General features: G+C 62.6%; 47 protein-coding genes and 1 pseudogene (1 of these 48 only partly in view). 28 read left to right on the top strand and 20 right to left on the bottom strand.

Annotated elements, in window-relative coordinates:
* Positions 1-80: 80 nt before the first annotated feature.
* The 3 genes and pseudogenes from AC0L15_RS18310 to AC0L15_RS18300 form a co-directional block, all read left to right on the top strand.
* Positions 81-749, top strand: a pseudogene (locus AC0L15_RS18310) (ABC transporter ATP-binding protein); the annotation flags it as partial.
* A gap of 14 nt (positions 750-763) precedes the next feature.
* Positions 764-2,137 (top strand): MlaD family protein, encoded by a 1,374-nt coding sequence (locus AC0L15_RS18305; protein ID WP_473496686.1) that lies wholly within the window; start codon positions 764-766, stop codon positions 2,135-2,137.
* A gap of 46 nt (positions 2,138-2,183) precedes the next feature.
* A complete protein-coding gene (locus AC0L15_RS18300; RefSeq protein ID WP_287247820.1) occupies positions 2,184-2,867 on the top strand; it encodes an ABC-type transport auxiliary lipoprotein family protein in 684 nt (227 codons plus the stop codon).
* A gap of 141 nt (positions 2,868-3,008) precedes the next feature.
* Here the strand turns inward: AC0L15_RS18300 and AC0L15_RS18295 are convergent, their stop codons facing one another.
* Complete coding sequence (locus AC0L15_RS18295; RefSeq protein ID WP_473496685.1) at positions 3,009-9,887, bottom strand: kinesin; 6,879 nt, start codon at positions 9,885-9,887, stop codon at positions 3,009-3,011.
* A gap of 289 nt (positions 9,888-10,176) precedes the next feature.
* Here AC0L15_RS18295 and AC0L15_RS18290 point away from each other — a divergent pair, with 289 nt between their 5' ends.
* The 3 genes from AC0L15_RS18290 to AC0L15_RS18280 all read left to right on the top strand — a co-directional run bounded on the left by AC0L15_RS18290 (position 10,177) and on the right by AC0L15_RS18280 (position 12,200).
* Positions 10,177-10,545 carry an Hpt domain-containing protein gene (locus tag AC0L15_RS18290; protein ID WP_027151987.1) on the top strand — a complete coding sequence of 123 codons (369 nt, stop codon included), beginning with the start codon at positions 10,177-10,179 and terminating at the stop codon, positions 10,543-10,545.
* Between the two features lie 100 nt (positions 10,546-10,645).
* Positions 10,646-10,966, top strand: a complete 321-nt coding sequence (locus AC0L15_RS18285) for a 2Fe-2S iron-sulfur cluster-binding protein (RefSeq protein WP_006334837.1) — start codon at positions 10,646-10,648, stop codon at positions 10,964-10,966.
* 205 nt (positions 10,967-11,171) lie between these two features.
* Positions 11,172-12,200: an NAD(P)/FAD-dependent oxidoreductase gene (locus AC0L15_RS18280; protein WP_287247818.1), complete on the top strand. Its 1,029-nt coding sequence runs from the start codon at positions 11,172-11,174 to the stop codon at positions 12,198-12,200.
* 42 nt (positions 12,201-12,242) lie between these two features.
* Here the strand turns inward: AC0L15_RS18280 and AC0L15_RS18275 are convergent, their stop codons facing one another.
* On the bottom strand, positions 12,243-12,860 hold the full coding sequence (locus AC0L15_RS18275; protein ID WP_287247817.1) for a DUF922 domain-containing Zn-dependent protease: 618 nt from the start codon (positions 12,858-12,860) through the stop codon (positions 12,243-12,245).
* A gap of 84 nt (positions 12,861-12,944) precedes the next feature.
* On the opposite strand from AC0L15_RS18275, the gene folP reads away from it, so the two are divergent.
* From folP to folK, 3 genes are all read left to right on the top strand, one after another.
* Positions 12,945-13,787, top strand: coding sequence for a dihydropteroate synthase (gene folP / locus AC0L15_RS18270; protein ID WP_287247815.1), 843 nt, complete (start codon positions 12,945-12,947; stop codon positions 13,785-13,787).
* Between the two features lie 109 nt (positions 13,788-13,896).
* Complete coding sequence (gene folB / locus AC0L15_RS18265; protein ID WP_027151983.1) at positions 13,897-14,256, top strand: dihydroneopterin aldolase; 360 nt, start codon at positions 13,897-13,899, stop codon at positions 14,254-14,256.
* Entirely contained in the window at positions 14,240-14,752 is a 513-nt protein-coding gene (gene folK, locus AC0L15_RS18260; RefSeq protein ID WP_287247813.1) for a 2-amino-4-hydroxy-6-hydroxymethyldihydropteridine diphosphokinase, read from the top strand. Before folB ends, folK begins: the two co-directional genes overlap by 17 nt.
* Positions 14,753-14,800: 48 nt before the next feature.
* On the opposite strand, the gene AC0L15_RS18255 is transcribed toward folK, so the two are convergent.
* The gene (locus tag AC0L15_RS18255; RefSeq protein ID WP_473496684.1) at positions 14,801-15,349 is read right to left on the bottom strand and encodes a DUF924 family protein; all 549 of its coding nucleotides are present in this window, start codon (positions 15,347-15,349) and stop codon (positions 14,801-14,803) included.
* A gap of 17 nt (positions 15,350-15,366) precedes the next feature.
* Positions 15,367-17,202, bottom strand: coding sequence for a monovalent cation:proton antiporter-2 (CPA2) family protein (locus AC0L15_RS18250; protein ID WP_473496683.1), 1,836 nt, complete (start codon positions 17,200-17,202; stop codon positions 15,367-15,369).
* A gap of 252 nt (positions 17,203-17,454) precedes the next feature.
* On the opposite strand from AC0L15_RS18250, the gene AC0L15_RS18245 reads away from it, so the two are divergent.
* Complete coding sequence (locus AC0L15_RS18245; RefSeq protein WP_287123220.1) at positions 17,455-17,721, top strand: hypothetical protein; 267 nt, start codon at positions 17,455-17,457, stop codon at positions 17,719-17,721.
* A 179-nt stretch (positions 17,722-17,900) separates the two neighbouring features.
* Here the strand turns inward: AC0L15_RS18245 and AC0L15_RS18240 are convergent, their stop codons facing one another.
* From AC0L15_RS18240 to AC0L15_RS18225, 4 genes are all read right to left on the bottom strand, one after another.
* The gene (locus AC0L15_RS18240) at positions 17,901-18,455 is read right to left on the bottom strand and encodes a hypothetical protein (RefSeq protein ID WP_287247807.1); all 555 of its coding nucleotides are present in this window, start codon (positions 18,453-18,455) and stop codon (positions 17,901-17,903) included.
* A 188-nt stretch (positions 18,456-18,643) separates the two neighbouring features.
* Complete coding sequence (locus AC0L15_RS18235) at positions 18,644-19,732, bottom strand: YcjF family protein (protein ID WP_027151978.1); 1,089 nt, start codon at positions 19,730-19,732, stop codon at positions 18,644-18,646.
* Positions 19,729-21,225 (bottom strand): YcjX family GTP-binding protein, encoded by a 1,497-nt coding sequence (locus AC0L15_RS18230; protein WP_287247804.1) that lies wholly within the window; start codon positions 21,223-21,225, stop codon positions 19,729-19,731. The genes AC0L15_RS18235 and AC0L15_RS18230 overlap by 4 nt, the downstream gene beginning before the upstream one ends.
* 227 nt (positions 21,226-21,452) lie before the next feature.
* Positions 21,453-21,956 carry a SixA phosphatase family protein gene (locus tag AC0L15_RS18225; protein ID WP_287247802.1) on the bottom strand — a complete coding sequence of 168 codons (504 nt, stop codon included), beginning with the start codon at positions 21,954-21,956 and terminating at the stop codon, positions 21,453-21,455.
* 263 nt (positions 21,957-22,219) lie between these two features.
* Between AC0L15_RS18225 and dksA the strand changes: the two genes are divergently transcribed.
* Positions 22,220-22,636, top strand: a complete 417-nt coding sequence (gene dksA / locus AC0L15_RS18220; RefSeq protein ID WP_127852111.1) for an RNA polymerase-binding protein DksA — start codon at positions 22,220-22,222, stop codon at positions 22,634-22,636.
* 98 nt (positions 22,637-22,734) lie between these two features.
* On the opposite strand, the gene AC0L15_RS18215 is transcribed toward dksA, so the two are convergent.
* Positions 22,735-23,481: a flagellar biosynthetic protein FliO gene (locus AC0L15_RS18215; RefSeq protein WP_287175215.1), complete on the bottom strand. Its 747-nt coding sequence runs from the start codon at positions 23,479-23,481 to the stop codon at positions 22,735-22,737.
* Positions 23,482-23,851: 370 nt separating this feature from the next.
* Between AC0L15_RS18215 and cckA the strand changes: the two genes are divergently transcribed.
* Both cckA and AC0L15_RS18205 read left to right on the top strand, forming a co-directional pair.
* Positions 23,852-26,422, top strand: a complete 2,571-nt coding sequence (gene cckA, locus AC0L15_RS18210) for a cell cycle histidine kinase CckA (protein ID WP_287247800.1) — start codon at positions 23,852-23,854, stop codon at positions 26,420-26,422.
* Between the two features lie 85 nt (positions 26,423-26,507).
* Positions 26,508-27,218 (top strand): purine-nucleoside phosphorylase, encoded by a 711-nt coding sequence (locus AC0L15_RS18205; RefSeq protein WP_128244851.1) that lies wholly within the window; start codon positions 26,508-26,510, stop codon positions 27,216-27,218.
* Here AC0L15_RS18205 and AC0L15_RS18200 read toward each other — a convergent pair.
* Positions 27,215-27,520 (bottom strand): ribbon-helix-helix domain-containing protein, encoded by a 306-nt coding sequence (locus tag AC0L15_RS18200; RefSeq protein WP_027151971.1) that lies wholly within the window; start codon positions 27,518-27,520, stop codon positions 27,215-27,217. The two genes, AC0L15_RS18205 and AC0L15_RS18200, sit on opposite strands and share 4 nt — an antisense overlap.
* Before the next feature lie 256 nt (positions 27,521-27,776).
* Between AC0L15_RS18200 and AC0L15_RS18195 the strand changes: the two genes are divergently transcribed.
* The 3 genes from AC0L15_RS18195 to AC0L15_RS18185 all read left to right on the top strand — a co-directional run bounded on the left by AC0L15_RS18195 (position 27,777) and on the right by AC0L15_RS18185 (position 30,416).
* Entirely contained in the window at positions 27,777-28,172 is a 396-nt protein-coding gene (locus AC0L15_RS18195) for a VOC family protein (RefSeq protein ID WP_128244852.1), read from the top strand.
* A gap of 79 nt (positions 28,173-28,251) precedes the next feature.
* Positions 28,252-28,800, top strand: coding sequence for a gluconate 2-dehydrogenase subunit 3 family protein (locus tag AC0L15_RS18190; protein ID WP_128244853.1), 549 nt, complete (start codon positions 28,252-28,254; stop codon positions 28,798-28,800).
* 44 nt (positions 28,801-28,844) lie between these two features.
* Positions 28,845-30,416: a GMC family oxidoreductase gene (locus AC0L15_RS18185; RefSeq protein ID WP_287247797.1), complete on the top strand. Its 1,572-nt coding sequence runs from the start codon at positions 28,845-28,847 to the stop codon at positions 30,414-30,416.
* Between the two features lie 66 nt (positions 30,417-30,482).
* Here the strand turns inward: AC0L15_RS18185 and AC0L15_RS18180 are convergent, their stop codons facing one another.
* The gene (locus AC0L15_RS18180; RefSeq protein ID WP_027151967.1) at positions 30,483-30,878 is read right to left on the bottom strand and encodes a hypothetical protein; all 396 of its coding nucleotides are present in this window, start codon (positions 30,876-30,878) and stop codon (positions 30,483-30,485) included.
* 293 nt (positions 30,879-31,171) lie between these two features.
* Between AC0L15_RS18180 and urtA the strand changes: the two genes are divergently transcribed.
* The 6 genes from urtA to AC0L15_RS18150 all read left to right on the top strand — a co-directional run bounded on the left by urtA (position 31,172) and on the right by AC0L15_RS18150 (position 37,596).
* Entirely contained in the window at positions 31,172-32,482 is a 1,311-nt protein-coding gene (gene urtA / locus AC0L15_RS18175) for an urea ABC transporter substrate-binding protein (RefSeq protein WP_287247794.1), read from the top strand.
* 125 nt (positions 32,483-32,607) lie between these two features.
* Complete coding sequence (urtB, locus tag AC0L15_RS18170; protein WP_287247949.1) at positions 32,608-34,224, top strand: urea ABC transporter permease subunit UrtB; 1,617 nt, start codon at positions 32,608-32,610, stop codon at positions 34,222-34,224.
* Positions 34,221-35,453: an urea ABC transporter permease subunit UrtC gene (gene urtC, locus AC0L15_RS18165; protein WP_473496682.1), complete on the top strand. Its 1,233-nt coding sequence runs from the start codon at positions 34,221-34,223 to the stop codon at positions 35,451-35,453. The genes urtB and urtC overlap by 4 nt, the downstream gene beginning before the upstream one ends.
* A gap of 3 nt (positions 35,454-35,456) precedes the next feature.
* Positions 35,457-36,203 carry an urea ABC transporter ATP-binding protein UrtD gene (gene urtD / locus AC0L15_RS18160; RefSeq protein ID WP_287247790.1) on the top strand — a complete coding sequence of 249 codons (747 nt, stop codon included), beginning with the start codon at positions 35,457-35,459 and terminating at the stop codon, positions 36,201-36,203.
* 70 nt (positions 36,204-36,273) lie between these two features.
* Complete coding sequence (urtE, locus tag AC0L15_RS18155; protein ID WP_287247789.1) at positions 36,274-36,969, top strand: urea ABC transporter ATP-binding subunit UrtE; 696 nt, start codon at positions 36,274-36,276, stop codon at positions 36,967-36,969.
* Positions 36,970-37,419: 450 nt separating this feature from the next.
* Positions 37,420-37,596 (top strand): hypothetical protein, encoded by a 177-nt coding sequence (locus tag AC0L15_RS18150; protein WP_128183072.1) that lies wholly within the window; start codon positions 37,420-37,422, stop codon positions 37,594-37,596.
* Positions 37,597-37,627: 31 nt separating this feature from the next.
* Here AC0L15_RS18150 and AC0L15_RS18145 read toward each other — a convergent pair whose 3' ends face one another.
* The 6 genes from AC0L15_RS18145 to AC0L15_RS18120 all read right to left on the bottom strand — a co-directional run bounded on the left by AC0L15_RS18145 (position 37,628) and on the right by AC0L15_RS18120 (position 44,064).
* Entirely contained in the window at positions 37,628-38,434 is an 807-nt protein-coding gene (locus AC0L15_RS18145) for a DUF72 domain-containing protein (RefSeq protein ID WP_287247788.1), read from the bottom strand.
* Between the two features lie 181 nt (positions 38,435-38,615).
* On the bottom strand, positions 38,616-41,537 hold the full coding sequence (uvrA, locus tag AC0L15_RS18140; RefSeq protein ID WP_287290660.1) for an excinuclease ABC subunit UvrA: 2,922 nt from the start codon (positions 41,535-41,537) through the stop codon (positions 38,616-38,618).
* A gap of 777 nt (positions 41,538-42,314) precedes the next feature.
* Positions 42,315-42,551, bottom strand: a complete 237-nt coding sequence (locus tag AC0L15_RS18135; RefSeq protein ID WP_306454974.1) for a hypothetical protein — start codon at positions 42,549-42,551, stop codon at positions 42,315-42,317.
* Positions 42,552-42,642: 91 nt separating this feature from the next.
* The gene (locus AC0L15_RS18130) at positions 42,643-43,248 is read right to left on the bottom strand and encodes an ATP-dependent Clp protease proteolytic subunit (RefSeq protein WP_287322357.1); all 606 of its coding nucleotides are present in this window, start codon (positions 43,246-43,248) and stop codon (positions 42,643-42,645) included.
* A 22-nt stretch (positions 43,249-43,270) separates the two neighbouring features.
* A complete protein-coding gene (locus AC0L15_RS18125; protein WP_287284303.1) occupies positions 43,271-43,753 on the bottom strand; it encodes an SRPBCC family protein in 483 nt (160 codons plus the stop codon).
* Positions 43,750-44,064 (bottom strand): ArsR/SmtB family transcription factor, encoded by a 315-nt coding sequence (locus AC0L15_RS18120; RefSeq protein WP_023801161.1) that lies wholly within the window; start codon positions 44,062-44,064, stop codon positions 43,750-43,752. The genes AC0L15_RS18125 and AC0L15_RS18120 overlap by 4 nt, the downstream gene beginning before the upstream one ends.
* 236 nt (positions 44,065-44,300) lie before the next feature.
* On the opposite strand from AC0L15_RS18120, the gene AC0L15_RS18115 reads away from it, so the two are divergent.
* Together AC0L15_RS18115 and AC0L15_RS18110 are read left to right on the top strand one after the other, a co-directional pair.
* Positions 44,301-44,816, top strand: coding sequence for a single-stranded DNA-binding protein (locus tag AC0L15_RS18115; protein WP_023801162.1), 516 nt, complete (start codon positions 44,301-44,303; stop codon positions 44,814-44,816).
* A 132-nt stretch (positions 44,817-44,948) separates the two neighbouring features.
* The gene (locus AC0L15_RS18110; RefSeq protein WP_473496681.1) at positions 44,949-45,374 is read left to right on the top strand and encodes an OsmC family protein; all 426 of its coding nucleotides are present in this window, start codon (positions 44,949-44,951) and stop codon (positions 45,372-45,374) included.
* 79 nt (positions 45,375-45,453) lie between these two features.
* On the opposite strand, the gene AC0L15_RS18105 is transcribed toward AC0L15_RS18110, so the two are convergent.
* Both AC0L15_RS18105 and AC0L15_RS18100 read right to left on the bottom strand, forming a co-directional pair.
* Positions 45,454-46,083 (bottom strand): MarC family protein, encoded by a 630-nt coding sequence (locus AC0L15_RS18105; protein WP_023801164.1) that lies wholly within the window; start codon positions 46,081-46,083, stop codon positions 45,454-45,456.
* Between the two features lie 78 nt (positions 46,084-46,161).
* Positions 46,162-46,698, bottom strand: a complete 537-nt coding sequence (locus AC0L15_RS18100; RefSeq protein WP_023801165.1) for a hypothetical protein — start codon at positions 46,696-46,698, stop codon at positions 46,162-46,164.
* A gap of 86 nt (positions 46,699-46,784) precedes the next feature.
* Between AC0L15_RS18100 and AC0L15_RS18095 the strand changes: the two genes are divergently transcribed.
* Both AC0L15_RS18095 and gyrA read left to right on the top strand, forming a co-directional pair.
* Entirely contained in the window at positions 46,785-47,639 is an 855-nt protein-coding gene (locus AC0L15_RS18095) for a helix-turn-helix transcriptional regulator (protein WP_473496680.1), read from the top strand.
* A 192-nt stretch (positions 47,640-47,831) separates the two neighbouring features.
* Positions 47,832-50,642 carry a DNA gyrase subunit A gene (gyrA, locus tag AC0L15_RS18090; protein ID WP_091593714.1) on the top strand — a complete coding sequence of 937 codons (2,811 nt, stop codon included), beginning with the start codon at positions 47,832-47,834 and terminating at the stop codon, positions 50,640-50,642.
* Between the two features lie 93 nt (positions 50,643-50,735).
* Here the strand turns inward: gyrA and AC0L15_RS18085 are convergent, their stop codons facing one another.
* Complete coding sequence (locus AC0L15_RS18085) at positions 50,736-50,888, bottom strand: hypothetical protein (protein WP_473496679.1); 153 nt, start codon at positions 50,886-50,888, stop codon at positions 50,736-50,738.
* A gap of 336 nt (positions 50,889-51,224) precedes the next feature.
* On the opposite strand from AC0L15_RS18085, the gene coaD reads away from it, so the two are divergent.
* Both coaD and AC0L15_RS18075 read left to right on the top strand, forming a co-directional pair.
* On the top strand, positions 51,225-51,725 hold the full coding sequence (coaD, locus tag AC0L15_RS18080; RefSeq protein WP_023801169.1) for a pantetheine-phosphate adenylyltransferase: 501 nt from the start codon (positions 51,225-51,227) through the stop codon (positions 51,723-51,725).
* A 74-nt stretch (positions 51,726-51,799) separates the two neighbouring features.
* Positions 51,800-52,087, top strand: partial view of a peptidylprolyl isomerase gene (locus AC0L15_RS18075; protein ID WP_023801170.1) — the 5' portion only. 303 nt of this gene lie beyond the right edge of the window; the window shows 288 of its 591 coding nt (coding positions 1-288); its start codon is at positions 51,800-51,802; the stop codon falls past the right edge of the window.

Raw genomic sequence — 52,087 nt, 5'->3', positions numbered from 1 at the left:
CCCACGACGTCACGGTCTCCTGCGGCTAAATGTTATTTCTCTAAAATTTGCCGCACATTAGCCGCCGTGTCAAATTTCGGGGCTTGGGGGGCGCCGCCGGCGCCCGCAAGTCGGTTCTCCTGCGCACCATTCTCGGCCTGGTGCACAAGCAGTCGGGAACGATCAAGCTGTTCGGCGTCGATGTCGAAAAGGCGAGCGAGAGGGAGCGCCTTCGCATCGACATGCGCCTTGGCGTCCTCTTTCAGCACGGCGCGCTGTTTTCGGCGCTCACGGTGCTCGAAAACGTGCAGGTGCCGATGCGCGAATATCTCGATCTGCCGAAAAAGCTGATGGACGAGCTGGCCATGCTCAAGGTCGAACTGGTCGGGTTGCCGCCGGATGCGGCGCAGAAATTCCCGTCCGAGCTTTCCGGCGGCATGATCAAGCGTGCGGCGCTGGCGCGCGCGCTGGCGCTCGACCCCGACATCGTGTTCCTGGACGAGCCGACATCCGGCCTCGATCCGATCAGCGCGGCTGAGTTCGACGAACTGGTCGTCAAGCTGCGCGATACCATGGATCTGACCGTATACATGGTCACGCACGATCTCGACACGCTGTTCACCGCTTGTGACCGGGTGGCCGTGCTCGGCAATAAGAAAGTGCTGGTCGAAGGCACGATCGACGACATGCTCAAAAGCGAGGAACCCTGGGTGAAATCCTATTTTCGCGGAAAACGTGCGCGGCAACTTGATCTTGCGGCCCGCGCGTAGCCATAAGTGGATAAATGGAAACCAGAGCCAACTACGTCATTGTCGGCATTTTCACGCTAGCCGCGATCCTGGCGGCATTCGCGTTCGTCTATTGGACGGCCGCGATTGGCGACAGGGGTGAGACGGCGATGCTGCGGGTGCGCATTCCGGGATCGGCTTCCGGCCTCGGCCGCGGCAGTTTCGTGCTGTTCAACGGCGTCAGGGTCGGGGATGTCAGGCGCGTCTATATCGACCCCGCCAATCCGAACGACGCCATAGCCGAAGCCGAAGTAGGCCGCACGACGCCGATCACCAAATCGACGCAGGCCGATATCGGGATCGTCAGCCTCGCCGGCCAAGCGAGTATCGAGCTCAGGGGCGCTGACCCCAAGGAGGTCAACCTTCTCGACCAGGCGGAGCAGGAGGGCCGCGTCGCCGAGATCGTCGCCAACCCGTCGGCGGTCACCAACCTGTTGCAGACGGCGCAGAACATCTTCACCCGCGCCGATACGGTTCTTTCCCAGCTCGAAGGCTTCACCAGGGACGTTCGCGGGCCGCTGACGCAGACCGTCAACAATGTGCAGACCTTCTCCGATGCGCTGGCCAAGAACTCCGACGGCATCGACAAATTCCTCGCCAGCGTCAGTACGCTGTCGGAGGAACTGAGGGGCGTCTCGGGCAAGCTTGACGGCACGCTGAAGGCGGCGGAAGGGCTGCTCAACGCCGTCGACAAGGATCAGATCAAGAGCATCGTCGCCAATGTCGATACGGTGACCACTAACCTGAAGGAAACCAGCAAGCAGTTCGACAGGGTCGTCAGGAATGTCGACACCGCGGTGGGATCGATCAACGATTTCGCCCAAAGGACGCAAGGCACGCTGGCCAAGGTCGACGGCATTCTCGACGGCATCGACCCGGCACAGGTCCGCACCGCGCTGGCCAACATCCAGAAGGCCAGCGAAAACGCCAACGAGGCTGCCGCCGACATCGCCAAGGTGACCAACAAATTCGCCAACCGGGCCGACGATATCGACCAGACGATCAAGGACGCGCAACAGCTCGCGGAGCGCCTCAACGATGCTTCGGTGCGTGTCGACGGCATCCTCGTCAAGGTCGATACATTGCTCGGCTCAGGCCAGGCCGATGGCATGATAGCCGATGCCAGGAACACGCTGAAATCGTTCAAGCAAGTTGCCGACACGCTGAACGCCCGCCTCGGCACCATCACCGACAATCTGGCGCGATTCTCCGGCCAGGGCCTGCAGGACGTCGAAGCGCTGGTCCAGGACAGCCGTCGTTCGATCAACCGCATCGAAGAGGCGGTAACGGATCTCAGCCGCAATCCGCAGCGAATCCTGTCAGGCGGCGAAGGTGAGGTTCGGCAATTCGATGGCAGGGTGCGGCGTTGACTTCGGCTTTCGCCGGCCCCAAGAACGGCAGGCAAGTACGCTGCGGATGCGATTTGCCCATTCGATTCGGGGACAACGGGGATCGCGTGTGAAGTCGGTCGTGCTTAAATTGGGCGTGCTAAAATTGGGGGGGGTCAAATCGGGCGGGCCCACTGCGGGTGTTGCATTGCTTGCGCTTTCGCTGGCCGGCTGCGCGTTTTTGCCGGGCGGCGGGCCGGCCCCCCTGGACACATTCGAACTGTCGGCGCCGTCGCTCGATGCGCGCGGCCGCGGCCGCCAACAAATCCTCATCGCCCAGCCTTCCGCGCTCAAGGCGCTGGACAGCCAGAACATCGTCATCAAGCCGTCGGTGCGCTCGATCCAGTACCTCAAGGGAGCGCAATGGGCCGACCGGCTGCCGCTGATCGTGCAGGCGCGGCTGGCCGAGACATTCCAGCGCTCGGGCAGTTTCGCCGGCGTCGGCAAGCCGGGCGAGGGCCTGGCGATCGACTATCAGGTGATCGTCGAAGTCCGTTCCTTCGAAGTCCGCGTCGACGGCGGCCAACACGCCGAGGTCGAGCTGTTCGTGCGGATATTGAACGACCGCAATGGCGAGGTGCGCGCCTCCAAGAGCTTCAACGCGACCGCGCCCGTCTCGGGCAGCGGCAACCAGGCCTATGTCGACGCGCTCGACAGGGCGTTCGGCGATGCCGCCAAGGACATCGTCCGCTGGACCGATTCGGTGATCTAACCACAGCCGGGCACTCAATTGTCGCAGCCGGCGCCGCCTGAGGGGCAGCGCCAACGCCGGTAACGGTGTGAAATTCAAACCCGAAGCGATTGCCCTAAAAGACGGGAGTTTCCCGCCTTTTTCTGTTCGCTTATCGTCTGATCAATGCAGGCGGCCACTGGCGTGGGCAAGCATCGTATAGACCTTGCCGGTGTCCGACGTCAGGTAGGTCTGCGCCATCATGTTGTCGCGGTCGTTGCGCGAGACGTCCTTGAGCAGCTTTTCGAAGTCGTCGCAGTAACGGTCGACGGCGGCGCGGAATTCCGCCTCCATCTGATATTTGCGCCGGATCTCGTCGAACGTCTGCTGTCCCTTCAGCGTGTAGAGACGCCGGGTGAACACGTCACGCTCGCCGCTCCGGTAGCGGTTCCACAGTTCGATCGAGGCGTCGTGATCGATAGCGCGGGCGATGTCGACGGAAAGCGAGTTGAGCGACTCCACGACATGAAGCGGCGAACGCTGGGCAGGGGCCGCCGAGCGGGGCGCTTCCGAAGGTGCTGCGGGCTTGGCCGCCTCTTCGCGCGATGCCCCGGTCAACAGATCGCGTACCCAGCCGCCTTGCGGCGCACGGCCACTAGGGTCGCGCTGGCGCGGCGCCGTCTCCGGCGGGCGTTCCAGGTCGCCGCGCAGTGCGGTGTCACCCGACGGCGCCTGCGGGGCAAGCGGTTCCGGGGCCGGAGGACGGCGCAGCGGCTCAGTGGCGCGCGGGGCAGGCGCCTGCTGTGCCGGGCGCAGGTTGCGTGGCTCCGAGGAGTCGGTGCTGCGGCCAGATTTCGCAACGATTTCAGATAGTTCCTTCAACGCGTTGATCTGCTCGGAAACGGCACGGCGGATGGCCGTGGTCGATTCCTTTGCCTCTTCCGGCATCTCGATGACACCCTTCTTGAGCTCGGCGCGGGTAAGGTCGAGCTCGCTCTTGATCGAGCTGGCGGTGCGTCGCATCTCCTCGGTCGCGTCGGCAAAGCGCTTGGTTGCCGAATCGACGACGTCGGCAATGGAGGTACGGATCTTGTCCGCCGACTCCAGCGTCTTGCCTTCGGCGTTCTGCAACGTCTGGCCGACCAGATCCTCGAACGAGCGCATGACTTTTTCAAGATCCTCCGACTTCTTGACCAGGCCGACGGCGAGGTCCTCCAGCGACGACTGCCTTTCCAGCGTGTGTTCGAGGTTGCTCTGGGCCGAGCTCAACAGGTCCGAAGCACTCGACAGCAATCGGCTGTGCTCGTCGAACTTGGTGGCGATCGAGGCAACCTCGCGCAAGGTCGAGGACGACAGCTCGGTAAGCCGTGTCGTGTTCGAATCGACCAGACGCGCCGAGCTGGCGAAAGTCTGCGCGGCTTTTTCCGTTGTCGCCGCAAAGCTTTGCGTGCTGCCGGTCAGGCGTTCGTCGACCTGGCCAAGATTGGCCGCCGCCTGTTCGATCAGCTGGCCGAGCTGTGCGCTCGAGGTGCTCATGCGGCCGATGAGATCGGCGACGCTGTCGGCAAGCGTCGAGCGCGCCCCTTCGACGGCCGACAATGTTTCGGCCGTGCGGCTGGCGAGCGCGTCAACCAAGGCGGCGTTTTCGCTGCGCAGCTTCTCGGTGGCGCGTTCGGTCACCTCTTCCATGCTCTTTTGCAGTTCCGAGCCGCCCAGCGCGAAGCGCTCGACCAGGGGCCGTGCCGTTTCGTCGAGGATTTTCGAGATCTCGGCCGAACGTGCCGCAAGCATGGTGTTGAGCTCGCGGGTGTTGGTGCCGATGGTCTTCGCCGCGTCGTTGGTGCTCTGGCCGATATGCTGGCCGACCGCCGTGAACGTTTCGGCGATCGAGTTGGCGCGCGAAATGAGCTGCGCCTCGGCGGTCGAAACCTGCTCGTTGAGCTTCTGGCCTATCGTTTCGGTGGTGTTGACCAGACGGTTTTCGACGCCGGCAACCTGTTCCTCGACGCGAGCCGCCGCGGCCGCCGCGCTGGAGGCCAGGCGCTCGTCGGCGCCGGCGAGCGCCTGCTCGATCTCACGGGCGTGGACGGCCAGGTCCTGCCCGGTCTGCTTTGCACGTTCGGCAACCCGCTGCTCGGTGCTGGCGAAGGCCCCGACGATGTTGTCGGCATGTTCTCCGATCGTCGACGTGCTGTCGGCGATACGCGACACCAGGCGGTGATCCGCCTCATCGAAGATGCGGCCGATCTCGGACGCGCGGGCCGACAGCGCTTCCGAACCTTCGGCGATGCGCGAGATCAGCTGCTGGTCGGCAGCATCGAAGATGCGGCCGAGGTCCGATGCGCGCGCTGCGAGCGCTTCGGCCGATTCGCCGATGCGCACGCTGAGCCGTTCGTCGGCGCCTTCGAAATTGCGCAGGATGTCGCCGGCGCGTTCCGCCAGCGACTGCGCCGTTTCGACCGCGCGGGCAACCAGCTTCTGGTCCGCCGCATCGAATGTACCGGCGATCTCGCTGGCACGGGCAGCCAGCTGGTCGGCCGTCTCCTGGGCGCGCGCCAGCAACGAGTTCGAGGTGTCGTCGACGCGGGCCATGATTGCGCTCGATGCACCCTCCGCCCGGGCAACGAGCGCGCTCGACGTGTCTTCGGCACGTGCGGCGAGGCGGCGATCCGCTTCCTCGAAGGTGCGTGCGATATCCTCCGCCCTGGCGAGCAGGGCAGCAGAGGTCTGTTCCGCCCGTTCGGCGATCTTGCGATCGGCGTCACTGAAAGCCGCGCCTGCCTGCTCATGCAGCGCGCTGGTGACTTCCATGACCTTTTCGCGCAGCGCTCCGGCAACGAAGACGGCGCTCTTTTCGAGCACGTTGCGGACGTTGTCGACGCCGGTCGACAGCGCGCGCTCCATGGTCCCGGCGCGCTCCTCGATGATGCCGGTCTGGCGGCTGAACGCCTGCTCGATCTTTTCGACGTCGGCGGCAATGGCGTCCGAGATGTCGGTGCTCCTGGCGGCGATCTGGTCGATATGGCCGGACAGGGAACGGTCGACTTCCATGCGCGTGTCGGCGAGCCTGGAGAGGTCGTCCTCCAGCGCACGGGTCAGCGCGTCGCGGCCTTCGGCCAGCTTGCCGACGTGCCCGGCGATGATGTCGTCTATGTCACTGCGGCTCGCCGCAATTTTCTGCAGGTCTGCTTCCAGCGCACGTCTGAGGATGTCGCGGCCCTCGGCCAGCTTCTCGACCTGGCCGGAAACCAGCCCGTCGATGCTCGACCGGCTTTCCGCCAACTTGGCAAGATCGTCTTCGAGCGCCTTGGACAGGATCGAGCGGTCCTGGACGAGCTTCTCGGCGTGGCTGTTCACAAGACCATTGACGCTGCCGAGATCGGCCTCCAGCGCCCGCGCAAACTCTGCGCGATTGTCGGTCAGCTGCTGAGACTGGTCGGCGACGACACCCTTGATGGTATTGAGGTCGGCTTCCAACGCGCGTCTGAGCAGGTCGCGGCCTTCGGACAGCTTCTCAACCTGGCCGGCAACCAGCCCGTCGATGCTCGACCGGCTTTCCGCCAATTTGGCGAGATCGTCTTCGAGCGCCTGGGACAGGGTCGAGCGGTCTGTGACGAGCCTGTTCATGTGATCGGAGATCAGGCCATTCACATTCTGCAGGTCGGTCTCCAACGCCTGCGACAGTTGACCACGATCTTCCGCCAGCTTTTCGGACTGGCCTGAAATGACGTCCTTGATCGTGTTGAGATCGGATTCGAGCGCGCGCTTGAGGATGTCACGGCCTTCGGCCAGCTTCTCGACCTGGCCGGCAACCAGCCCGTCGATGCTCGACCGGCTTTCCGCCAGCTTGGCGAGATCGTCTTCGAGCGCCTTCGACAGGATCGAGCGGTCTTCCACAAGCTTTTCGGACTGGTCCGATATAACGCTTTTGATCGTGTTGAGATCGGATTCGAGCGCGCGCTTGAGAATGTCGCGACCCTCGGCCAGTTTCTCGACCTGCCCGGTAACCAGCCCATCGATGCTCGACCGGCTTTCCGCCAATTTGGCGAGATCGTCTTCGAGCGCCTGGGACAGGGTCGAGCGATCTGCGGCGAGCCTGTTCATGTGATCGGAGATAAGGCCGTTCACGCTCTGCAGGTCGGTTTCCAACACCTTCGAGAGCTGATCACGGTCTTCCGCCAGCTTTTCCGACTGGCCTGATAGGACCTCCTTGATCGTGTTGAGATCGGATTCGAGCGCGCGCTTGAGGATGTCGCGGCCTTCGGCCAGTTTCTCGACCTGGCCGGCAACCAGCCCGTCGATGCTCGACCGGCTTTCGGCCAGCTTGGCGAGATCGTCTTCGAGCGCCTTCGACAGGATTGAACGGTCCTCGGAGAGCCTGTTCATGTGATCGGAGATAAGGCCATTCACGCTCTGCAGGTCGGTTTCCAACGCCTTCGAGAGCTGACCACGGTCTTCCGCCAGCTTTTCGGACTGGCCTGATATGACCTCCTTGATCGTGTTGAGATCGGATTCGAGCGCGCGCTTGAGGATGTTGCGGCCTTCGGCCAGCTTCTCGACCTGACCGGCGACCAGCCCGTCGATGCTCGACCGGCTTTCCGCCAATTTGGCAAGGTCTGCCTCGAGCGTTTGCGAAAGCAGGCTGCGATCGTCGGCGAGCCTGCCCGAATGGTCCTCGATCAGGCCTCGGATGCCGGACAGGTCGTCTTGGAGCGAACGCGAAAGCTCGCTGCGGTCTTCCGCCAGTTTGGCGGAATGGGTCTCGATGAGACCCTTGATGCGGACAATGTCGGTTTCCAACGCCTTGGCGAGCAAGGCGCGACCTTCGGCGATCTTCTCGACCTGGCCAGCGACCAGGCCGTCGATGCTGGCGCGACTGTCGGCCAGCTTGCCGAGATCGGCATCGAGAGCGCGTGAAAGAATGCTGCGGCCTTCGGCGAGCTTGCCAACATGGCCGGCAACCATTTCGTCAATGATCGTGCGGGCTTGTACAAGTTTTCCGGAGTCTTCGTTCAAGGCCTGCGAAAGCCTGTTGCGGCCCTCTTCGAGCCGTTCGAGATGGCTGCCGAGCGACGCATCGATGGCGGCGCGCGACTCGTTGACCTTGCGCAGATCCTCCTCGAGGGCGCGCGAGATCAGGTTGCGGCCTTCGGCAAGCCTTTGCACCTGGTCGGTGACAGCCGCGTCGATGCCGGCGCGGCTTTCGGCGAATTTCTCCAGATCGGCCTGCATGGCCGCCGTCATGTGTTCGCGGCTTTCGGAAAGCGTGCGGCTGTGGTTCTCGACAGCCTCCTCGATACCGACGCGGGCATCGGCAAGCCGCTGGATGTCGGTGTCGAAGGCGCGCGACACCACATGACGGGCCGCTTCCATGCGGCCGGCGAAATCGCCGGCGCGTGCTTCGAGCATCGACGAGGTCGACGAAACGATGTCGGCCATGTCGGCGCCGATCTGGGTCTTGCCCTGATCGATCATCGCCGAAAGCGTTTCCTTGCTCTCCTGGAAGGTATGGGCGATTTCGCGCGCGCGCTCGACCAGGGTCTCGTTGATCTGGCGTGCGCGGGCCTCGAGCGCGGCGTTGAGCTTTTGGGTGCCGGTGTCCAGCGCTTCGGCGCGGGTCTGGAACTCACTGATCAGCACCTGGCCGCGTTCGGCCAGCGTCCGCTCGATGCCGTCAAGGCTGGCTTCAAATTCGGAGTTGAGCGTGCGTGCGGCGCCGCCGAGCAGCGACACCATGCCGGAGGTCCGATCGTCGAGCAGATCGGTCAGCGACCGGGTGAGGCCGTCGGTCGTCTCCGTCAGCTTGGCAATGCGTGTGTCGAGAAGGCTGGCGAAGGCTTCGCCGGAGGTCGACAGCCGGTCAGTGATGGATTCGAGCCGGCCTTCCACCGAATCGAAGATCGACAGCGAGCTTTGGTTGATCCTGTCGATCAACGTGTCGCCGGAATTGGTGATGGTCATCGACAGGTTGGTCGAGGCGTTGAGGATGCTGTCGCGAATGATGTCGCTGGCAGCCCCGATTTCGTCCTTCAGCGTCTCATGCGCGCCGGTGATCGAGGCGCGCACGCGTTCGGCGTGGGTGACCACCGCTTCGCGCTCGCTGCCCAGCCCGTCGACAAGCGAGCGGATGCGGGATTCATTCTCCGAATAGGAGCGCTCGATCTGATTGACCTCGCTGTGGACCAGGGTTTCGAGCTCGACGGCACGTGCAAGCGTGCGCTCGATGCCTTCACCCATGGCCGCAACCTCGCGGCGCACGGCTTGCCCGATCATCATGACGCGATCCTGGGCGATTTGCTCCGGCTCGGTCAGGCGGAAAGCCACTTCCGTCATCGACTGAGCGGCGATGCGCATCTCCTGCGCGCGGCGAATCATGGCTGCAAACGCCCAGAACAGGAGGACGGGCAGGATCACAGCGATTGCCAGGCCAATCAGTTCGGGACGGGCGAAAAACTGGCCGGGGGTGCGGATTTGCCAAATGTCTGGGCCAAACAGCAGGTTTGCCAATGCACCGGCACCCGCGACCCAGGCGAGCGAAACCAGCGCCACGACCCAGTAGATCGTGTTCGAGGCACGCCGATTGAGGGTGTGCAGCAGCGTCTTGTAATCTTTTTGACGAGGATCGTTGGCCGGCGTGAAGCCGGCCGACTGCGTGCCATTGCGCGTTTCAACAGGGCGCGTTTCAACGGGGCGCAGTTCAGCAGGGCGCGGTTCAGCCGGCCTGGCGTTTGCCGCTTCTCTCTGGTCCTGGGCTTTCTGGTCCTGATTGGCGGCAAGCTCGGCATTCTGGCTCTGGTTGACGACAGGCTCGGCATCCTGATTCTGGTTGGCGACAGGCTCGGCATCCTGGTTCTGGCCGGCGACAGCCTCGGCATCCTGGTCACGGCCCTCGCGTGCCAACTCGTCGGCCGCCTGCGATATCTGCGCTTCCAGATCCTCCATCGACGCGGCGATGTCGAGGTCGCCGTCGGCATCGCTGTTCAGATCGATTTCAAGTGCTTTTTCGAGTTCCCTGGCTACGTCGTTGTCGAGCGTTCTTGTCGTCGTTGTTTTCTTCGCCATGCCTTCGCTACCCTGTACAAGCTGCCGCGGGACTTGTGATTTTGCTTTTCGTGTCCCACGCAAGAGGCTGAAAATGGACCTTTCGTATCGTAATGACACACCGGGGTAAAGAAAACACGCATTCGGTGCGATACGTAAAACTTTAAATATAAGGTTAACAGAACTGTGATTCCGGCGCCGCTATCGCAACATTTTTCCGGGCCAATCATTAACCCGTCGTCCACAGGATGGGCCTATTTTTTTGGCGGCTGCCTATTTTTGGCGGCTGGAAGAACGGAGTTGCAGAGTCATGCGTGGCGAAAACGGCATTGCCTTCTCGATGCCCGGCGGCGATGTGTCGGGAACGGCCGGGTCGCGGCCCGTGGACCTGGCGCATCTGGCGCGCCAGACGATGGGCGACCGCAGCCTCGAACAGGAGGTGCTGGCGCTGTTCGTGCAGCAGGCATTGTCGGTTCGCGACAGGATCGTCGACGCCGATGTGAAGCAAAGACTGCTCCTGGCGCACGGGCTGAAAGGCTCGGCGCGCGGCGTCGGCGCCTTCGCTGTTGCCGATTGCGCGGGCGCGATCGAACTTCAACCTGAAGATACCAATACCCTCAAGCGGCTTGGCTCCCTGATCGAAGAAGTCCGCGATTTCGTCGCCGCCATCAGCCGTTAAACCCATTTCCGAAAAAAACGGCATAGAGCGCCGCTTTCGCGCCGCAGTTGACTTGTCAGCGGGAGTGATTATCTCGGCTGGGACTCCCTTCAGGTGACAAATGACCAAGCTGACCTTCATCGCCCATGACGGCACACATTTTGACGTGGATGCCGAAAACGGCTCGACCGTCATGGAGAACGCGATCCGCAACGCCGTGCCGGGGATCGAGGCCGAATGCGGCGGCGCTTGCGCCTGCGCGACCTGCCATGTCTATGTCGATGAGGCATGGACGGCGGAGGTCGGCGAGCCGGAAGCGATGGAAGAGGACATGCTGGACTTCGCCTACGACGTCCAGCCGAACTCACGGCTCTCCTGTCAGATCAAGGTGCGCGACGCTCTCGACGGCCTGGTTGTGCGCGTGCCCGCCCGCCAGGGCTGAAGCGTGGAGGCTTAAGCGGGGGATAGCCGATTTTTCCGGCGCCGGCTTGGCAGCGGGCCAACGGTCATGCAGTGTCGCGCCGTTCTCTACAGCGCCGCACGTTCCCTGGAACACGCAAAGCACGCTGTAGCACGGTGATTTGGCGCAGGATCCCCGGCGAGAATCGATTCCGATTTTCGGGGTCATGCGCATCGAAGGCGCATTCATGACCGATATCATCAGGACGGACGTATTGATTGTCGGGGCAGGGCCTGTCGGCCTGTTCGCCGTGTTCGAGCTCGGCCTCTTCGACATGACATGCCATCTGATCGACATACTCGATCGGCCCGGCGGGCAATGCGCCGAACTCTATCCGGAAAAGCCGATCTACGACATTCCCGGCTGGCCATCGATCTCGGCCCAGGGCCTGGTCGACAGACTGCTTGAGCAGATCGCGCCGTTCAAGCCCGACTTCACCTTCAACCGCATGGTCTCGAGCCTCGAAAAGCTCGAGGACGGCAGCTTTCGCGTCATCACCGACGAGAACGAGGTGTTTGAAGCCAAGATTGTGGTTATCGCCGCCGGCGGCGGCTCTTTCCAGCCGAAGCGGCCGCCAATTCCGGGCATCGAGCTTTATGAGGGCAAGAGCGTCTTCTACTCGGTGCGCCGGATGGAGGAATTCCGCGGCCACGACCTGGTTATCGTCGGCGGCGGCGATTCGGCGCTCGACTGGACGCTGAACCTGCAGCCGGTGGCCAAGAGCGTGACACTTGTCCACCGGCGGCCGGAGTTCCGCGCGGCGCCCGACAGCGTCAACAAGATGTACGCCATGCAGGAGATGGAGGAACTGGATTTCCAGGTCGGGCAGGTGACCGGGCTGACCGGCACGGACGGCCATCTCTCGGCGGCGACCATCAAGGGTCCCGATGGTGACACCGAGGTGCCGTGCACTCGGTTGCTGCCGTTCTTCGGCCTGACCATGAAGCTCGGACCGATCGCCGAGTGGGGGCTCAATCTTCATGAGAACCTGATCCCGGTCGACACCGAGAAATTCCAGACGTCGGTACCGGGCATCTTCGCCGTCGGCGACATCAACTGGTATCCCGGCAAGCTGAAGCTGATCCTGTCGGGCTTCCATGAGGTCGCGCTGATGGCGCAGGCGGCCAAGCGCATCGTCAGCCCCGGCGAGCGCATCGTATTCCAGTATACAACGTCGTCGACCAGCCTGCAGAAGAAGCTCGGCGTCGCCGGCTGAGTCTCTTACTCGACGAGAATCGCCCTTACCGTCTGGCCGAAGCTAACCCGGCAGCTGGCCGTTTTCGATGCGCTTCATGCGATAACGCAGCAGCCGCAGGATGCGGCTTTCGAAATTGATGGTTTCGACGCGATCGAACTGCATCTGAGCGCGGTCGTGCTTGGCAAGAATAGCGGCGGAGATCTCCGCTGCCTTGGCCTTGGCCTCCTGGCACGTCTTGCGCGGGTGGGTCGCCTTCAGCGCATCCTCGAGTTCGCCGGCATGGTTCTTGGCGATCTCGACATGGCGGTCCTCATGACGCTTGATGTCGGCGGACAATGTATCCCAAAACAGCCTTACGCCGGCATCAGCCTTGCGCGGGCGGCGCCACTCGGGAAGGATCACCTTGACCTTGACGGTGACATCGGCGTCGGCAACCGCGCAGGAGTTCGATCTTTCCGCATAGCTGACGCGGGTGATGAACGCCATCTGCGTGGCGCCTGGATGCCGCATCCCGGTGCTTTTCACCCGAGGTCCAAGTTTCGTAAGCTGGGATCCGATATCATCGAGCGTTCTGCCGCCGATGCTGAAATAGCTATATGTCTTCACCAAATTCGCCGTGCCCGCCGGCAAGGCGGAACAAGCAAGCATCAGGGCGCAAAGCAGGGATCGTTTCATCATGTTGCCTCTTTGCCTACCTTGCGCTACGGCCGTTGCCGACGCAACGGAATTGATCTTTGGTGGATCACACATGGTTTATCGACAATGACGACAGGGCGATGGCAGTTGGCGCATGGGCGCCATCTCGACCTTGGCGGCAAGGCGGTGATCGTCGGTATTCTCAATGTCACGCCGGACAGTTTTTCTGACGGCGGACTGTTCGTCGCGCCCGAACAGGCGATTGCCCAGGCGCGCCGGATGGTGGAAGAAGGGGCCTCCGTCATTGACGTCGGTGGGGAATCGACACGCCCCGGCGCATTTCCGGTAGCCATCGAGGAAGAGCAGGCCCGCGTGCTGCCTGTCATCGAGGCGCTCGCCGGGCTCGGCGAGGCGCTGATTTCGGTCGACACCTATCGCGAGGACACCGCCCGGCTTGCCGTCGCCGCCGGCGCGCATATCCTCAACGACGTCTGGGGCCTGCAACGCGAACCGGGCATCGCGCGGGTCGCGGCCGAGACCGGCGCCGGGCTTGTCATCATGCACACCGGGCGTGACAGGCAAAAACTGCCCGACGTGATCGAGGATCAGTTCTTCTTCCTCGAGAAGTCCCTGGAAATCGCCCGGCGAAGCGGGGTTGCCGACAACCAGATCGTGCTCGATCCGGGCTTTGGCTTCGCCAAGGAAACCGCGGAGGAAAATCTCGACCTGATGGCACGGTTTTCCGAGCTCGATGTCTTGGGCTTTCCGCTGATGGCCGGTACATCGCGAAAGCGCTTCATCGGCGCCGTCACCGGCCGCGACGCCTCGGCCAGAGACGCCGGAACAGCGGCGACGAGCGTCATACTGAGGCTCAAAGGCGCGCGGCTTTTTCGCGTCCACGATGTCGCAATCAATGTGGATGCGCTGGCGGTTGCGGATGCTATGCTGGCGCGTGAAACCGCCGCATAGCTCGCAAATCGAAATCGATTCCAGCAGGATGCGTAGATTAAAAGCCTTAGAGCGTAGTCTGTGCGCCCAAGCGGACGCGCATCGCTCCAATCGAGCAGGACGCTGAGCGATGTATATCATCCGCATGAAAAATTGCGCCTTCTTCGCTCGGCACGGCGTGCTGGATGAGGAGGAGACGCTCGGCCAGCGTTTCTATGTCGACGCTGCGCTCACCGTCGAACCCGGCCGCGCGCTGGTCGATGATTCCATCGAGGATACCGTCCACTATGGCGTTGCCTTCGGGGTGATCGAAAAGATCATCACCGGGGAGAGGCGTTTTCTGATAGAAGCGCTGGCGCTGGAGGTGGCCCGGGCGCTGACAGCCCGCTTTCCCCAGATAAAAAAGGCCGAGATCACTGTGCGCAAGCCGAACGCGCCGGTGCCCGGCGTGCTCGATCATGTCGAGGTGACCGTTGCCTGGCCCCAATAACACGGTCTACCTCAGCCTTGGCGGCAATCTCGGCGACCCGGCAAGGTCGATGGGCGCGGCGCTGCGCATGCTGGACGCCGACGGGAACGCGCGCGTCGTTGTCGTCTCCTCGCTTTACCGCACGCCGCCCTGGGGCAAGCTCGACCAGCCGGATTTTCTCAATGCGGCCGCCGAAATTTCGACCGTGCTCGCACCACATGCATTGCTCGATCTCTGCCTCGACCTCGAGCGCAGACTGAAGCGAGTGCGCGAGGAGCGCTGGGGTCCACGGCTGATCGACATCGACATTCTGGTGTTCGGTGATCGGATCATCCACGAAACCGGGCTGGAAGTGCCGCATCCGCGCATGCTGGAGCGCGCCTTCGTTCTGGCGCCGCTGGCCGAGATCGCGCCTGACCTCACCGTCGACGGCAGAAGCGTGGCGGAGCGGCTTGCCGCTCTCGACAGTGCCGGCATCGAGCGACTGCCGTCCGGCCGGGATTGGTGGTTGACCTAAAGCATCGAACCAAAACCTTTAGCCACTTTTGGCTCCGATGCACTGAGCTCAGCCGGCAAATCCGCCGCCGTAGAGGAACACCTGTTCCTCCGGCGTCGTCTCGCGGCCAAGCATCCTGTTTCGATGCGGAAAGCGGCCGAAGCGCTGAATGATCTCCAGGTGCTCGACGGCATACTTCAGATAGGATTGGGCTTTGGCGGTAGTGAGGTCCACCGATTTGAGCTGGTCGGCGAGATGCTCCGAATGCTCATAAGGCAAATAGAGGAAGACGCGAAGCGCTTCGTCGAGCGCCAGATCCTGGCCGGCGGCGATCGCCTTTTCGGCAAAATGCCTTGCCAGCGGGTCGGTGGCATACATATGGCCGGTGCCGCGAAAACAATTTCGCGGGAACTGGTCGAGCAGGATCATCAGCGCCAATGAGCCTTCGGCATGCTCCGACCATCCGTCGCATTCGCGCCGCGCGGCAGCGTAATGCAGCTCGAGAAACCGGTTGCGGAATTCCGCGTCGAAGGCGTCATTCTTCTCGAACCATGCATCTTTCCCGGCGTCACGCCAGAATTTGGTGACGGAGAGGGCGCGCTCGTCCAGTACGGTCATCTGTGGTCTCCACGCGTTTAGTCGGCCGGCTCGGATTTGTGCAGAACGCCGGCGGTTTCTTCATTGAGCGCCTGACCGGAGCGGCGCGGCTGGCTGAGCGGTGTCGGAATGGGTGTGCCGATATTGCCCTTGAGGAAGCGCGCTCCGGCGCGAACCCCTTCGGCGAGCTGCAACTCGAAACGGGCGGCATCGCGGTGGCGAACGTCCTCGATCACCTCGGCGACTTCCTCCGGGTCGACGCCCAGTGCTTCCAGCGTGGAGCCGCCGAAGACAAGCGCTGATTCGAAGGTTTCGCGAATCTGGAAATCGACGTCGGCACGTATCAACTGCAGTGCGGTTCCGCGGTCGAAAGCGCGTGCCAGCACGGTGAGTAGGGGAAACTCCGCCTTGATCAGCTTTGCGATGCGGACGGCGACATCGGGCTTTTCGACGCAGATCAACACGGCGCGCGCGCGGCCGGCGCCTGCGGCACGCAGAATGTCCAGCCGCGTGCCGTCGCCATAATAGACCTTGAAACCGAAATCGGCCGCCGCCTGGATCATCTCGACCTCATTGTCGATGATCGAGACGTCGATCCCGCGCAACAGCAGCGGCTGGCTGGCGATCTGGCCGAAGCGGCCGAAGCCGATGATCAGCACGCTGCCGGTCAGGCCATCGGCGATGTCGACGCCTTCGAGCGACTGCTCGTCGCGCGGCGTCAGATACCGCAATGCCAGAATGGCCAGCGGCGTCAGCACCATGGAGATGATGACGATCGCCGTCAGCGTCGCGTTAGCCTGGCTGTCGATGATGCCGACCGCCGCGGCGGCGGAATAGAGAACGAAGGCGAATTCGCCGCCTTGCGCCATGAAGACGGCGCGCTCGAGCGCCTCCCGGTGGCCGGTCTTGAGGATGCGGGCGACGAGGTAGATGCCGATCGCCTTTATCACCATGTAGGCGACGACGTAGATGGCGACAAGCCGCCAGTTCTGGGCAACCACGTGCAGGTCGAGCGACATGCCGACAGCGAGGAAGAACAGCCCGAGCAGCACACCGCGGAAGGGTTCGATGTCGGCCTCGAGCTGATGGCGGAAGGTGGATTCCGACAACAGCACGCCGGCCAGGAAAGCGCCCATCGCCATCGACAGGCCGCTGAGCTGCATGGCAAGCGCCGACCCCAGAACGACCAGAAGGGCGGCGGCGGTCATCACTTCGCGGGCACGGGCATCCGCCAGGATGCGGAAGAACGGATTGAGCAGGTAACGCCCGGCCAGCACCAGCCCGACGATGGCGGCAAGACCGATGCCCACGTCCGTCAGCCGCTGCGTCACGCTCATATCGGCGCCGCCCGGTGCCAGGAAAGCGATCAGCGCCAGCAGCGGCACGATCGCCAGGTCTTCGAGCAGCAGGATGGAGACGATGCGCTGGCCTTTGGGCGCGGCGATCTCACCGCGTTCCTCCAGAAGCTGCATGACGATCGCCGTCGAGGTCAGCACGAAACCGGCGCCGGCGACGAAGGATTGCGAGACCGGAAAACCTCCCGCCAGTCCTACGCCGGTCAGCAACAGCGCGCACACGCCGACCTGCAATGCCCCAAGGCCAAAGATCTCTCGCCTGAGGCCCCACAGCCGTGACGGCTGCATCTCCAGCCCGATGATGAACAGGAACATGACCACGCCGAGCTCGGCGACGTGAAGAATGGCTTCCGATTCGGAAAAGATGCCGATGCCGAACGGGCCGATGACCACGCCGGCCGCCAGATAGCCGAGGATGGAGCCAAGCCCGATGCGCTTGAAGATCGGCACGGCGACAACACCTGCGGCGAGCAGCGCCACGACGTGGATCAGATCGCTGCCCGCTGCTTCTGCCGCCATGCCTGCCGTTCCGTTCTCTGTAAGGGCCGCTGCACGTGCTGCGGCATCGAGCGGCAAAGATAGGGGCTTGGGCTGAGATCGAACAGTCCGAATCCGGAAACTGGTGCAGCAGTGTTGCAGGCGCGCTCCACAACTTTATGCACCGGCTGCGTTGTGTGTTGCAGCAATCGGGCGCTAAGGACGCCGCGGCCTTGGCCGTGAAGGGCGGATGACGATCAAGTCGGCCGCCCTTTTTTGAGGGAGACGACTGACATGAAGACATTTTTGCTTGTTGCCGTTGGCATCGCGGCGCTTGCCGGATCGGCCTGCTCGAAGGCGCCGGACTGCACCACCGAAATGCTGACCAAGAAGGCCCAGGACATGACCGCAGCCCTTCAGGAGGCGATCACCAAGGATCCGGCCAAGGCAGCCGATCTCACCGCCAAGGTGCAAGCGGTCACAACCAGGTATCAGGGCGCGACGACGGCGGAGGAGGCCTGCAAGGCCTATGACGAGCTGACTGCCGCCATCAAGGCCTGAGAATCGATTTGAGTTTTGCTAAAAGAAGCGGTGGCCGTGGCTGCCGCTTTTTTGGTGAATAGTGAATAGTGAATAGTCAGTAGTCAGTAGTGAATATCTAATTCCATTCACCATTCACCATTCACCATTCACTAAATCGCACAGCGCGCTGCATTTTCACTGGATGCGCAGACGATCGGTCAGTTCGGCACGATAGAGCCGACTTCGAGCGTATCGACGCGCTTCAGCTTCATGCCGATGACCGGCACCAATTGCTGGTCGACGCGCACCGCAACCGTCACTGTCATCGAATTGTCGTTGGGGACAAGAGCCTGCATGACGCCGCGCAACTGGTTACGGTTGATGGTGAAGACGACCTTGTTGGCGCTGACCACGTTGCCGCCGATGATGTCGAGACCGGAACCGGCGGCACCGCCCATGAAGCTGCCCTTGTAGCCCTCGCGGCCCTTGTGCTGGATCGTCGCCGACATCTGCTGGGTGAACATGCCGACCCGGCAACCGCCGTCGAGCGACATGCCGATCTTGCCGTCCGGCGTCGAACCGGTGAAATTGCAGGTGAATTTCGTTCCCTTGTATTTGCCGGCGACGATTTCCCCCGGGCCGACCCATTCGCCTTTCACCGATTGAAAGAACTTCTTGTCCCGTTCTGCCGCAAAGGTCTTTTCGGCCATGCCGGCGGTTGTTGAAACCACGACTGCCATGGGCAGGACGCTAGACAAGATCACGCTTTTCATCGACGACACCCGGCAACAAAGAGACTGGTTTGGAACCCGTCCGACCATGAACAAGATTGGTTAATGCTTCGTCACCGCATGCGCATGCCCCGAAGTCGGAAGCGATTTGCGCTGGGATCATGGGCAAAACCAAAGTACTGCAGCATCCCTTTGCGCGCCACCAGGACGTGCCGCGTCGGAGACGGTCGTCAGGTGTCGGAAGCGGATGTTTCCTTCTGCTTTTTGGTTGCAAATGATGTCAGCGCGGACAGGAAATCGCCCATGCCGGGCCGCCTCGCGGCGCTGAAGGGCAGGGGCCTTGCGGTTTCCATCGCAGCAATGCCGATGCGCGCGGTCATCATGCCGTTGACGACGCCTTCGCCAAGTTTTGCCGAGAGCCGGGCGGCAAGGCCATGGCCGACGATCTGCTGCACGAAACTGTCGCCGACGGCAATCGAGCCGGTCACCGCCAGATGGGCGAGAACGCTGCGTGCCAGCCGGAAGAACCCCAGCGTGCCCGGCCGGCCGCCATAAAGCTCCGACAGGCGGCGAATCAGCCGGCCGGCTTCGAACACGACATAGGCGACGTCGACCAGAGCGCGAGGGCTGACCGCCGTCACCAGCGACACACGCTTTGCCGCTTCGAGGATCATCACCTTGGCGCGCGCATCGAGGGGGCCGAGGATTTCGGTCTCGGCCAGGCGCACCAGATTGCCACCGTCGATGATCTCGTCGCGCAAGTCTGCCAGGGCGCGTCTGCCGGCCGCGGTTTCGGGTTTGGCCGCGACAAAGGCCGACAGTTCGTCGACCACGGCGCGAGCGGCTTTCGGATCGTCGCGGGCGATGGCGTCGAGCGCCAGCTTCTGCAGCTTTTCGACCTCGGCGAGGCGGGCGATCGCCAGGAACTCGCGGGCAAGGATGACCAGGAGCGCGAGCAGCGCGATCACGGCCATGCCGGCGGCCACCCAGCCCAGCCATTCGGCACGCGCGAACAGATCGCGAATCAGTTGGTCGGTCCAAAGGCCGAGGGCCAGCGAAACCAGAACGCCCAATGCGCCGAAGAACAGGCTGCCTGATATCGAACGCTTCCGCGGCGCGGTCGCCGGCGGCGGTTCGGCGGCGATGATGTCCGGCTCGTCGAAAACGTCGATTTCCGCCGGCGTGACGACGGCAAGGTCAGCGTTCACGGTGCGTGGTTTTCTCGCCGCAGCGGCGTCGGGCTGGCGGGGGGCCGCCTGTTGCTTTGGCGGGGCTTCCGGCTCGATGCGAAATGCCGCCGGCTTGCGGGGCGCGGTCATGCCAGATGATCTCCGATCAGGAACTGCAGGGCACGGTCGAGCCTGATATGCGGCAGCGACAGCGTGACGCCTTCGGCAGTGCGTTCGAGTTTTGGCGGGCGAAAGCGCACGAAGCGGATCGCCGGGTCCTCATTGGCCTGCCGATGACCCGGGTTCTGCTGACGGTCTGGTCCGGAGACATCGAACACTGCATCAATTTTCTCCGGCAAGTCTCCGGGAAATATGGCTGTTTCTGTTCTGCCATCAAATGTTTCGCCGTTGATCTTTTCACCTTTCAACGGTGTGCCGATGATGACCGGCAGCGTTTCACGGCCTTGCTTGACCGTGCCTTCCCGGGTCGCTCGCACCGCCGCCAGGGCGACCACGTCGACATCGGCGCCGGTGAAATTCGCCCGCGCCACGGCGCGGTCGGCGAGCCGCCGCACGATCGCCTGCAGCCGGTCATGGCTTTCGTGATGCAGATGGTCCGCCTTTGTCGCCGCCACCAATATGCGGTCGATGCGCCTTGAAAAAAAGTCCGTCAGGAAATTGCCGCGACCGGGGCGGAAGCAGGCGAGGATTTCGGTCACCGCACGTTCGAGATCGGCCATCGCGCCGGGCCCGGCATTCAAGGCCTGCAAGGCGTCAATCACAACGATCTGACGGTCGAGGCGCGTGATGTGCTCCCGGAAGAACGGCTTTACGACATGCGTCCTGTAGGCCTCGTAGCGCCGCTCCATCATAGCCTGAAGCGACCCGGGCCGCGCCCGCCGCTCGCTCAGCCCCGGCAACGGCGCGAAGGTCAGCGCCGGTGAGCCCTCAAGGTCGCCGGGCATCAGGAAACGGCCGGGTGGCAGGGTCGAAAGCGCCCGCTCGTCGAGCTTGCATGCCTTGAGATATGCGGCGAAGCTCTCGGCTAGGCGTCGCGCCGTCATCTCATCGGCGTCGGCATTCGGGTCGATTGCGGCGGAGAGCGCGCGCCATTCCTGCGAAAGGTCGCCGCGCACCGGCAGCACGGCCATGTCAAAGGCTTCGCGTGAGAAATCGGCGTAGGATTTCCCGAGCAGCGGCAGGTCAAGCAGCCATTCCCCAGGATAGTCGACGATATCGACCGACAATCTGCCTGATGAGAACATGCGGCTCCAGCCGGAGGCCGATTCATATTCGATGGTAAGCCTCAGCTCGGAAATGGCACGTGTCGAATCCGGCCACAGGCGGTCGTTGACCAAGGCCGCGATGTGGTCCTCGTACTGGAATCGCGGCACGGCGTCATCGGGTTGCTCTTCGAGGAAGGCACGGGCGATACGCCCCGATTTCTGCGCCTCGAACAGCGGCAACCGCCCGCCGTGGATCAGATTGTGGACAAAGGCTGAGATGAACACCGTCTTGCCGGCGCGGGAGAGGCCGGTAACACCCAGCCGCAGCGATGGCGAAAAAAGCCCGGTAGCGCGCCCCGACAGAGTATCCAGGGCAATCTTCGCCTCGTCGGTGAAAGTGGTCAGCGATGATGCCAAAATGCGGTCTCTCGGGGCTTCGGTCCGCCCCGATATAGGCGCTGCCGGCTAGTGTGGCGAATCCGAAATTCGCAGTACCTTGGAGCATCGCAGTGAGCGAATTTCGGATTCTAAGTCACACCGGCAAAACATCGTTTCTAGCGTGGTTTTGGATTTGAAGTTCCTGAACGCTGACGCCATTGAAGTGGCAGGAACGTCAAATCCACCACGCTACGTTTGAAAAGGCGTCAGATATCGGCCGGCGACAGGAAGGCTTCGAGATAGCCGGTGCCTTGTGCGGCGTTGGCAAGACTGCCTGGAAAACGGACGACCGCGAGGCCGGAGGTCGGGAAGCCGTGGTTCAGCATTCCCCTGGCAGCCTCCTCGCCATCGCCCGAAAGCGCGATGGTGAGATCTTCCGTCATTGGATTGTGGCCGACGACGAGCAGCGAGCCTGGCTCCCCATTGCCGCGGATGAGGTTGAGATAGCCGGCGGCATCCTCGCTGTAGAGCGTCTCCAGGAACAGGACCCGGCCCGTATCGGTGTGACCGGCCAGGCCCTCAAGCGTTTGGCGCGCTCGCTTTGCATTCGAGCAAAGGGTCAGGCCCGGAATGTAGTTGCAGGCCCGCATGACCGCACCCATCGTTTCGGCGTCGGCGACGCCGGATGCGTCGAGCGGACGATCGAAATCGCGCATGCCCGGCAGGGCCCATCCGGCCTTCGCATGCCTCAGCAGATAAAGCTTGCTCACCGGTCCCTCGCTTGTGCCAAACACCGAACTCGTCAAAAGGCGCTGCGGGATTAGTCATGAGAAACGCCTTGCGCACAATGGCCGGCGCCCTACAAACCTAACGAATCATACGCGAATTCGGTCGCGCCCTTCATGCGAATGATGCGGCCCATGGCATTTTGGCCGAGATTAACAATTGCGTGAATCTATCGTCGATTGCGCTTGTGCAGCATTCGGTCCGTGAATATATAGGCGCCAAATTTGGGGCTGTCTGGGTGAGTCGAATGAACGACATCGTTACCGCCGATTACGTACCCTCCGAAGACGAGCCGTTCATGAACGAGCGGCAGAAATCCTACTTTCGCATGAAGCTCGTCACCTGGAAGAACGACATACTGCGCGAAGCGCGCGAAACTCTCGAAATCCTGCAGCAGGAAAACGCCAACCACCCCGATCTCGCCGATCGCGCCTCTTCGGAAACCGACCGCGCCATCGAACTTCGCGCCCGAGATCGCCAGCGGAAACTCATTTCAAAGATCGATTCTGCGCTTCAGCGCATCGATGAAGGCACTTACGGCTATTGTGAGGAAACCGGCGAGCCGATCGCGCTGAAGCGGCTCGATGCGCGTCCGATCGCGACCCTGTCGATCGAGGCGCAGGAGCGCCACGAACGCCGCGAGAAGGTCTACCGCGACGACTGAAGCACGGGCGAAGCGTCCAAGCGGGCGAAGCGTCTAAAAGCAGCCAGCGAATTTGTCATGGCCGGTCTCCGGCCATTTTTTTATTGGCTGTTGGCCGGTTATCGCTTCTGGCTGGACAACTCGCCGAGAAGCTTCGTCATCTCGTCATCGAGAGACGACGGCTCTTTCGCCGCCGGCTTGCTCTCCGGCTTGGCGGGGTGCGGGTCATCAAACGGGACCTCGAGCTCCCTCATCAGCGTATCGTCGATGGAATCCTCTTTTGCCGGGGAATTCGGCTTTGCCGGGGAATCCTGTCTTGCCGGCGATGGCGCGTACCGAACGGCATTGGTGTAGGCGGGCAGCGGCGTGATGGTCGTCGATTGAGGGCTTTGCGCTGCTGGCCTCGGCGCCGGGGCGGGCTGATGCGGCCGGCCCGGCGTTGGGGCGTTGCTTGCCGGCTGCGGAGACGGTGTTTGCCTCACTGGCGCGGGAGCCGGTTGCGGCGCGCGCGGCGGCGGTGCCGGCTGATGGCCGCCGCCATCTCCGGTCAGTGCAGGACGGCGCAGCGCCGACAGCCTGATGTCGCGTTCGACGACGACGTCGGTTGGGCCGCCGATCAGCAGCAGGTGCTCGATATCGTCGCGGCGCACCAGCACCAACCGGCGGTGACTGTCGACTGCGGTGGCGTCCATCACCGCCAGCCGCGTCTTGCGGTTCCTGCCGCCGGCAACGAATGTTCCAAAAGTCAGATTGCGGACCAGCTTGATGATGAGGAGAACGATGACCACAAGGACAAGCGCGACAACGGTCCACAGGATCGCCGCGGCATAACCGGGACCCGCCACGCTATCCAGCCACTGCAGCATTGGTGCACCCAAAATCAGCTTTCGAAGAAGACGCGACACTAGACTGTTGCGGCACGCGACTGCAAGTTACGTTTCGCGCTTCGTGAACAGCTTGAAACACCCATTTTGTGGATTTCAAGCTCCTGCGAATTGAGGGCGTCTGCGTTCCCACTTCAACCCACGACGCTGGATTTTCAGCAAGTTGCTGGCGTGATGAAATCCAAAATTCGCTCGCGTCGGACCAGGAATGATGCGAATTTCGGATTCGCCGCACCAGGCGCCGAACGGGTGTCATTTTTAGCGGACAGTGGCCGCCAAGGCCTTTTCCGGACCCTGAGAATGTGATTCAACCGGGCAGGGGCAAGTACCGGAATTCACGAGCAGGGGGCACATGGCCAAGGAAGCGCGCGGCGATTTCTATCCGGTACCGATCGTCGACCAGAACACGCGACCGGGCGCGGTCACCCGGCTCATCGTCTTCATCGTTGTGCTGACAGGAGCGGCGATCGTTTTCGGCCTTTTCCGAGAACGTCTTGGCGATCCATTCCTGCTTGGAATGCTTGGCGTGCTGGCGATGATCGGTGTCGGCTTCCTGTTCGCCACCGCCATCGGCTTCGTGCAGATCACACCGCGCTCGACGAGTGACGAGCTGTCGAAAGCCTTCGTCGATTCAATGTCGCAAGGCCTCCTGGTCGCCGACACCAAGGGTCGTGTCGTCTACGCCAATCGGGCCTATGCCGAGATGACGGGCGCGGCTTCTGCGGCGGATCTAAAGACCGTCGAAGGGTTGCTGTCCGATGTTCCCGAGGCCTCGGTGACCATATACCGGCTCGCCTCCGGCCTGCGCGACGGCCAGCCCGGCGACGGTGAGTTTAGGCTTGCCCAATCCATTCGACCCGGCGCTGAGCCGGGCGCGCGCTGGTACCGTGTCCGCGCCCGCGCCTTCAGCGTTCCGGGCCAGCGGCTGCCCTTGCTCGCCTGGCAACTCGCCGACATCTCGAAAGAACGGGCCGAGCAGGAGCGCTTCTTCCTTGATCTGCAGGAGGCCATCGACCATCTCGACCATGCGCCTGCCGGCTTCTTTTCGGCCGACCAGGAAGGCCGCGTCACCTACATCAACGCCACGCTTGCGGAGTGGCTGGGCATCGACCTGACGAGCTTCACGCCTGGTGCCGTCACGCTTGCGGAGATCGTCGCCGGCGACGGCATGGCGCTGGTCCGCTCGGTCAAGGCCGATCCCGGCACCACCCGCAATGCGGTCATCGATCTCGATCTGACGACAGTGAAGGGCGAGGCGCTGCCCGTGCGTTTCATGCATCGGGTTTCGGCCAGCCGCGAGGGCGCCAACGGTCCGACGCGCACCATCGTGCTCAACCGGACGCAAGGCGAGGACGCTTCCGCCGATCTGCGCGCCTCGGAGATCCGCTTCACCCGCTTCTTCAATTCGACGCCGATGGCAATAGCGGCCGTCGACAACCGCGGGCGCATCCTGCGCACCAACGCGCCTTTCCTGTCGCTGTTTTCCTCCGTCGTCGACGGGGACGCGGTCGATCGGCGCGTGCGGCTGGACACTGTGATCCATGAGCGTGACCGCCCCGCCTTTGCCGCGGCGTTCGAAAAAGCGCGACAACGGCAGGCCGATATCGAACCGATCGATACGCTGCTGCCCGGCAATGAAGAACGGCACATGCGCTTCTACGTCAACGCGGTTGCCGACGGCACCGGCGAGGGCGCCGAAGAATCGGCCATCGTCTACGCCGTCGAGACCACCGAGCAGAAGGCGCTCGAGGGCCAGATGGCGCAAAGCCAGAAGATGCAGGCGGTCGGCCAGCTTGCCGGTGGCATCGCACACGACTTCAACAATGTGCTGACCGCCATCATCATGGCGTCGGACCTGTTGTTGACCAATCACCGCCCGTCGGACCCGTCCTTCCCCGACATCATGAACATCAAGCAGAACGCCAACCGGGCGGCCTCGCTGGTGCGGCAGCTTCTGGCCTTCTCGCGCAAGCAGACGCTGCGGCCGGAGGTGCTCAACCTGACCGACGTGCTTGCCGATCTGCGGATGCTGCTGGCCCGTCTGGTCGGCAACGACATCAAGCTGAAGGTCGATCATGGCCGCGATCTGTGGCCGGTGAAGGTCGACATCGGGCAGTTCGAGCAGGTGGTGGTCAATCTGGCGGTCAATGCGCGCGACGCGATGCCGAACGGCGGCGAGCTCACCGTGCGCACCCGCAACGTGACCACACAGGAGAGCAAGAGCCTTCCCTACCGCGAACTTGCGCCTGCCGATTATGTGGTGGTCGAAGTTGAAGACACAGGCAGCGGCATCGCCCCCGAAGTGCTCAAGAAGATTTTCGAACCCTTCTTCACCACCAAGGAGGTCGGCAAGGGCACCGGCCTCGGCCTGTCGATGGTCTATGGCATCATCAAGCAGACAGGCGGCTTCATCTTCTGCGATTCCGATGTCGGCAAAGGATCGGTGTTCCGCATCTTCCTGCCGCGCTACATTGCAGAGGCGAGAACGGCAGGCGAGCCCGGCGAGGCGCCGGCTGCACCGGCAAAGGTCGCCGACGCAGCCAAGGACCTGTCAGGTTCGGCCACGGTGCTGCTCGTCGAGGACGAGGATGCCGTGCGCATGGGCGGCATGCGGGCGCTGACGTCGCGCGGTTACATCGTCCACGAAGCGTCCTCGGGCGTCGAGGCGCTGGAAATCTTCGAGGCGCTCGGCGGCAAGGTCGACATTGTCGTTTCCGATGTGGTGATGCCGGAAATGGATGGGCCGACGCTGCTTGGCGAATTGCGCAAGCGGCAGCCGGACATCAAATTCGTCTTCGTTTCCGGCTACGCGGAGGACGCGTTCGCCAAAAACCTGCCGGCAGACGCGCATTTCGGTTTCCTGCCGAAGCCGTTTTCGCTCAAGCAACTGGCCACAATCGTCAAGGACGTGCTGGAATCTTAGGGTTCACTAATTCGCACTTGCGAAATGGCGTGAGGCTGCCATGATTATGGGGCCAAACAGACGGCGGGTTTTGGGGGAGTATGCCGTGACGCCGCACAACGAGGCAGGCAAGGGTGATTATGCGGCAACAGTGCTGTTGCCGGGCGATCCGCAGCGTGCCGAATGGATGGCGGAAACCTTTCTCGAGGCGCCGCGCTGCGTCAACCGTCGAAGGCACGCCCTCGGTTTTACCGGCCTGTTTCACGGCAAGCCCGTCAGCATCCAGTCCACCGGCATCGGCGTCTCGTCATTCCTGATCTACGCCCACGAATTGCTGGACTTCCATGGCGTGAGGACACTGATCCGCACCGGCACCTGTGGTGCCCTGACTGCCGCGGTCAAATTGCGCAGTTTGGTGATCTCGCAAGCGGTGCGGGGTGAAAGTGGCGAGAGCGGCCAGGTTTTTGGGCTTTATGGTGCTGATGCCGGACCCGATCCGGAGCTGGTTTCCCAAGCCCTGGCCCGGGCTGCCGAAATCGGCATCGAACATCAGGCCGGGCTGACCATCTGCAGCGACATATTCTATCATCCCAAGGGGCGCGACCGCTTCGCCGAAGCGCAGGCACAGGGGGCGCTGGCCGTGGATATGGAGACCAGCGCGCTCTATCGCATCGCCGCGCATTTCGGCGCCAGGGCCTTGTCGATCCTGACTGTCGTCGACAATGTGGTGACCGGCGAGCAGACCGATTATTCCGAGCGCCAGGCGCTTTTCACCGATATGACCCGTCTGGCGCTCGATGTCGCGATCGAAAGTTAAGCTGCTTGCCGCTTCGGCGCCGTGTGTTCTTCGATGCCGGGCCGATGGCCGCGCAGATAGAGAGCACAGGTCGTGCGCAGCATCGAGGCGAAGTTCGGAATCTGGCCATTGATCTCGATGGCCTCGTCATAAAGCTTCGAGATGAATTTCGGCGTCGTCAGGCCCTGGCTGTCGGCGATCTCGTCGAGCAATGCCCAGAACGTCGCCTCGAGCTGGATGCTGGTCGAATGCCCGTCGATACGAATCGACCGGTTGATCTGCCGGTAGCCGTCCGGATCCTGCCCGGCAAAAACCCTGCACATCGGTACCTCCCGTTCTTATTGATCTGGCCGTTCTTATTGATTTTGGGCGCAATCAGCAGTGATTCGCGCCTTTGGCAGTGCCTGTCGTGGCCAATTATCTTCAGCTGGAAAGCGGAAAACAGCAATCGGACTTTCGTCCTTAGGCGGTTTTCCCCGTCGTTAGATTAGCGCGTGGTAATCGGCTGCCACCACGTTTGCCGCAACCCGCGCATAATCACGCCGACGCGCACATCGCGCTTACCGCACGGAGTGTCATTTGGCGAAGGCGATCCACACCATGATCCGGGTTCTCGACGAGGCCCGGTCCGTCGACTTCTACCGGAAAGCGTTTGGACTGGACGTCGCCGAACGGCTCGATTTCGAAACCTTTACGCTCGTCTATCTGAGCAATGCCGAGGCGGAGCTCGAGGTCGAGCTCACCGTCAACAAGGGCCGGCAGGAGCCTTATGCGCTCGGCGACGGCTACGGCCATCTCGCGGTTTCGGTCGCCGATCTGGACAGCGAGCATGACCGGCTCGGCGCGCTTGGCCTGAACCCGAAGAAGATCGTCGAGTTCAACCGCGACGGAGCGGTGCTCGCACGCTTCTTCTTCATCGAGGATCCCGATGGCTACAAGATCGAGGTCCTGCAGCGTCAGGGCCGGTTCAAATAGGAGATACGACGGCCGCGCCGGCCAGCGCGGCGCCAGCCAGGGCACCTTCGGGTGCAGACAGCAAGCAAGGGAGGAACAATTGGTCACAATTTATGAGAGCAAGCCGGTCCATGAAACGAAGCCAGTTCTATCGCGCCGCGAGCTACTGAAGCGCGGCGGTGTCGGCGCGCTGCTGGTCATTTCAGGCAGTGCCGTCATCAGCCCGGAACATGCCTGGGGTCTCGAAACATCCGCGCTCAAGCCCGAAACCATGGCGACCCTGATCCAGATGGCGCGCGACATCTACCCGCACGACCAAGTGCCTGACAAATATTACGCAATCGCCGTCAAGGCGCATGATGAGCAGGCCGGCAAGGACCCTGCCCACAAGGACCTTGTCGAAAAGGGCATCGCCGATCTCGATCTGAAATCGGGCAAGGACGGCTACACCGGTCTCGGCTGGGAGGAGCAGCGCGTTGCGGTGCTCAGGGATATCGAGGACACGCCGTTCTTCCAGGCCGTCCGCGGCGGGCTTGTCGTCAGCCTCTACAACCAGAAGGAGGTCTGGCCGATCTTCGGCTACGAGGGCGAGTCCTACTCCAAGGGCGGCTACATGGCGCGCGGGTTCGACGACATCGAGTGGCTCTGAGCCCCGTCGTCGCAACCGCACACAGACATCAATGGGAGGAAACCTTGGCAGCACCATTTGATCTCAACAACGACGGCGTGGTCGTCATCATCGGCTCGGGCGCCGGCGGCGGCACGCTCGGCAATGAACTTGCGCAGAAGGGCATCGATGTCGTCATGCTGGAGGCGGGCGCCCGTCACGAATACGAGGATTTCATCAATGACGAGTGGGGTTCATTCGCCCAACTCGCCTGGACGGACAAGCGCACGACCTCGGGCGACTGGCGGGTGGCGAAGGATTTCCCCAACCTGCCGGCATGGATCGTCAAGGCGGTCGGCGGCTCGACCACGCACTGGGCGGGTGCCTCGCTGCGCTTTCAGGAGCACGAATTCAAAACGCTTTCGACCTACGGAAAACTGGAAGGCGCGAACCTGCTCGACTGGCCGATCACGCTTGCCGAGCTTGAGCCCTACTACGCAAAGGCCGAAGACAAGCTCGGCGTGACGCTCACCAACAACATCCCGGGCCTTCCCGGCAACAACAACTTCAAGGTGATGAAGGCCGGCGCCGACAAGCTCGGCTACAAGGAGTGCCACACCGGCCGGATGGCAATCAATTCCGAGCCGCGCGACGACCGCAATGCCTGCCAGCAGACCGGCTTCTGCTTCCAGGGCTGCAAATGGGGCGCCAAATGGTCGACGCTCTACAGCGAAATTCCCAAGGGCGAGGCGACCGGCCATCTCGAGGTCAGGCCGAATGCCATGGCCATCAAGATCAACCACGATGCATCAGGCAAGGTAACCGGCGTCGTCTATGCCGACAAGGATGGCAAGCTGAGGGAACAGAAGGCCCGCATCGTCGCCGTCGCCGGAAATTCGATCGAGAGCCCGCGGCTGCTGCTCAATTCGGCATCGAGCCAGTTTCCCGACGGCCTTGCCAATTCGTCGGGGCAGGTCGGCAAGAACTACATGCGCCACACCACGGGCTCGGTCTACGGCATCTTCGACAAGCCGGTGCATATGTATCGCGGCACCACCATGGCCGGTATCATCCGCGACGAAGCCCGCAACGATCCCTCGCGCGGCTTCGTCGGCGGCTATGAGCTCGAGACGCTGTCGCTCGGCCTGCCGTTCATGGCCGCCTTCCTCAATCCCGGCGGCTGGGGGCGTTCCTTCACCACGGCGCTCGACCACTACGACCACATCGCCGGCATGTGGATCGTCGGCGAGGACATGCCGCGCCAGGAAAACCGCATCACGCTGCATGCCGATACCAAGGACACGCACGGCATGCCGGTGGCGGACGTCCATTTCGACGACCATGCCAACGACACGGCGATGCGCAACCACGCCTACAAACAGGGCTCGGCGCTCTACGAGGCGGTCGGGGCGACGCGGACCTTTCCGACGCCACCCTATCCGTCGACCCACAATCTCGGCACCAATCGGATGAGCGAGAAGGCGGCCGACGGCGTCGTCAACAAGCATGGCCAGGCGCACGATATCAAGAACCTGTTCGTGTCGGACGGTAGCCAGTTCACCACGGGCGGGGCTGAAAATCCGACATTGACGATCGTGTCGCTGGCGATCCGTCAGGCTGAGTACATTGCCGGACAAATGTCGGCCAAAAGCATTTAGCCATAGCCTCCCGACTGCTGCTGGCGCGGAACCTCACAAGGTTTCGCGCCTCTTCTTGTCGGCCGTTCAACGCTTCGTGCAGGTCGAGGCGGTGAAGGCGCCGTCAGGCTGCTTCATGATGATGTCGAAGGACGGGCTGGTTTGACCGTCCAAGGTGGCTTGCGTGAGCGAGATCGAGTTGCCGCCGGTCGTGTAGCCGCCCAACGGGCCCAACCAGGTGATCTCGCCATTTGCATTCATCTGATAGTTGTAGCCCTGCCGGGCGGTTCCGAAGCTCACCGGGCCGCTATAGACATTGCCCTTGACGGTGATGTCGCCAAGGCTGAGGAATATGCCAAGCAGATAGACTTCGCAGTGATAGGTGCCGTCCGGCAATTTGCCATCGGTGAAGTCGGCGCGGGCGCTCCCGGTTGCCGCAACCAGAAGCATGGTGCTGAAAATGCGAGAAATCCTGGAGGTCATGCGGTCGCTCTTTTGAAAGATCGATCCTGCCCCATTTTCCTGCAGCGCCGCAACGGTTCGCCGTCTTTTGCTCAAAATTCATGCATTAATTCGCGAGTGATCAAAAATTGGGCGATAGCGGGGGACTTTTTCTCATGCAGAGCACTGGCAGCGGCGCTTATCTTTCGCGGCTAATATATTAACCGGCTGATAGGGCTGGGAAATCCAGGCCCCCTTGATTTTGCCCCTGCGGTTGGCACAGCCGTTGCATGGTCTGTTCGCGATGCGATCAATCAGTCAGGGAGTTTTGAAATATGCGGGGCAGTTTCTCGACAATAACAAAAATGTTTTCGGCAGGCGTGGTCACGGCCGGCCTGCTGATGAGCGTCCCGGCCAGGGCGGCTGACGACACGATCAAGGTGGGTATTCTCCACTCGCTATCGGGGACTATGGCGATCTCGGAGACGACGCTGAAGGACGCCATGCTGATGCTCATCGAAGAGCAGAATGCAAAGGGCGGCCTGCTCGGCAAGAAACTCGAAGCGGTCGTCGTCGATCCGGCTTCGAACTGGCCGCTGTTCGCCGAAAAGGCGCGCGAGCTGATCTCCAAGGACAAGGTCGCGGCGGTGTTCGGGTGCTGGACCTCGGTGTCGCGCAAGTCGGTGCTGCCGGTGTTCAGCGAACTCGACAACATCCTGTTCTACCCCGTCCAGTATGAGGGCGAGGAGAGCGAGCGCAACGTATTCTACACCGGTGCGGCGCCGAACCAGCAGGCTATTCCGGCTGTCGACTATCTGATGAGCGAGGACGGCGGTTCGGTGAAGCGCTGGGTGCTTGAAGGCACCGACTACGTCTACCCGCGCACCACCAACAAAATCCTCGAAGCCTATCTGAAAGCCAAGGGCGTCGCCGCCGAAGACATCATGGTCAACTACACGCCGTTCGGCTTCTCCGATTGGCAGACCGAGGTCGCGGCGATCAAGAAGTTCGGCTCCGCCGGCAAGAAGACCGCCGTCGTCTCGACGGTCAACGGCGACGCCAACGTGCCGTTCTACAAGGAGCTTGGCAACCAGGGCATCAAGGCCGAGGACATCCCGGTCATGGCCTTCTCGGTCGGCGAGGAAGAGCTTGCCGGCCTCGACACCGCGCCGCTCGTCGGTCATCTCGCCGCCTGGAACTATTTTCAGAGCATCGATACGCCCGAGAACGCCAAGTTCATCGCCGACTGGCACAAATTCATCAAGAGCGACAAGCGCACCACCAACGACCCGATGGAAGCCCATTATGTCGGCTTCAACATGTGGGTGAAGGCGGTCGAGAAGGCCGGCACCACCGATCCTGACAAGGTCATCGACGCCGTGATCGGCGTCTCGGTGCCGAACCTGACCGGTGGCTATTCGACCATGATGCCGAACCATCACATCACCAAGCCGGTGCTGATCGGCGAAATCCAGGCCGATGGCCAGTTCGAGACCGTGTCGCAGACGTCTGGCCTGGTGATGGGCGACGAGTGGTCCGACTATCTCGCCGATTCGAAGGACCTGATCTCCGATTGGCGCGCGCCTCTGTCCTGCGGCAACTTCAATGTCGCGACCGGCAAGTGCGGCGGCAAGGGAACCAACTGATCCTCCCGGGTCTGACGGTCGTGGATTTCTCCACGACCTGGACCGCGACGCGTCCGGGCGAGCTCGACCTCTCCTCCAGTCCGCCCGGACGCGAATTTTCAACCCTCAAGAATCGCAAGAAATCGATGATCCTCACCCGCGCGATCGGCCTGACGCTGCTGCTCCTCCTGGGGATGCTGTCGCCGTCGAACGCTGCCGAAGCGGATCTGCGCGCCATCATCGCCAAATTTGCTACTGCCTCGAATTTCTCGGCCACCGAAGCTGTCGTGCGCGAGCTGGCGGCTACCGGTGATGCCGCTGTCGAACGCCCGCTTGGCGCGCTTGCCGAGGGCGATCTTTACGTCCGCAAGGCCGATTCGCTGGTTTTCATCGGCAAGGCAGCTGGCGGCAGCGTTGAGCTGCTCGACCCGCTGAGCGGTGAAAAATCCGGCGACGCGGCCAAAAGCGAGATCACCAAGATCAAGGTCAACAACACGCTGCGCCGCGCCATCCGCGATGCGCTGGGCACGCTGACGCTCGGTGCAAAAGATCCGGCCGCGCGCATTGCCGCCGCCGACACCATGTTCAGGACGCCCGATGCGACAAACATCGAGCCGCTCGATGCCGCAATCGCCAGCGAGAGCGTGGCGAGCGTCAAAGCGCTGCTCGAACAGGCCCGCGCCGCATCGGTTCTGGTGTCCGACAGGCCGGAGGCCGACAAACTGGCGGCGGTCGCCCTGATCGGCGGGCGCGGCGATCGCAACGCCCTGTCCCTGCTCACCGCCGTCGAGGCCAATGCCGAAGGCGCGGTCAAGGACGCGGCGACGGCGGCGATCGCCAACATCAATTCGACGCTGGCGCTGTGGGATGCGGGCCAGAACATCTGGTACGGCATTTCGCTCGGATCGGTGCTGCTGCTGGCGGCGATCGGCCTCGCCATCACTTTTGGCGTCATGGGCGTCATCAACATGGCGCATGGCGAAATGGTGATGCTCGGCGCCTACACGACGTTTGTCGTGCAGGAGGTGATCCGAAACTCCTTTCCCGGCCTGTTCGACTGGTCGCTGGTCATCGCGCTGCCGCTCGCCTTTTCGGTCGCGGCGCTCGTCGGACTCGTCATCGAGCGGGGCGTGATCCGCTTCCTCTACGGCCGGCCGCTGGAAACGCTGTTGGCGACATGGGGCGTCTCGCTGATCCTGCAGCAGGCCGTGCGCACCATCTTCGGGCCGACCAACCAGGAGGTCGGCAATCCGTCTTGGATGTCGGGTTCGTTCGGCATCGGCCAGCTTGCGGTGACCTGGAACCGGCTCTGGATACTGGTGTTCGCGCTCGGCGTGTTCGCGGTGCTGCTTTATGTGATGAAGCGCACCTCCTGGGGCCTGCAGATGCGCGCCGTCACCGCCAATCGCCGCATGGCCGCTTCGATGGGCATCAGGACGCCGTGGGTCGACGCGCTGACCTTTGCCTTGGGATCCGGCATTGCCGGCATCGCCGGTGTCGCGCTCAGCCAGATCGACAATGTCTCGCCCAATCTCGGCCGTGGCTACATCATCGACAGCTTCATGGTTGTCGTCTTCGGCGGCGTCGGCAATCTCTGGGGCACGCTGGTCGGCGCGTTCTCGCTTGGCATCGTCAACAAGTTCCTCGAACCCTATGCCGGGGCAGTCCTCGGCAAGATCGTCGTGCTGTTCCTCATCATCCTGTTCATCCAGAAACGCCCGCGCGGCCTGTTCGCGCTGAAGGGCAGGTCGGTGGAAGCATGATCACCGGACGCTTCTTCGCCGCCGGCGCCGACCGCCGCATCGCCATCACGATCTTCATCCTTCTGGCGGTCGCCATCATCGTGCCGCTGCTCAATCTTGCGGTCTCGCCGACGAGTGCGTTCTACGTGCCGTCCTATGTCGTCGCGCTCACCGGCAAGTATCTCTGCTATGCGCTGCTCGCCCTGGCGCTCGATCTCGTCTGGGGCTATTGCGGCATCCTTTCGCTCGGCCACGGCGCCTTCTTCGCGCTCGGCGGCTATGCGATGGGCATGTATCTGATGCGCCAGATCGGCTCGCGCGGCGTCTACGGCAATCCGCTGCTGCCGGACTTCATGGTGTTCCTGAATTATGGGGAATTGCCGTGGTTCTGGTACGGTTTCGACCAATTCTGGTTTGCCGCGATCATGGTTCTTGCGGTGCCTGGCCTGCTCGCCTTCGTCTTCGGCTGGTTCGCCTTCCGCAGCCGCGTCACCGGCGTCTATCTGTCGATCATCACCCAGGCGATGACCTATGCGCTGCTGCTTGCGTTTTTCCGCAACGACATGGGTTTCGGCGGCAACAACGGCCTGACCGATTTCAAGGATATTCTCGGCTACAACGTGCAGGCCGATGCGACACGCTCGGCATTGTTCGCGGCCAGCGCCGTCACGCTGGCCCTCGCCGTCTTCGTCACCTGGGCGATCGTCGGTTCCAAATACGGCAAGCTGCTGATGGCGGTGCGCGACGCCGAGAGCCGCACGCGCTTTCTCGGCTGGCGCGCGGAAAACGTCAAACTGTTCGCCTTCACCGTGTCGGCTGTCATGGCCGGCATTGCCGGCGCGCTCTACGTGCCGCAGGTCGGCATCATCAATCCGGGCGAGTTCGAGCCGTCCAATTCGATCGAGGTCGTGGTATGGACGGCCGTCGGCGGGCGCGGCACCATCGTCGGGCCGATCATCGGCGCGCTCGTGGTCAATGCCGGCAAATCCTGGTTCACCGGCGTGCTGCCGGCGTTCTGGCTGTTTGCGCTGGGCGGACTGTTCGTCGCCGTCACGCTGTTCCTGCCAAAGGGCATTGTCGGCATGTGGGATTCCTGGCGCGGCAATGCCAGGGCGCTGCGCGCAGCCTCGATTGCCGAGGAGGCCGGCACCGATCCTGACGTCCCGCCACCGCCGAAGATCGTTCGCTCGGCTGCGAGAACGCCTGGCGACTGGTCCGCATCCGGCCCCGAACCGCAGCCGGCGGAGTGAGCAATGTCGAAGAGCAACACCATCCTCTATCTCGACGGCGTCTCGGTTTCCTTCGACGGCTTTCGCGCCATCAACAATTTGTCGCTGGTGCTCGACAAGGGCGAGATGCGGGCGATCATCGGTCCCAACGGCGCCGGCAAGACCACGATGATGGACATCGTCACCGGCAAGACGCGCCCCGACGCGGGCGAGGTTTACTTCGATGGGCAGGTCGATCTGACGAAACATGACGAGGCCGAGATCGCCATGATGGGCATCGGCAGGAAATTCCAGAAGCCGACGGTCTTCGAAAGCCACACGATCGAGGACAACCTGATGCTGGCGCTGAAGGGCCCACGCTCGATCTTCCCGGCACTGTTCTATCGCCGCTCGGCTGCGGAGGCGCGGCGGATCGACGACATCCTCGGCATCATCCGGCTCGGTGACAAGCGCGACGAGCTCGCCGCCAATCTCAGCCACGGCCAGAAGCAATGGCTCGAGATCGGCATGCTTTTGGCGCAGGATCCGAAACTGCTTCTGGTCGACGAACCGGTCGCCGGCATGACCGACGCCGAGACCGAGGAGACCGCGCGGCTGCTCAGGGATATTGCCCGCGACCACTCGGTCATCGTCGTCGAGCACGACATGCATTTCGTGCGCGAGCTCGGCGCCAAGGTCACCTGCCTGCACGAAGGCTCGGTGCTTTCCGAAGGCTCGCTCGATTTCGTTTCGGCCGACGAACGTGTCGTCGAAGTCTATCTGGGGAGATGATCATGGTCTGGCGCGTTCCGTTCCATCATTTCGATCTTTCGTTCTTCAGGCGCTGGAGAAGGCGCTGACCATGCTCGAAGTCTCCAACGCCACGCTGCACTACGGCGCCGCCCAGGCGCTGCGTGGCGTCTCGCTGAAGGCCGGCGCCGGCAAGATCACCTGCGTGCTCGGCCGCAACGGCGTCGGCAAAACCAGTTTGATGAGATCGATCGTCGGCCACCACCGGCTGACGAGCGGAAGCGTTGCCTTCGAGGGGAAGGCGCTCGACCGGAGCGCGGCGTATGATCGCGCCCGGTCGGGCATCGCATTCGTGCCGCAGGGCAGGGAGATCTTCCCGCTGCTCACCGTGCGGGAAAACCTCGAATCGGGCTTTGCGCCATTGAAGCGCGCCGACCGCAACATCCCCGGCCACGTCTTCGAATTGTTCCCGGTGCTGAAGCAGATGCTCGGCCGCAGGGGCGGCGACCTTTCCGGCGGCCAGCAGCAGCAGCTTGCCATTGGCAGGGCACTGGTGATGCGGCCGAAACTGCTGGTGCTCGACGAGCCGACCGAGGGCATCCAGCCGTCGATCATCAAGGATATCGGCCGCGCCATCCGCTATCTGCGCGACCAGGCCGATATCGCCGTGCTGCTGGTCGAACAGTATCTCGATTTCTGCCGGGAATTGGCCGACGAGGTCAACATCATGGACCGCGGCCTGATCGTCCACACCGGCCCGGCCGAGGATCTCGACCAGGCGGATGTGAGGAAATTTCTTACGGTGTAGGGTTCATCCCATCGTCATCCTGGGGCGAAGCAAGGAGCAAAGCGACGCGGCGCACACCCCAGGATCCATGCCGTGCAGTCAGCCAAAGAGTGCAGCGGTCAAGAACAGAAGCCGTTTTCCAGCGTACAGTATCCTGGATTCTGCCCCGTGGCGACGCTCTGAAGTTACGGCATGGATCCTTGGGTCTTCGCTCCGCTTCGCGTCGCTGCGCCCAAGGATGACGAAGTCGCGAGATCTGCTCAGTTTTTCTTCAACGACACCGTGTGCAACTTTGGCGCGCTGAAGATTGCGTGCTAGGCTTTACTTGGCCTTGTTGAGTCGGCCGCTTTCCGTATCAGTCACGTCGACAGATCAGGCGCAGGCTCAGCCGGCACGTTTCGTGCAAGCAGCCTCCTCCTGCGATCTGATCGTTGTTCAAACGCATTTGGGGCACTTGGGCCAGGGCAGCCGATGGAACGTTACGTCGAGGACTACCAGAAACGACGGCTTACCGAGCGCGTCGACATCATGACCGCCATCGATATTTTGAAATCGCAAGGATACGACCACGACCAACTGATCGCGGAGCTCACCAAGGTGTTCTTCGTCGATCTCGATGCCTACAACGAAGTCGTGGTGGCGGCATGACCGAAGGGGTGGATGCGCTGTGCCGCCAACGTCAGCCTGTGACGCGCTTCATCAGCGCCATGGCGCCGAACGGCGCGCGGGCCTTGCCTTCGGTAATGAAGTAGACGAACACATCACGCGGTTTGACCGGTGCTTCGGTTGAGGGATCGGCGCGCGGCAGGTCGGCCGGCGCCTTGCCCTGCGCCCAGCTCTTCGCCCGGGCCGCCCATTCGTCGAGCGCAGTTGGCGTGTAGCAGTCGGGATTGTCGTCGCTGCCGGTCTGCAGCCGGGCATAAATGAAATCGCCGGTGACGTCGGCGATCGCTGGATATTTGGTGTGGTCGGCGTAGACGATCGCGACCTTGTATTGGCGCGCCAGGGCGGCGAATTCCGGCACGACGAAGCTGTCGTTGCGCACCTCGACCGCATGGCGCAGCGCAACGCCGTCCTGCTTTTCAGGCAACAGCTTGAGGAAAGCCTCGAAATCGTCCGGGTCGAATTTTTTGGTTGGCGCGAACTGCCACAGGATCGGCCCGAGCTTGTCGCCGAGCGCGGCGACGCCCGATCCCAGGAAACGCGTCATCGACTCGCCGGCCTCACCGAGCACGCGGCGGTTGGTGACGAAACGGTTGCCTTTCAGCGAATAGACAAAACCGTCCGGCGCCTCGTTTGCCCATTTGACGAAGGTCGGCTCCTTGAAGCTCGAATAAAAGGTGCCGTTGACCTCGATGCTTGGCACCTGCCGGGTCGCGTAGTGCAGTTGCTTCGCCTTGGACAACTTGTCGGGGTAGAAAGACTTGTCCCAGGGCTCGAAGGTCCAGCCGCCCATGCCGGCGCGGATTGTTCCAGATTGAGTCACAGTCGTCCTCCCGGGTTGAAATGGATCAGGCCGTAGCGAGCGTTTCGACAGCTTAAGCCATGTCGAAATGCGGATTGGGCGTAGGGTGCATAGGCGGCTTGCGTCAGCCGGACGACAGCATCAACGGCAAGCGCTCTTCTGATCTTATTTGAGGATTTTCCAAACGCCAGCCAGTCTTCGCTCACTCCGCCGCTTCGCGCTTGCCTCCGGGGCGCCGCTCCAAAAGTTCCCTGAGGAACTGGCCGGTGTAGCTGCGTTTTTCGCGGACGATATCCTCCGGCGTGCCTGAGGCCACCAACTCGCCGCCGCCGTCGCCGCCCTCGGGACCGAGGTCGAGCACCCAGTCCGCGGTTTTTATCACCTCGAGATTGTGCTCGATGACGACCACCGTGTTGCCCTGATCGACCAGCTCGTGCAGCACTTCCAAGAGCTTGGCGACATCGTGGAAATGCAGGCCGGTGGTCGGCTCGTCGAGGATGTAGAGCGTCTTGCCGGTCGCCTTGCGCGACAGTTCCTTGGCCAGCTTGATGCGCTGCGCCTCGCCGCCCGACAAAGTCGTCGCCTGCTGGCCGACATGGATGTAACCGAGGCCGACCTGCTTCAGCGTCTCCAGCTTGTCGCGCACGCCGGGCACGGCGGCGAAGAAATCGACGCCTTCCTCGACCGTCATGTCGAGCACGTCGGCAATCGACTTGCCCTTGAACAGAACGTCGAGCGTCTCTCTGTTGTAGCGCTTGCCGTGACATACGTCGCAGGTGACATAGACGTCGGGCAAAAAGTGCATCTCGATCTTGATGACGCCGTCGCCCTGGCAGGCTTCGCAGCGACCGCCCTTGACGTTGAACGAGAAGCGGCCTGGCTGATAGCCGCGCGCCTTGGACTCCGGCAGGCCGGCGAACCAGTCGCGGATCGGCGTGAAGGCGCCGGTATAGGTGGCGGGATTGGAGCGCGGCGTCCGTCCGATCGGCGACTGGTCGATATCAATGACCTTGTCGAGGAATTCGAGGCCCTCGATGCGGTCGTGCTCGGCCGGGTGCTCGCGCGAGCCCATGATGCGGCGCGACGCCGCCTTGAACAAGGTCTCGATCAGGAAGGTCGACTTGCCGCCGCCGGAGACGCCGGTGACGGCGGTGAAGGTGCCGAGCGGGATTTCGGCGGTAACGTTCTTCAGATTGTTGCCGCGCGCGCCGACGATCTTCAGGCGCCGGTTCTTCTTGGCCTCGCGCCGCACCGCCGGCGTTGCCACTTCGAGCTCGCCGGACAAATATTTGCCGGTGATCGAGGCGGGGCTGGCCATGATCTGCTGCGGCGTTCCCTGCGCGATGATGTGGCCGCCGTGGATGCCGGCGGCCGGGCCGATATCGACGACATAATCGGCATGCAGGATGGCGTCTTCGTCATGCTCGACGACGATCACCGTGTTGCCGATGTCGCGCAAATGCTTCAGCGTGTCGAGCAGGCGCGCATTGTCGCGCTGGTGCAGGCCGATCGACGGCTCGTCCAGCACATAGAGCACGCCGGTGAGGCCGGAGCCGATCTGCGAGGCCAGCCGAATGCGCTGGCTCTCGCCGCCCGACAGCGTGCCGGAATTGCGCGACAGCGTCAGGTAGTCGAGCCCGACATCGTTGAGGAAGCGCAGCCGCTCGCGGATTTCCTTGAGCACGCGCACCGCGATCTCGTTCTGCTTGTCGCTGAGTGCGGCGGGCAGCTCGGTGAACCATTGGTCGGCCTTGCGGATCGACAGCTCGGTGACCTCGCCGATGTGCTTGCCGGCAATCTTCACCGCCAGCGCTTCCGGCTTCAGCCGGTAGCCGCGGCAGGCCGGGCAAGGCGTGGCCGACATGAAGCGCTCGATCTCCTCGCGCATCCAGGCAGATTCGGTTTCCTTCCACCGCCGTTCGAGATTGGGGATCACGCCTTCGAAGGTCTTTGTCGTCTGGTAGGAGCGCAGCCCGTCATCATACTGGAAAGTGACCTCGCGCTCGCCGGTGCCGTGCAGGATGGCTCGCTTTGCCTCTTCGGTCAGGTCCCGGAACTTGTCCCCGAGCTTGAAGCCATAAGCCTTGCCCAGCGCCTCGAGCGTCTGCACGTAATAGGGTGAGGTCGATTTCGCCCATGGGCTGACGGCGCCGGCGCGCAGCGACAGATTGTCGTCGGGCACGATCAGGCTGGCGTCGATGGCGCGCTGGCTGCCGAGGCCGTCGCAGGTCGGGCAGGCGCCGAACGGGTTGTTGAAGGAAAACAGCCTGGGCTCGATCTCGGGAATGGTGAAGCCTGACACCGGGCAGGCGAATTTTTCGGAGAACAGGATGCGCTCATGCGTCTCATTCTTCGATTTGTTGACCGAATCCTCGCCGGTCTGGCTGGCGTCGAGCGGCCGGTCGGCGAATTCGGCCACCGCCAGCCCGTCGGCGAGCTTCAGCGCGGTCTCGATGGAATCGGCAAGCCGCGTCGCCAGATCGCCGCGCACGACGATGCGGTCGACGACGACGTCGAGGTCATGCTTGTACTTCTTGTCCAGCGCCGGCACGTCGGCGATTTCGTAAAAGACACCGTCGACCTTGACGCGCTGAAAACCCTTTTTCTGCAGCTCCAGCAGTTCCTTGCGGTATTCGCCTTTGCGGCCTCGCACCATCGGCGCCAGGATGAACAGACGCGTGCCTTCCTCGACCGCCAGCACGCGGTCGACCATCTGCGACACCGTCTGGCTCTCGATCGGCAGGCCGGTGGCCGGCGAATAGGGGATGCCGACGCGCGCGAACAGCAGCCGCATGTAGTCGTAGATCTCGGTGACGGTGCCAACCGTCGAGCGCGGGTTCTTCGACGTGGTCTTCTGCTCGATGGAGATGGCCGGCGACAAGCCGTCGATCTGGTCGACATCAGGCTTCTGCATCATTTCGAGGAACTGCCGCGCATAGGCCGACAGGCTCTCGACGTAGCGGCGCTGGCCCTCGGCATAGATGGTGTCGAAGGCGAGCGACGACTTGCCTGACCCCGACAGCCCGGTCATGACGATCAGGCTGTCACGCGGCAGGTCGAGATCGACATTCTTCAGATTGTGTTCGCGCGCCCCGCGAATGGAAAGATATTTATGGTCGGCCATCGCCGGTCGCCGCCTCAGATCTGGAATCTCGTGGGATGGCGGGTTGTCCCAGCCATCCCCTATGTAGGTAATTTCGCCACCGTTTCGAGAGAACTCTCGACCAAGCCTTTAACCGTCTTTCGCGCGGGCGAGCAAGCGGAAAGAACAAAGGCCGAACACGCTCCTGACAAATGCGTTCATGTAATCCACAGCCGACGTCGCGCTGCTCAAAACGGATGCAAAGTTCGGATTCGCCACACAAGCGATCACGTTTTTGGTAAATCGGCTATCCAACTGTTGACGTCTCGGACTCAGGGGGGCAGACTCCAAACGTCAACCGAAGCCGACCGTCTTTCGATGGCCTCGCCGCCCCAAGGCGGCCTGCGAGACGCCGCAGGCTTTGCGATATGCGCTTCGGACGACACCAGTCGCAATGGACAGAAAAGGAGAGCAAAGGAATGACTCCACCGGACAGTCCCTTGAGGCTCCACGTGTCGCTGGAGCCCCGGCAGGCATAAGTGCCAGGGCTAGGCGTTTTGCGCCGCCCGACAAACCGTGACCTGCCGATCCCATTAAAATCAGAGACTACTAGTCGGATCGTCGGCTGAATGCCGCGAAGCATCCGAAATCAAAAGCCGGCAGTGTACTCCCGGCAAGTTTGGATTTCAGATCCAAAAAAGCCCCGACCGTTTGCGGAAGCAGCGGCGGGGCTGTTCGTTTCAGAGCCGCAGCGATGAAGGCCGATGGAGGTGTCCTATCACCGGGGGGCCTTCATCGAGCCCGCGCCGACATCGAAGGTTATGCTGCCGGAAATCCAGACATCGGTATCGCCGATCTTGAACTGGCCGTTGCTGGACACGGCCTCGTCGGGTTCGGCACCGGCTTGGCGATGCGATAGTCGTTGGTCACACCGGGCAGCGTGCCGTTCTGCGAAGGCGGTGAACTGTCTTCGGCGAACGCCGCGCCGGAGGTCATCGCCGCGACGGCGATACCGATAATCAGCCGGTTCAAGCAAATGCGTGAGATCTCAGACATCGGCGGACTGTATCGCCGCACTCTGGCCGAAGCAAGACCGGTGGCGATCAAACTGGCCGAACGGCTTGGCGGCTTTCGCTCTTTGGCGCTTTCAAGCCGCCTGTTTGCGCGTGTCAAAAACATGGTCGACAAGGCCCCATGTCTTTGCGTCCGCGGCGGTCATGAAATGATCGCGGTCGAGCGTGCGTTCGACTTCTTCGAACGTGCGACCACAGTGGTGCGCGTAAAGCTCGGTCATGCGCCGCTTGGTCCTGAGGATGCCTTCGGCGTGGCGCTGGATATCGGAGGCCTGGCCCTGGAAACCGCCTGACGGCTGGTGCAGCAGGATGCTGGCGTTGGGCAGCGCGATGCGTCGCCCCGGTGTGCCGGCCATCAGCAGGAACGAGGCCATCGAGGCGGCAAAGCCCATGCAGACGGTGGATACCGGACTGCTTATATACTGCATCGTGTCGTAGATGGCGAAACCGCTGGTCACCACGCCGCCCGGCGAATTGATGTAGAGGGAAATCTCCTTATCGGGATTGTCGGATTCCAGCGACAGGAGTTGGGCACAGACCAGCGCCGACACATTGTCGTCGATCGGACCGTTGATGAAGACGATGCGCTCGCGCAGCAGCCGCGAAAAAATGTCGAAGGCGCGTTCGCCGCGGCTCGACTGCTCGATCACCATCGGCACCAGATTGGCAAAACCGCTCATCGCTTTTTCTCCGTTGTGCTGCTCAGGCCGCGCGCAGGGAGAGGCGAGGCGTGTTTGCGGCTATGGTCTGTCTGGGGCTGTGTGCGTTGAGCGAAAGCCTGCAACCGGCGCCGGCAATTGCAGGCGTGGCTACTCGCGCAAATCCGTTGTGGACGATGCGCAGATGGGTGCCGCCCGACACAGTGCGGTCGAGCGTGAAGGTGACGATACTGTCCAGCGGCCTGGTGAGCGGATCCGCTGTATTGCCAGGCGCCGGCCGCTCCCGCCAGGAGTAACGCAGCAGGCGTTCGGGCTCGGCGTCCAGGATTTCGCACTCGATCGGTGCATCCGGCCTGGCAAAGGCAAAGCGGCCGCCGATCTCCGGCTTGATGTCGTTCGGCATCATCCAGGCCGCGAGCAGGTCCGGCACAGTGAGCGCCCGCCACACTTTTTCCGGCGGCTCTGGAAGCTCGCACTCGAACTCGATTGAATCTGCGGTCATGTCTGAATGCTGTTTTGCCGTCATTGGTCCATATCCTTCAAAACCGCCTTGAGCCGTTCGATACGCTCGGGCCAGAACGCACGGTAGCGCTCGATCCAGCCGAGCAGTGGGTCAAGCCCTTGCGGATCGGCGCGATAATAGGCGTTGCGGCCGGCTCGCCGCTCGGCCACCAGGCCGGCGCCGCGCAGCACTGCGAGATGCTGCGACACGGCCGGTTGCGACACGCTCAGGCCGCTGCGCAGTTCCGATACCGTCATCTCGCCGGCGGCGAGCCGTTCGTAGACGGCGCGGCGCGTCGGGTCGGCAAGCGCTCGAAAAATCTCGGCTTCGATCATGCCGGAAGCATAAGTCTACGCTTATTGATTTGGCAAGCAGTCTTTTCGCGCCCATATGGAACGGTACGGCGGAACCCATCGATTGCTGACATTCCTTGACAAAACGGATTGATGGTTATAGAACGAAAAGAGAACAAAAACCTTGTGGGAAAAGCCAGCCACGGCAGGCGGGGAATGTCCGCAGTCTATAAGGTGAGAGCGAGAAAATTTGTTTCGGATGAGCGCGGAGAAGTATCATGGCGGGTAGCGTCAACAAGGTCATTCTGGTGGGCAATCTCGGGGCGGACCCGGAAATCCGCCGTTTGAATTCGGGTGAGCCGGTCGTCAATATCCGCGTCGCCACGTCGGAAAGCTGGCGCGACAAGACTTCCGGCGAGCGCAAGGAAAAGACCGAGTGGCACAATGTCGTGATCTTCAACGAGCAGCTCGCCAAGGTCGCCGAGCAGTATCTGAAGAAGGGTGCCAAGGTTTATGTCGAGGGCCAGTTGCAGACGCGCAAATGGCAGGACCAGACCGGCAATGACCGCTACACGACCGAAATCGTGCTGCAGAAATTCCGTGGGGAACTGCAGATGCTCGACGCACGCGGGCAGGGCGAGGGCGGTCAGGTCGGCAGCTATGCCGGTGGCGGCAGCAGCCGCGGTTCCGATTTCGGCCAGTCCGGCCCGGGCGAGAGTCTCAATCGCGGCGGCGGCGGCAACAAGGGTGGCGGCGGTTCGTCGCGCGAACTCGACGACGAAATTCCGTTCTGATCGCTTGGAGCGAGCGGCTCTGCGCGAGCTGACAGCCAGCTATTTGAGGCCACGCATTGGCGTCCCGAAAATCTGTCTTGGATTTTCGGGACGTTGTGCGTTTGAGCGGTGTGCGGTGAAAGGACGTATCAGGTGAAAGCACGCGTCAAATGGGTCGAAGAGCGCACTTTCGTCGGCGAGTCCGGCAGCGGTCACAAGGTGGTGCTGGGAACCGCGTTCGGACCGGACGGCAAGACGCCGGGGCCGAGCCCGATGGAACTGGTGCTGCTCGGCACTGGCGGCTGCTCGGCCTATGATGTCGTCCACATTCTCGAAAAGGGCCGCGAGGCGGTCGAAGACTGCGTGGTTGAACTCGACGCCGACCGGGCGGAGAAGGAGCCGCGGGTGTTCACCCGCATCCATATGCATTTCATCGTCAAGGGCCGCGCGCTTGCGCATAACAAGGTCAGGCGGGCGATCGACCTGTCGATCGAAAAATACTGCTCGGCCTCGGCAATGATGGCCAAGACCGCCGAGATCACCCACGACTTCGAAGTTATTGATACGACGGCGAAGTAGGATAGCGTCCAGTGGCGTTGCGCGAGATGGACAACGAAAATGACGGCCTCGGCAATCAAGCGCGAGGCCGCTTTCATTTTCATGCCGCCATCAGCGCCTTGACGCCGTCGGCGACGAACTGCACGGCAAGCGCCGCCAGGATGACACCGAGCAGCCGGGTCAGGATCGAGCGGCCGGTCTGGCCAAGGATGCGGTCGATGCGTTCGGCCAGCACGAACACCAGATAGGTGATGACAAGGCAGATCGCGATGATGCCGACAAGGGCTGCCTGCGCGCCCAAACCTGGAAACGAGCCGGACAGCAGGACTGTCGCTGAAATTGCGCCCGGACCGGCGATCAGCGGGATCGCCAGCGGAAAGGCGGCGATGTTGTGGATCATGTCCTTGGTGATGGCGACGTCGCCGATCTTCTCCTTGCGGTCCTGCCGGCGCTCGAACACCATTTCGAAGGCGATGAAGAACAGCAGGAACCCGCCGGCGACGCGGAACGCCGGCAGCGTGATGCCGAACACCGACAGGATCGATGCGCCGGCGATTGCAAACAGCGCCATCACCAGGAAAGCGATGATCGAGGCACGCACGGAAACCTGGTTACGCTCCTCGCGGTTCATGCCGCGCGTCACGGCGAGGAAGAGCGGCGCCAGGCCAGGCGGGTCGATGGTCACCAGAATGGTGACGAAGGCGTTGAACAGGCTGTCGAAGCTCGGCATCTCTGACCCTCCCCGCCGGGCGGTGCCCGAGACCCCAGCATTGGTAGAGCAAAGCGGCGTCAGGGGGAACCGTGCAGGTCAGGCGCTGGCGACGCGCCGCGCCAGGAACTCGACTTCGAGCCGCCAGGTCGCGCCATCGTCCTGAGAGCGTTCCCCTAGCCAGCGGAACGAATTTTCGGTGATCCGAGAAAAGCTCCAGCGCACCGAGGCGCCGGTGCCGTCGGCGCCTTGCTGGACGATGGTGTCGCCCTCGGCGCGGCCGAGCTGGCGGCTGTAATACTGGGTGCGCGGATCGCTCCAGATGATATGCCAGGCGTCGACGCCGGGGTCATAGACGCGCAGTGTCGTGCCATAAAAGGTCCATTTGCCGAGCGAGCTCTGTGCGCCACTGTTCCGCACGGGCAAGATCCATACGTCCTGGATCGCGCGGCCCTCGAGCACCCAGCCGAAATGCACCTCGCCGCGTCCGGTCAGCACCTGGCCGTCTTCGAGATGGCGCGTGGCATCGAACGTCCAGGCGCCGACGAAGCGGCCGTAAAGGTTCAGTTTTTCGGCAAGGCCTGCGGCTGGCCCGTCACTGTGCAGGGCTTCGGCAAAGGAGGATGAATTGAACATGGTTTTCTGCCCACATTGTCAGGAGACCGGGAAGAATAGGCCCTGGCACTCTTCTTGCGCTTGGGAAAAATTGCTATCTTTCGGCCATGACGACGAGCGTGCATACACTGGCGTCCGGAAAAGGCTGGCGGGTGTCGGATGTGGTCTGCACTGCCGGCGTCGCTGATCGCCCGTTCGAGGAAGAGCATCGCACCTTCTGTGTCGCGGTGGTGACCAACGGCACCTTCCGCTACCGCGCACGCCAAGGCACGGCGATGCTGACGCCGGGCGCGATTCTGCTCGGCAACCCCCGCACTTGCTACGAGTGTGGGCACGAGCATGGCGCCGGCGACCGCTGCATCTCCTATCATTTCAGCCCGGCCTATATGGAACAGATCGTCGCCGATGTGCCGGGCGCGAAGAAGCTGGCCTTCAAGACGCCGCTTCTGCCGCCCTTGCCGGGGCTGGCACGGCTGCTGGCCGAGGCGGAAGCCGCGCGCGAGATGGCCGACATCGAGGCGTTCGAGGAACTCGGACTGCGGATTGCCGGCGCAGCCGTCGCCTCCGGTCTCACGCCCGCTGCCCGTTCACCGAGCCGCCGCGATCAGAAACGCGTCGCGGAGGCGGTGCGGCGCATCGAAAAGGATGCCGAAAGCCCGGTCTCGCTCGCCGAGCTTGCAAGCGAAACGGCGACCAGTCCTTACCATTTCCTGCGCAGCTTCCGGCATGTCGCGGGCATGACGCCCTACCAATTCGTGCTGAAAACCCGGCTGCACAGGGCGGCGGTGCGGCTGCGCATGTCGGACGAGGCGATCTCGACGATCGCCTTCGAAGCCGGGTTCAACGATTTGTCGACCTTCAACCACCGTTTCCGCCGCGTGATGGGGGAGGCGCCCGGCGCCTACCGGCTCCGGCGGCGAGGCGATAAATTGCCGAACGCATCCGTGGTTCCGGCTTTGTGAAGCAAAAAATTGGCCTGCCAATGAGCTTTGCCCCGGCGGCCACGAAAGCGCCTCGGCCATATCGTCGCAATCAGTGATATCCTTTTGAAATCACCACAAAAACCGACACTGGAAAACTGCCGCGGACGTTGGAGTTTCGGCCCGGCTTCCTATATAAGCACCGAGTGATTCCCGATTTGATTGTGACCTGATTTGACCGACCAGAAGACACCGCGCGGCGCCGACGGCGGGCCCACCGGCATCGAGCCGATATCCATCATCGAGGAGATGCAGCGCTCCTATCTCGATTACGCGATGAGCGTGATTGTCAGCCGTGCGCTGCCCGACGTGCGCGACGGGTTGAAGCCGGTGCATCGCCGCATCCTCTACGCTGCCCATGAGAGCGGCTACCACTGGAACCGCAAATATGTGAAGTCGGCGCGCCCGGTGGCCGACGTGATGGGTAAATACCATCCGCATGGCGACGCCTCGATCTACGACGCCTTGGTGCGGATGGCGCAGGACTGGTCGCTGCGCGTGCCGCTGATCGACGGGCAGGGCAATTTCGGCTCGATCGACGGCGATCCGCCGGCGGCGATGCGTTACACCGAATCGAGGCTGACCAAGGTCGCGCATGAGTTGCTGGAAGACATCGACAAGGACACCGTCGATTTCCAGGACACTTATGATGCGTCCGGCAGCGAGCCGAAAGTCCTGCCGGCGCGCTTTCCGAACCTGTTGGTCAACGGCTCCGGCGGTATCGCCGTCGGCATGGCCACCAACATCCCGCCGCACAACCTGGGCGAGGTCTGCAACGGCGCCATTGCCCTCATCGACAATCCGGCGATCGATCTGCCGGCGCTGATGGAGATCATTCCAGGGCCGGATTTCCCGACCGGCGGCATCGTGCTCGGCCGTTCCGGCATCTACAGCGCCTATTCGACCGGCCGCGGCTCTATCGTCATGCGCGGCCGCGTCAACGTCGAGGCGCGCGGCAACGACCGTGAATCGATCGTCATCACCGAGGTTCCCTACCAGGTGAACAAATCGTCGATGATCGAGAAGATGGCCGAGCTGGTGCGCGACAAGCGTATCGAAGGCATTTCCGACATCCGCGACGAGAGTGATCGCCAGGGCTACCGTGTCGTCATCGAACTGAAGCGCGACGCGGTCGCCGACGTCATCCTCAACCAACTCTACCGTTTCACGCCGCTGCAGACGTCGTTCGGCGCCAACATGGTGGCGCTGAACGGCGGCAAGCCGGAATTGCTGACGCTGACCGACATGCTGAAGGCGTTCGTCGCCTTCCGCGAGGACGTGATCAGCCGGCGCACGAAATTCCTGCTGCGCAAGGCGCGCGACCGTGCCCATGTGCTGGTCGGCCTTGCCATTGCCGTCGCCAACATCGACGAGGTGATAAAGCTGATCCGCAGCGCGCCGGATCCGCAGACGGCGCGCGAGCAGTTGATGGAGCGGCGCTGGCCCTCGGGCGACGTCGAATCGCTGATCCTGTTGATCGACGATCCGCGCCACCGCATCAACGAGGACGGCACCTACAATCTGTCCGAGGAACAGGCGCGCGCCATCCTCGAACTGCGCCTGCAGCGGCTGACAGCGCTCGGCCGCGACGAGATCGCCGACGAGTTGAACACGATCGGCGACGAGATCAAGGATTACCTGGACATCCTGTCGTCGCGCGCCCGCATTCAGCAGATCGTCAAGGACGAGCTTGCCGCCGTGCGCGACGAGTTCGGCACGCCGCGCCGCACCGAGCTGTCCGATGGCGGGGCGGATATGGAAGACGAGGACCTGATTCAGCGCGAGGACATGGTCGTGACGGTCAGCCATTCCGGCTACATCAAGCGTGTGCCGTTGTCGCTCTACCGGGCCCAGCGCCGCGGCGGCAAAGGCCGCTCCGGCATGTCGACCAAGGAAGAGGATTTCGTCACCCGGCTGTTTGTCGCCAACACGCACACGCCGGTGCTGTTTTTCTCCTCGCGCGGCATCGTCTACAAGGAAAAGGTGTGGCGCCTGCCGATCGGCAACCCGCAGTCGCGCGGCAAGGCGCTGATCAACATGCTGCCGCTGGAGCAGGGCGAACGCATCACCACGATCATGCCGCTGCCCGAGGACGAGACCAGCTGGGGCGAACTCGACGTGATGTTCGCCACGACGCGCGGCACGGTGCGCCGCAACAAGCTGTCGGATTTCGTCCAGGTTAACCGCAACGGCAAGATCGCCATGAAGCTGGAAGAGGAGGGCGACGAGATACTCGGCGTCGAGACCTGCACCGACAATGATGACGTGCTGCTGACCGCAAGCTCCGGCCAGTGCATACGCTTCTCGGTCAGCGACGTGCGCGTTTTCCAGAGCCGCAACTCGGTCGGCGTGCGCGGCATCGCCATGGCTGCCAGCGACCGGGTGATCTCGATGGCGGTGATCGAACATGTCGATGCGTCGCCGGCCGAACGCGCGGCTTATCTCAAGCGGGTGGCGGCCGAACGGCGGCTCGCCGCCGGCATTGCGGCGGGCGAGGACGAAGACTTCCAGCTCACCAATGAGGAGGTCGGCGAGGAGACGGAGCTTTCCGACGAGCGCTACGAATTCCTCAAGGCACACGAGCAGTTCGTGCTGACGGTGACGGAATATGGCTACGGCAAGCGCTCGTCTTCCTATGATTTCCGCCAGATAGGGCGCGGCGGCAAGGGCATCCGCGCCACCGATGTGTCGAAAGTGGCTGAGATCGGCCGTCTGGTCGCGACTTTCCCGGTCGGCAATGACGACCAGATCATGCTCGTCTCGGATGGAGGCACCGTCATCCGCGTGCCGGTCAACGGAATTCGCTTCGCCAGCCGCGCCACCAAGGGCGTGACCATCTTCAACACTGCTGACGGCGAGAAGGTCGTTTCGGTGGAGCGGATAACGGAACCGCAGTCGGACGAGGAAGCCGAAGAGAGTGTCGAGGGCGACGCAACTCTGGATACCGGTACTGAAGGCGCTGGCCCGGACAATAACGCCGAGTAGGTCTTGAACGCCGAGTAGGTCTTGAACGCCGAGTAGGTCTTGATGGGCGATGCCGGCCCGATGGACCGGCGCCGTTAACAGGCGGCGACCGGTCTAGAAGGGGCGTGAAGGCTTGCGGATACCGAAGCCTCCGAACCGCTTGGCATTGGACTTGGCGCGGACGCGCTCTGCTTCCTGATGCAGCCCGAATACGGTGGCGATGAGCATGGCGACGGTCATTGCGGTGGCGAGCATGTAGATCAGCATGTGCGTGTTCTCCTGCACCTAGCAACGATCAAATGGGGTTTTGGTTTCATCTTCTGAAGCTGCAATCTAATGAACGCTGCGTGAAGCCTTCGTGATCGGCCCATTCATTGGTCGTTCATCTCGGCCAAAAGGTTCACTCAAAGCGCATCGCGATTACCGTGGCTCAGGCGATGCGCTTTGAAGTCCTGTTTTGGGTGCATGCCGTTGTTCCAAACGGCTGTGCACCTCGGGTCGGGCCCTGAGTCAGGCCCAAGGGCAGGCTTTTGCGGCGACATGGATTGGCGGCTCGCCGATCGGATTTGCCTTTGCGAGAGAGGCTCGCTAGAAGCACCTGCCATGACCGAACGCATCGCCCTTTATGCCGGCTCCTTCGACCCGCCGACCAACGGCCATCTCGACGTGCTGAAGGCGTCGCTGGCCGTGGCGGACACCGTCTATGCGGCGATCGGCATTCATCCCGGCAAGAAGCCGCTGTTTTCTTTCGAGGAGCGGGTCGGCCTCATCGAAGCTGCGACGAAGGCCGAATTCGGCCGCGACGGCGCGCGCATCAAAATCGTGGCTTTCGACGGGCTGGTCATCGACGCTGCCAGGAAGCAGGGCGCCTCGATCATGATCCGCGGTCTGCGCGACGGCACCGATCTCGACTACGAGATGCAGATGGCCGGTATGAACGAGACCATGGCGCCTGAACTGCAGACGGTTTTTCTGCCCGCCAGCCCTTCGGTGCGAACCATTACCGCCACACTTGTCCGTCAGATAGCCTCGATGGGCGGCGACGTCCGCGCCTTCGTGCCGGCGGCTGTGGCTGGCGCACTCACCGCCAAGTTTGCGAAATAATGCATGTCGCCCAACGTGGAACCCGGTTTTGGAGCAACGACATGCGTGAAACAAAGGTTTTCGGAGAAAGATCCATGCAGCTCAAAAGGCTCGCCATCTGCTTTGTCGTTCTTTTCGGTCTTGTGACCGCATCCGTTTCGGCGTTCGCCGCCGATCCGGAAAACACCATGGTCATCACGCTGAAGGACGGCGACGTGACCGTCGCGCTCAGGCCCGATCTCGCGCCGAAGCATGTCGAGCAGATCAAGAAGCTGGTGCGCCAAGGCGCTTATGACAACGTCGCTTTCCACCGTGTCATCGACGGCTTCATGGCGCAGACCGGCGACGTGAAGTTCGGCAACATGAAGAACGGCTTCAGCGCC

This window comes from Mesorhizobium sp. WSM4846, from assembly GCF_055811415.1.
This window is presented reverse-complemented; position numbering and strand designations above follow the sequence as displayed.

What these genes read in the sequence shown, in the direction of transcription:
- AC0L15_RS18305 (WP_473496686.1), top strand. Translation starts at nt 764, where the DNA reads ATGGAAACCAGAGCCAACTACGTCATTGTCGGCATTTTCACGCTAGCC.
- AC0L15_RS18300 (WP_287247820.1), top strand. Translation starts at nt 2,184, where the DNA reads ATGCGATTTGCCCATTCGATTCGGGGACAACGGGGATCGCGTGTGAAG.
- AC0L15_RS18295 (WP_473496685.1), bottom strand. Translation starts at nt 9,887, where the DNA reads ATGGCGAAGAAAACAACGACGACAAGAACGCTCGACAACGACGTAGCC.
- AC0L15_RS18290 (WP_027151987.1), top strand. Translation starts at nt 10,177, where the DNA reads ATGCGTGGCGAAAACGGCATTGCCTTCTCGATGCCCGGCGGCGATGTG.
- AC0L15_RS18285 (WP_006334837.1), top strand. Translation starts at nt 10,646, where the DNA reads ATGACCAAGCTGACCTTCATCGCCCATGACGGCACACATTTTGACGTG.
- AC0L15_RS18280 (WP_287247818.1), top strand. Translation starts at nt 11,172, where the DNA reads ATGACCGATATCATCAGGACGGACGTATTGATTGTCGGGGCAGGGCCT.
- AC0L15_RS18275 (WP_287247817.1), bottom strand. Translation starts at nt 12,860, where the DNA reads ATGATGAAACGATCCCTGCTTTGCGCCCTGATGCTTGCTTGTTCCGCC.
- folP (WP_287247815.1), top strand. Translation starts at nt 12,945, where the DNA reads ATGACGACAGGGCGATGGCAGTTGGCGCATGGGCGCCATCTCGACCTT.
- folB (WP_027151983.1), top strand. Translation starts at nt 13,897, where the DNA reads ATGTATATCATCCGCATGAAAAATTGCGCCTTCTTCGCTCGGCACGGC.
- AC0L15_RS18255 (WP_473496684.1), bottom strand. Translation starts at nt 15,349, where the DNA reads ATGACCGTACTGGACGAGCGCGCCCTCTCCGTCACCAAATTCTGGCGT.
- AC0L15_RS18250 (WP_473496683.1), bottom strand. Translation starts at nt 17,202, where the DNA reads ATGGCGGCAGAAGCAGCGGGCAGCGATCTGATCCACGTCGTGGCGCTG.
- AC0L15_RS18245 (WP_287123220.1), top strand. Translation starts at nt 17,455, where the DNA reads ATGAAGACATTTTTGCTTGTTGCCGTTGGCATCGCGGCGCTTGCCGGA.
- AC0L15_RS18240 (WP_287247807.1), bottom strand. Translation starts at nt 18,455, where the DNA reads ATGAAAAGCGTGATCTTGTCTAGCGTCCTGCCCATGGCAGTCGTGGTT.
- AC0L15_RS18235 (WP_027151978.1), bottom strand. Translation starts at nt 19,732, where the DNA reads ATGACCGCGCCCCGCAAGCCGGCGGCATTTCGCATCGAGCCGGAAGCC.
- dksA (WP_127852111.1), top strand. Translation starts at nt 22,220, where the DNA reads ATGAACGACATCGTTACCGCCGATTACGTACCCTCCGAAGACGAGCCG.
- AC0L15_RS18215 (WP_287175215.1), bottom strand. Translation starts at nt 23,481, where the DNA reads ATGCTGCAGTGGCTGGATAGCGTGGCGGGTCCCGGTTATGCCGCGGCG.
- cckA (WP_287247800.1), top strand. Translation starts at nt 23,852, where the DNA reads ATGGCCAAGGAAGCGCGCGGCGATTTCTATCCGGTACCGATCGTCGAC.
- AC0L15_RS18200 (WP_027151971.1), bottom strand. Translation starts at nt 27,520, where the DNA reads ATGTGCAGGGTTTTTGCCGGGCAGGATCCGGACGGCTACCGGCAGATC.
- AC0L15_RS18180 (WP_027151967.1), bottom strand. Translation starts at nt 30,878, where the DNA reads ATGACCTCCAGGATTTCTCGCATTTTCAGCACCATGCTTCTGGTTGCG.
- urtA (WP_287247794.1), top strand. Translation starts at nt 31,172, where the DNA reads ATGCGGGGCAGTTTCTCGACAATAACAAAAATGTTTTCGGCAGGCGTG.
- urtB (WP_287247949.1), top strand. Translation starts at nt 32,608, where the DNA reads ATGATCCTCACCCGCGCGATCGGCCTGACGCTGCTGCTCCTCCTGGGG.
- urtC (WP_473496682.1), top strand. Translation starts at nt 34,221, where the DNA reads ATGATCACCGGACGCTTCTTCGCCGCCGGCGCCGACCGCCGCATCGCC.
- urtD (WP_287247790.1), top strand. Translation starts at nt 35,457, where the DNA reads ATGTCGAAGAGCAACACCATCCTCTATCTCGACGGCGTCTCGGTTTCC.
- urtE (WP_287247789.1), top strand. Translation starts at nt 36,274, where the DNA reads ATGCTCGAAGTCTCCAACGCCACGCTGCACTACGGCGCCGCCCAGGCG.
- AC0L15_RS18150 (WP_128183072.1), top strand. Translation starts at nt 37,420, where the DNA reads ATGGAACGTTACGTCGAGGACTACCAGAAACGACGGCTTACCGAGCGC.
- uvrA (WP_287290660.1), bottom strand. Translation starts at nt 41,537, where the DNA reads ATGGCCGACCATAAATATCTTTCCATTCGCGGGGCGCGCGAACACAAT.
- AC0L15_RS18135 (WP_306454974.1), bottom strand. Translation starts at nt 42,551, where the DNA reads ATGTCTGAGATCTCACGCATTTGCTTGAACCGGCTGATTATCGGTATC.
- AC0L15_RS18130 (WP_287322357.1), bottom strand. Translation starts at nt 43,248, where the DNA reads ATGAGCGGTTTTGCCAATCTGGTGCCGATGGTGATCGAGCAGTCGAGC.
- AC0L15_RS18125 (WP_287284303.1), bottom strand. Translation starts at nt 43,753, where the DNA reads ATGACGGCAAAACAGCATTCAGACATGACCGCAGATTCAATCGAGTTC.
- AC0L15_RS18120 (WP_023801161.1), bottom strand. Translation starts at nt 44,064, where the DNA reads ATGATCGAAGCCGAGATTTTTCGAGCGCTTGCCGACCCGACGCGCCGC.
- AC0L15_RS18115 (WP_023801162.1), top strand. Translation starts at nt 44,301, where the DNA reads ATGGCGGGTAGCGTCAACAAGGTCATTCTGGTGGGCAATCTCGGGGCG.
- AC0L15_RS18105 (WP_023801164.1), bottom strand. Translation starts at nt 46,083, where the DNA reads ATGCCGAGCTTCGACAGCCTGTTCAACGCCTTCGTCACCATTCTGGTG.
- AC0L15_RS18100 (WP_023801165.1), bottom strand. Translation starts at nt 46,698, where the DNA reads ATGTTCAATTCATCCTCCTTTGCCGAAGCCCTGCACAGTGACGGGCCA.
- AC0L15_RS18095 (WP_473496680.1), top strand. Translation starts at nt 46,785, where the DNA reads ATGACGACGAGCGTGCATACACTGGCGTCCGGAAAAGGCTGGCGGGTG.
- AC0L15_RS18085 (WP_473496679.1), bottom strand. Translation starts at nt 50,888, where the DNA reads ATGCTGATCTACATGCTCGCCACCGCAATGACCGTCGCCATGCTCATC.
- coaD (WP_023801169.1), top strand. Translation starts at nt 51,225, where the DNA reads ATGACCGAACGCATCGCCCTTTATGCCGGCTCCTTCGACCCGCCGACC.